This is a genomic window from Paracoccus thiocyanatus, assembly GCF_900156255.1.
Classification (GTDB): Bacteria; Pseudomonadota; Alphaproteobacteria; order Rhodobacterales; family Rhodobacteraceae; genus Paracoccus; species Paracoccus thiocyanatus.
The window spans coordinates 1-54,568 of record NZ_FTMK01000016.1 but is presented as its reverse complement, the minus strand read 5'-3'; the positions used below and the strand labels follow the sequence as shown (position 1 = coordinate 54,568).

56 protein-coding genes, 1 tRNA gene, 1 rRNA gene and 2 pseudogenes are annotated in these 54,568 nt (G+C 64.4%); 15 read left to right on the top strand and 45 right to left on the bottom strand.

Annotated features, from left to right (window positions below; genetic code table 11):
* Window positions 1-40: 40 nt before the first annotated feature.
* The 14 genes from F3H32_RS12290 to F3H32_RS12225 form a co-directional block, all read right to left on the bottom strand.
* Window positions 41-469, bottom strand: coding sequence for a CopG family transcriptional regulator (locus tag F3H32_RS12290; protein ID WP_149766099.1), 429 nt, complete (start codon window positions 467-469; stop codon window positions 41-43).
* 3 nt (window positions 470-472) lie between these two features.
* Complete coding sequence (locus F3H32_RS12285; RefSeq protein ID WP_149766098.1) at window positions 473-2,461, bottom strand: conjugal transfer protein TraG; 1,989 nt, start codon at window positions 2,459-2,461, stop codon at window positions 473-475.
* 25 nt (window positions 2,462-2,486) lie between these two features.
* Window positions 2,487-4,226 carry a relaxase/mobilization nuclease domain-containing protein gene (locus tag F3H32_RS12280; RefSeq protein ID WP_149766097.1) on the bottom strand — a complete coding sequence of 580 codons (1,740 nt, stop codon included), beginning with the start codon at window positions 4,224-4,226 and terminating at the stop codon, window positions 2,487-2,489.
* 243 nt (window positions 4,227-4,469) lie between these two features.
* Window positions 4,470-5,234 carry a lytic transglycosylase domain-containing protein gene (locus F3H32_RS12275; RefSeq protein ID WP_088233775.1) on the bottom strand — a complete coding sequence of 255 codons (765 nt, stop codon included), beginning with the start codon at window positions 5,232-5,234 and terminating at the stop codon, window positions 4,470-4,472.
* 2 nt (window positions 5,235-5,236) lie between these two features.
* Complete coding sequence (locus tag F3H32_RS12270; RefSeq protein ID WP_058096765.1) at window positions 5,237-5,572, bottom strand: DUF736 domain-containing protein; 336 nt, start codon at window positions 5,570-5,572, stop codon at window positions 5,237-5,239.
* A gap of 67 nt (window positions 5,573-5,639) precedes the next feature.
* Complete coding sequence (locus F3H32_RS12265) at window positions 5,640-6,185, bottom strand: S26 family signal peptidase (RefSeq protein WP_058096764.1); 546 nt, start codon at window positions 6,183-6,185, stop codon at window positions 5,640-5,642.
* Complete coding sequence (locus tag F3H32_RS12260; protein WP_058096763.1) at window positions 6,182-6,667, bottom strand: DUF2840 domain-containing protein; 486 nt, start codon at window positions 6,665-6,667, stop codon at window positions 6,182-6,184. The genes F3H32_RS12265 and F3H32_RS12260 overlap by 4 nt, the downstream gene beginning before the upstream one ends.
* Complete coding sequence (locus tag F3H32_RS12255; protein WP_058096762.1) at window positions 6,664-6,918, bottom strand: ribbon-helix-helix protein; 255 nt, start codon at window positions 6,916-6,918, stop codon at window positions 6,664-6,666. Before F3H32_RS12255 ends, F3H32_RS12260 begins: the two co-directional genes overlap by 4 nt.
* Window positions 6,915-7,658: a DNA-methyltransferase gene (locus tag F3H32_RS12250; protein ID WP_058096761.1), complete on the bottom strand. Its 744-nt coding sequence runs from the start codon at window positions 7,656-7,658 to the stop codon at window positions 6,915-6,917. Before F3H32_RS12250 ends, F3H32_RS12255 begins: the two co-directional genes overlap by 4 nt.
* A complete protein-coding gene (parA, locus tag F3H32_RS12245) occupies window positions 7,655-8,308 on the bottom strand; it encodes a ParA family partition ATPase (protein ID WP_058096760.1) in 654 nt (217 codons plus the stop codon). Before parA ends, F3H32_RS12250 begins: the two co-directional genes overlap by 4 nt.
* A complete protein-coding gene (locus F3H32_RS12240; protein WP_425319662.1) occupies window positions 8,305-9,384 on the bottom strand; it encodes a replication initiator protein A in 1,080 nt (359 codons plus the stop codon). Before F3H32_RS12240 ends, parA begins: the two co-directional genes overlap by 4 nt.
* Before the next feature lie 114 nt (window positions 9,385-9,498).
* Window positions 9,499-9,780 carry a helix-turn-helix transcriptional regulator gene (locus F3H32_RS12235; RefSeq protein ID WP_012092626.1) on the bottom strand — a complete coding sequence of 94 codons (282 nt, stop codon included), beginning with the start codon at window positions 9,778-9,780 and terminating at the stop codon, window positions 9,499-9,501.
* 538 nt (window positions 9,781-10,318) lie between these two features.
* Complete coding sequence (locus F3H32_RS12230; RefSeq protein WP_149766096.1) at window positions 10,319-11,596, bottom strand: ATP-grasp domain-containing protein; 1,278 nt, start codon at window positions 11,594-11,596, stop codon at window positions 10,319-10,321.
* A 206-nt stretch (window positions 11,597-11,802) separates the two neighbouring features.
* Window positions 11,803-12,264, bottom strand: a complete 462-nt coding sequence (locus F3H32_RS12225; RefSeq protein ID WP_082658174.1) for a c-type cytochrome — start codon at window positions 12,262-12,264, stop codon at window positions 11,803-11,805.
* An 82-nt stretch (window positions 12,265-12,346) separates the two neighbouring features.
* Here F3H32_RS12225 and F3H32_RS12220 point away from each other — a divergent pair, with 82 nt between their 5' ends.
* The 7 genes from F3H32_RS12220 (at window position 12,347) to copM (F3H32_RS12190) (ending at window position 20,717) form a co-directional block, all read left to right on the top strand.
* A complete protein-coding gene (locus F3H32_RS12220; RefSeq protein ID WP_149766095.1) occupies window positions 12,347-12,739 on the top strand; it encodes a hypothetical protein in 393 nt (130 codons plus the stop codon).
* A gap of 73 nt (window positions 12,740-12,812) precedes the next feature.
* Window positions 12,813-14,321 carry a multicopper oxidase family protein gene (locus F3H32_RS12215; RefSeq protein ID WP_058099084.1) on the top strand — a complete coding sequence of 503 codons (1,509 nt, stop codon included), beginning with the start codon at window positions 12,813-12,815 and terminating at the stop codon, window positions 14,319-14,321.
* Between the two features lie 57 nt (window positions 14,322-14,378).
* Window positions 14,379-15,350 carry a cation diffusion facilitator family transporter gene (locus tag F3H32_RS12210; RefSeq protein ID WP_088233772.1) on the top strand — a complete coding sequence of 324 codons (972 nt, stop codon included), beginning with the start codon at window positions 14,379-14,381 and terminating at the stop codon, window positions 15,348-15,350.
* A gap of 101 nt (window positions 15,351-15,451) precedes the next feature.
* Window positions 15,452-17,857 (top strand): heavy metal translocating P-type ATPase, encoded by a 2,406-nt coding sequence (locus F3H32_RS12205; RefSeq protein ID WP_149766094.1) that lies wholly within the window; start codon window positions 15,452-15,454, stop codon window positions 17,855-17,857.
* Between the two features lie 120 nt (window positions 17,858-17,977).
* Entirely contained in the window at window positions 17,978-18,463 is a 486-nt protein-coding gene (locus tag F3H32_RS12200; protein WP_058099086.1) for a DUF411 domain-containing protein, read from the top strand.
* A gap of 164 nt (window positions 18,464-18,627) precedes the next feature.
* Window positions 18,628-19,038, top strand: coding sequence for a hypothetical protein (locus F3H32_RS12195; RefSeq protein WP_058099087.1), 411 nt, complete (start codon window positions 18,628-18,630; stop codon window positions 19,036-19,038).
* Between the two features lie 131 nt (window positions 19,039-19,169).
* The gene (gene copM / locus F3H32_RS12190; protein ID WP_149766093.1) at window positions 19,170-20,717 is read left to right on the top strand and encodes a CopM family metallochaperone; all 1,548 of its coding nucleotides are present in this window, start codon (window positions 19,170-19,172) and stop codon (window positions 20,715-20,717) included.
* Between the two features lie 126 nt (window positions 20,718-20,843).
* Here copM (F3H32_RS12190) and copM (F3H32_RS12185) read toward each other — a convergent pair whose 3' ends face one another.
* Both copM (F3H32_RS12185) and F3H32_RS12180 read right to left on the bottom strand, forming a co-directional pair.
* Window positions 20,844-21,248 (bottom strand): CopM family metallochaperone, encoded by a 405-nt coding sequence (copM, locus tag F3H32_RS12185; RefSeq protein ID WP_058099089.1) that lies wholly within the window; start codon window positions 21,246-21,248, stop codon window positions 20,844-20,846.
* Entirely contained in the window at window positions 21,248-21,454 is a 207-nt protein-coding gene (locus F3H32_RS12180) for a heavy-metal-associated domain-containing protein (protein ID WP_058099090.1), read from the bottom strand. Before F3H32_RS12180 ends, copM (F3H32_RS12185) begins: the two co-directional genes overlap by 1 nt.
* A gap of 160 nt (window positions 21,455-21,614) precedes the next feature.
* Between F3H32_RS12180 and F3H32_RS12175 the strand changes: the two genes are divergently transcribed.
* Both F3H32_RS12175 and cueR read left to right on the top strand, forming a co-directional pair.
* Entirely contained in the window at window positions 21,615-24,176 is a 2,562-nt protein-coding gene (locus F3H32_RS12175) for a heavy metal translocating P-type ATPase (RefSeq protein ID WP_149766092.1), read from the top strand.
* A gap of 155 nt (window positions 24,177-24,331) precedes the next feature.
* Complete coding sequence (gene cueR / locus F3H32_RS12170) at window positions 24,332-24,781, top strand: Cu(I)-responsive transcriptional regulator (protein WP_058099091.1); 450 nt, start codon at window positions 24,332-24,334, stop codon at window positions 24,779-24,781.
* Between the two features lie 27 nt (window positions 24,782-24,808).
* On the opposite strand, the gene F3H32_RS17915 is transcribed toward cueR, so the two are convergent.
* The 5 genes from F3H32_RS17915 to F3H32_RS12145 form a co-directional block, all read right to left on the bottom strand.
* Window positions 24,809-24,919: a DUF6127 family protein gene (locus F3H32_RS17915; RefSeq protein WP_223191438.1), complete on the bottom strand. Its 111-nt coding sequence runs from the start codon at window positions 24,917-24,919 to the stop codon at window positions 24,809-24,811.
* Window positions 24,920-25,292: 373 nt separating this feature from the next.
* Window positions 25,293-25,799 carry a DUF2285 domain-containing protein gene (locus tag F3H32_RS12160; RefSeq protein WP_223191437.1) on the bottom strand — a complete coding sequence of 169 codons (507 nt, stop codon included), beginning with the start codon at window positions 25,797-25,799 and terminating at the stop codon, window positions 25,293-25,295.
* Entirely contained in the window at window positions 25,756-26,064 is a 309-nt protein-coding gene (locus F3H32_RS12155; RefSeq protein WP_149766091.1) for a transcriptional regulator domain-containing protein, read from the bottom strand. The genes F3H32_RS12160 and F3H32_RS12155 overlap by 44 nt, the downstream gene beginning before the upstream one ends.
* Window positions 26,065-26,176: 112 nt before the next feature.
* The gene (locus tag F3H32_RS12150) at window positions 26,177-26,452 is read right to left on the bottom strand and encodes a DNA -binding domain-containing protein (protein WP_449406400.1); all 276 of its coding nucleotides are present in this window, start codon (window positions 26,450-26,452) and stop codon (window positions 26,177-26,179) included.
* Between the two features lie 96 nt (window positions 26,453-26,548).
* A complete protein-coding gene (locus F3H32_RS12145) occupies window positions 26,549-26,800 on the bottom strand; it encodes a helix-turn-helix domain-containing protein (RefSeq protein WP_149766090.1) in 252 nt (83 codons plus the stop codon).
* A gap of 155 nt (window positions 26,801-26,955) precedes the next feature.
* Here F3H32_RS12145 and F3H32_RS12140 point away from each other — a divergent pair, with 155 nt between their 5' ends.
* On the top strand, window positions 26,956-27,174 hold the full coding sequence (locus F3H32_RS12140; RefSeq protein ID WP_149766089.1) for a helix-turn-helix domain-containing protein: 219 nt from the start codon (window positions 26,956-26,958) through the stop codon (window positions 27,172-27,174).
* A 202-nt stretch (window positions 27,175-27,376) separates the two neighbouring features.
* Here the strand turns inward: F3H32_RS12140 and F3H32_RS12135 are convergent.
* Window positions 27,377-27,568: pseudogene (locus tag F3H32_RS12135) on the bottom strand (IS110 family transposase); the annotation flags it as partial.
* Between the two features lie 267 nt (window positions 27,569-27,835).
* On the opposite strand from F3H32_RS12135, the gene F3H32_RS12130 reads away from it, so the two are divergent.
* Window positions 27,836-28,375, top strand: a complete 540-nt coding sequence (locus F3H32_RS12130) for an MFS transporter (protein WP_223191436.1) — start codon at window positions 27,836-27,838, stop codon at window positions 28,373-28,375.
* A gap of 246 nt (window positions 28,376-28,621) precedes the next feature.
* On the opposite strand, the gene F3H32_RS12125 is transcribed toward F3H32_RS12130, so the two are convergent.
* From F3H32_RS12125 to F3H32_RS12100, 6 genes are all read right to left on the bottom strand, one after another.
* On the bottom strand, window positions 28,622-29,023 hold the full coding sequence (locus tag F3H32_RS12125; protein WP_058099094.1) for a single-stranded DNA-binding protein: 402 nt from the start codon (window positions 29,021-29,023) through the stop codon (window positions 28,622-28,624).
* A 704-nt stretch (window positions 29,024-29,727) separates the two neighbouring features.
* Complete coding sequence (locus F3H32_RS12120) at window positions 29,728-30,144, bottom strand: hypothetical protein (RefSeq protein ID WP_088233770.1); 417 nt, start codon at window positions 30,142-30,144, stop codon at window positions 29,728-29,730.
* Between the two features lie 160 nt (window positions 30,145-30,304).
* Complete coding sequence (locus F3H32_RS12115; protein WP_088233769.1) at window positions 30,305-31,240, bottom strand: DUF2493 domain-containing protein; 936 nt, start codon at window positions 31,238-31,240, stop codon at window positions 30,305-30,307.
* Between the two features lie 375 nt (window positions 31,241-31,615).
* Window positions 31,616-32,659 carry a DUF7146 domain-containing protein gene (locus F3H32_RS12110; RefSeq protein WP_149766087.1) on the bottom strand — a complete coding sequence of 348 codons (1,044 nt, stop codon included), beginning with the start codon at window positions 32,657-32,659 and terminating at the stop codon, window positions 31,616-31,618.
* Entirely contained in the window at window positions 32,659-37,008 is a 4,350-nt protein-coding gene (locus F3H32_RS12105) for a strawberry notch family protein (protein WP_149766086.1), read from the bottom strand. Before F3H32_RS12105 ends, F3H32_RS12110 begins: the two co-directional genes overlap by 1 nt.
* Before the next feature lie 158 nt (window positions 37,009-37,166).
* Window positions 37,167-37,589 (bottom strand): antirestriction protein, encoded by a 423-nt coding sequence (locus F3H32_RS12100; RefSeq protein WP_074970573.1) that lies wholly within the window; start codon window positions 37,587-37,589, stop codon window positions 37,167-37,169.
* 160 nt (window positions 37,590-37,749) lie between these two features.
* Here F3H32_RS12100 and F3H32_RS12095 point away from each other — a divergent pair, with 160 nt between their 5' ends.
* Both F3H32_RS12095 and F3H32_RS12090 read left to right on the top strand, forming a co-directional pair.
* The gene (locus F3H32_RS12095; RefSeq protein ID WP_058098140.1) at window positions 37,750-38,007 is read left to right on the top strand and encodes a type II toxin-antitoxin system Phd/YefM family antitoxin; all 258 of its coding nucleotides are present in this window, start codon (window positions 37,750-37,752) and stop codon (window positions 38,005-38,007) included.
* A complete protein-coding gene (locus F3H32_RS12090) occupies window positions 38,004-38,387 on the top strand; it encodes a type II toxin-antitoxin system VapC family toxin (RefSeq protein ID WP_058098141.1) in 384 nt (127 codons plus the stop codon). Before F3H32_RS12095 ends, F3H32_RS12090 begins: the two co-directional genes overlap by 4 nt.
* Before the next feature lie 17 nt (window positions 38,388-38,404).
* On the opposite strand, the gene F3H32_RS12085 is transcribed toward F3H32_RS12090, so the two are convergent.
* The 14 genes from F3H32_RS12085 to F3H32_RS12020 form a co-directional block, all read right to left on the bottom strand.
* Entirely contained in the window at window positions 38,405-39,049 is a 645-nt protein-coding gene (locus F3H32_RS12085; RefSeq protein WP_074970575.1) for an antitoxin of toxin-antitoxin stability system, read from the bottom strand.
* On the bottom strand, window positions 39,042-39,458 hold the full coding sequence (locus F3H32_RS12080) for a hypothetical protein (protein ID WP_101753481.1): 417 nt from the start codon (window positions 39,456-39,458) through the stop codon (window positions 39,042-39,044). The genes F3H32_RS12085 and F3H32_RS12080 overlap by 8 nt, the downstream gene beginning before the upstream one ends.
* 66 nt (window positions 39,459-39,524) lie before the next feature.
* Complete coding sequence (locus F3H32_RS12075; RefSeq protein ID WP_039194755.1) at window positions 39,525-40,082, bottom strand: hypothetical protein; 558 nt, start codon at window positions 40,080-40,082, stop codon at window positions 39,525-39,527.
* A gap of 131 nt (window positions 40,083-40,213) precedes the next feature.
* Window positions 40,214-40,582, bottom strand: coding sequence for a thermonuclease family protein (locus F3H32_RS12070; RefSeq protein WP_012092610.1), 369 nt, complete (start codon window positions 40,580-40,582; stop codon window positions 40,214-40,216).
* A gap of 39 nt (window positions 40,583-40,621) precedes the next feature.
* Complete coding sequence (locus F3H32_RS12065) at window positions 40,622-41,002, bottom strand: DUF6915 family protein (RefSeq protein ID WP_149766085.1); 381 nt, start codon at window positions 41,000-41,002, stop codon at window positions 40,622-40,624.
* Window positions 41,003-41,012: 10 nt separating this feature from the next.
* On the bottom strand, window positions 41,013-41,501 hold the full coding sequence (locus tag F3H32_RS12060; RefSeq protein WP_012092608.1) for a DUF6878 family protein: 489 nt from the start codon (window positions 41,499-41,501) through the stop codon (window positions 41,013-41,015).
* A 210-nt stretch (window positions 41,502-41,711) separates the two neighbouring features.
* Window positions 41,712-41,876, bottom strand: a complete 165-nt coding sequence (locus tag F3H32_RS12055) for a hypothetical protein (RefSeq protein WP_166507195.1) — start codon at window positions 41,874-41,876, stop codon at window positions 41,712-41,714.
* A 424-nt stretch (window positions 41,877-42,300) separates the two neighbouring features.
* The gene (locus F3H32_RS12050) at window positions 42,301-42,597 is read right to left on the bottom strand and encodes a hypothetical protein (protein WP_012092597.1); all 297 of its coding nucleotides are present in this window, start codon (window positions 42,595-42,597) and stop codon (window positions 42,301-42,303) included.
* Entirely contained in the window at window positions 42,594-42,860 is a 267-nt protein-coding gene (locus tag F3H32_RS12045; RefSeq protein ID WP_012092596.1) for a DUF6117 family protein, read from the bottom strand. The genes F3H32_RS12050 and F3H32_RS12045 overlap by 4 nt, the downstream gene beginning before the upstream one ends.
* Before the next feature lie 71 nt (window positions 42,861-42,931).
* Complete coding sequence (locus F3H32_RS12040; protein WP_058098278.1) at window positions 42,932-43,408, bottom strand: hypothetical protein; 477 nt, start codon at window positions 43,406-43,408, stop codon at window positions 42,932-42,934.
* 98 nt (window positions 43,409-43,506) lie between these two features.
* Entirely contained in the window at window positions 43,507-45,657 is a 2,151-nt protein-coding gene (locus F3H32_RS12035) for a ParB/RepB/Spo0J family partition protein (protein ID WP_074970581.1), read from the bottom strand.
* Window positions 45,658-45,780: 123 nt separating this feature from the next.
* Window positions 45,781-46,176, bottom strand: a complete 396-nt coding sequence (locus tag F3H32_RS12030) for a DUF2958 domain-containing protein (RefSeq protein ID WP_149766084.1) — start codon at window positions 46,174-46,176, stop codon at window positions 45,781-45,783.
* Entirely contained in the window at window positions 46,173-46,394 is a 222-nt protein-coding gene (locus F3H32_RS12025) for a zincin-like metallopeptidase domain-containing protein (protein WP_149766083.1), read from the bottom strand. The genes F3H32_RS12030 and F3H32_RS12025 overlap by 4 nt, the downstream gene beginning before the upstream one ends.
* Before the next feature lie 295 nt (window positions 46,395-46,689).
* Entirely contained in the window at window positions 46,690-51,132 is a 4,443-nt protein-coding gene (locus tag F3H32_RS12020; RefSeq protein WP_149766082.1) for an NACHT domain-containing protein, read from the bottom strand.
* Between the two features lie 987 nt (window positions 51,133-52,119).
* Between F3H32_RS12020 and F3H32_RS12015 the strand changes: the two genes are divergently transcribed.
* Both F3H32_RS12015 and F3H32_RS17910 read left to right on the top strand, forming a co-directional pair.
* Window positions 52,120-52,815: a restriction endonuclease subunit S domain-containing protein gene (locus F3H32_RS12015; protein WP_223191435.1), complete on the top strand. Its 696-nt coding sequence runs from the start codon at window positions 52,120-52,122 to the stop codon at window positions 52,813-52,815.
* Between the two features lie 107 nt (window positions 52,816-52,922).
* Window positions 52,923-53,597, top strand: a pseudogene (locus F3H32_RS17910) (recombinase family protein); the annotation flags it as partial.
* Between the two features lie 54 nt (window positions 53,598-53,651).
* Here F3H32_RS17910 and F3H32_RS17905 read toward each other — a convergent pair.
* The 3 genes from F3H32_RS17905 to rrf form a co-directional block, all read right to left on the bottom strand.
* On the bottom strand, window positions 53,652-53,966 hold the full coding sequence (locus F3H32_RS17905; protein WP_223191434.1) for a hypothetical protein: 315 nt from the start codon (window positions 53,964-53,966) through the stop codon (window positions 53,652-53,654).
* A 313-nt stretch (window positions 53,967-54,279) separates the two neighbouring features.
* Window positions 54,280-54,356 (bottom strand) — tRNA-Met (locus F3H32_RS12005).
* A 60-nt stretch (window positions 54,357-54,416) separates the two neighbouring features.
* Window positions 54,417-54,531, bottom strand: a 5S ribosomal RNA gene (gene rrf / locus F3H32_RS12000).
* Window positions 54,532-54,568: the final 37 nt, after the last annotated feature.

Sequence of the window (54,568 nt, the reverse complement as noted above, 5' to 3'; positions counted from 1 at the left end):
TTGAAGCTATGACCGTCCCACCCACATGGCGCATGTGACATCAGGAGTTTTCCGATTCGGGAACATCCTCAGAAACCTCCTGTCGGAGCTTCGGTCCTTGGGCGAGCCGCCTGCCGAGTGCGGTGATAAAGGCTTCATACCGCTCGCCCACCTTGGCCCTGGCCGCGTTCGCAGCGGGTTCGGGCAGGGCCGGCGTCGTGGCGAGCCAGAAGCGGATGAAGACCGCCAGGGTCTCGACCGCGATGCCAACATCGCGTTCCATCCGCATGATGCGACGGTCGATCTGATCGAGACGCCGGGCAACGATCGCCTCCCGGCGCTCGGCATCATCTGGCGACAGGAAGGACGCAATCGCGGCCTCAGCGATCATTGACTGCGAGCGATCCCGGCGGGCGGCAAAATCCGCCAAGGCCTTCTCGACGGCCGGCTCCAGATAGACGGTGAACTTCTTCTTCCGCGCGCTGGCCATGGCCTAGAGATCCATCCGGTCATGCGGGTTCATCGAGACCCGGCGCGCGGTATCCAGCATGTGGCGGATCATGCGCCGGTTCTGGCCGACCTCTTCGTCACCGTCGTCGGCCAGGCCCGCCTCGAACTCGTTCTCGATGGGCTTTTTCTTCTCCACCGGCTTCACGCGGCCGAGTTCGGGTTGCAGCCTGCGTTCGGATTGGGTCGGGTCTTCATCCTCGGCCGGTTCAGGTGAAGGATCTTCGACGGAATGTTCGGGTCGTGCCGGAATCGGCAGCGCGGTCCAGTTGTCCGCCTGCGGCGTGTCGGGCGGCGTCAGCTCCGGTGGCGCGAGAAGGCGTTCACGGAACCGCTCGTCCTCGAAATACCGCGCCTTCTTCGCGCGAACCGGCGGGATGCCGGCGACCATGACGATCTCGTCGCTCGGGGGAAGCTGCATGATCTCGCCCGGCGTCAGCAACTGCCGGGCGGTCTCCGAGCGCGACACCATGAGATGGCTGAGCCAGGGCGCGAGGCGATGCCCGGCATAGTTCTTCATCGCCTTCATTTCGGTGGCGGTGCCGAGTGCGTCGGAAACCCTCTTGGCGGTGCGCTCATCGTTCGTGGCGAAGCTCACGCGGACATGGCAGTTGTCGAGGATCGAGTTGTTCGGCCCGTAGGCTTTCTCGATCTGGTTCAGCGACTGTGCGATCAGGAAGCTCTTGAGGCCGTAGCCCGCCATGAAGGCCAGCGCGGTCTCGAAGAAGTCCAGCCGCCCAAGCGCCGGAAACTCATCGAGCATCAAGAGCAGGCGATGCCGCCCGGCATTCTCCTGCAAATCCTCGGTAAGGCGGCGACCGACCTGGTTCAGCAGCAATCGCATAAGGGGCTTAGTGCGGTTGATGTCGGAGGGCGGCACGACGAGGTAGAGCGTCGTCGGCCGCTCGCCCCCGACGATATCGCTGATCCGCCAGTCGCAACGGCGCGTCACCTCCGCAACCACGGGATCGCGATAGAGGCCCAAGAAGGACATGGCCGTCGACAACACGCCGGACATTTCATTGTCGGATTTGTTGCGCAGCTCGCGCGCCGCGCTGGCGACGACGGGATGCGGTCCCGCTTCCCCCAGATGCGGGGTTCGCATCATGGCAAGCAGGGTGGATTCCACCGGGCGCTTGGGGTCGGAGAGGAATTTGGCGACACCCGCCAGCGTCTTGTCCGGCTCGGCATAGAGGACGTGCAGGATGGCGCCGACGAGGAGCGAATGGGAGGTCTTTTCCCAATGGTTGCGCTTGTCGAGGCTGCCTTCGGGGTCCACCAAGATATCGGCGATGTTCTGGACGTCGCGCACCTCCCATTTGCCGCGGCGCACCTCGAGCAGCGGATTATAGGCCGAGGAGTTCGGATTTGTGGGATCGAAGAGCAACACCCGACCATGCTGCGCGCGGAAGCCCGAAGTGAGTTGCCAGTTCTCGCCCTTGATGTCGTGGACGATGGCCGAGCCCGGCCAGGTCAGGAGCGACGGAATGACCAGACCGACGCCCTTGCCGGATCGAGTCGGCGCGAAGCACAGCACATGCTCCGGCCCGTCATGGCGCAGATAGTCCCTTTCGTGGCAGCCGAGGACGACGCCATCGGGGTCGAGCAGGCCGGCCTTCCTGATCTCGGAGGTTTCGGCCCATCGCGCCGAACCGTAGGTGGCGACGTTCCTGGCCTCGCGCGCCCGCCAAACCGACATGCCGATGGCGACCGCGATGGCGATGAAGCCGCCCGAGGCTGCGATGATCCCGCCCATGGCGAAGATCGGCGGCGCGTAGGCTTCATAGAAATACCACCACCAGAAGATCGCGGGCGGATAATAGACTGGTACGTCGAACAGCACGAACCAAGGCGGCCCGAGCTGGGCCTGATAGCCGAGGCTCCAGGCGACATATTGCGTCGCGCCCCAGGTGGTGGCGAGGATGATGAGGAAGACGATGCTGATCTGTCCCCAGAGGATCTTGGTTGCGGACATGGGCGATGGTCCTTTCCGGTTGATGTCAGAGGCCGAGGCCCCGCTTGCGGCCAAACTCCCAATCGACGCCGCCATCGTCACGGGCGACGCCGGAGACATGGCGGCCGATCTGCTTTTCGAGGGAGGGCGACCAGGGCACGAGTTGGAAGCCGAGGCCGTCATCGATCATGGCGAAGCGGCCGGAGGCCAGCGCAAGCCGTTGACGGTAGGCGCCAGCGACATACTCGCCGCTGCCGGCGCGGTTGAACGGCATGCCGGTCTCAGCAGCGAGCTTCTCGCCGAGCGCATCGACCTCGCGCTGGCGCAGGGTGCTGAGAAGGCGACGCGCGAAGACGACGCGCCCGCCCTGACGCTCGGCGAAGCCTTCACCAATGAGATGCTCGGCGCGTTCGTCCTTGGCCTGACGGACTTCCGCGCCGAAGCCGCTGTCCGAGAGCGGGATGGGTTCCCGCGCCACGGCCTGCCGGTCGAGCCAGGTCGCGCCGGTGGCGCCGATCTGAGCGCCGAGATCGAGATCGGAGCGGACGGCGAGAGCGACACGGCGCTGCCCTCGCGCGTCCTCCCAGGATCGCAGTTCGACGATCGAGCCGGGCGGGCTGTCGCCCGTGGCATCGAGATGCGGCAGCCTGATGTGATGGGTGCGACCGTCGGTGCCGTCGATCACGGCATAGGCCGTGCCCTTCAACTCGTCATCGAGGCCGCGTTCGACCAGGCGGCCGATGACGGGGACGTCGAGGCTTTCGCCGGCGAGGACATAGCTGGCGGAACCGCGTTCGATACCACGCTCGGTCAGGGCGCGGTGCATGCGCTTGATGATGTCCCCACGCTCGCCCATCTCGCGCAGCACGGTCTCGGCCTCGGGCTTGATGAACCATTGCAAATGCCCGATCTGCCCGGCCAATCCCCGGATTTCGAGGGTGCGCAGACGACCGACCTTCAACGCATGGAACTCGTCCGGCTGGCCGACGGCAGGCGGGGCGAGGTCGATGATCCCGGACTTGTGGGCGTCGCGGACAAGCTGTCTGTCGAGTTGGGTCCAGCGTTCCGCCTCGACCTGCCGCTCCAGATTGCGATGGATCTCCAGATCGGTGCGCGGGCCGAATTCCTGCGTGACGAGATCCTGTGCGCGGGCGCGCATCCCCTCCTTAATGTAGTCGCGGGAGATCACGAGGTCCTGGCCGTCGTCGGTGCGGCCGCGCAGGATGATGTGGATATGGGGGTTGTCGGTGTTCCAGTGATCGACCGCGACCCAATCGAGCCGGGTGGCGAGATCCTTTTCCATCTGACCCATCAACTCGCGGGCATGCGCTCTGAGGTCGGTCATGTCGACGGCATCCTCCGGCGAGACGATGAAGCGGAAATGGTGCCTGTCCTCCTGGCACCTTTCCGCGAAGGCGCCGGCATCCATGTCGTCGATTTCCGGGCCGAACATCCGCGCCTTTTCCCCATCGCGGGTCACGCCATCGCGGCGCAGGTAATTGAGGTGGGCACCCAGCGGGGCGGATCGCGCGGTATGGCGCACCACGCGGGTCTTGATGACGACGGCACGCGAGCGCCCGCTCAGCAGGCGATTGGCCTGGATGCTGGCGCGCTGGCCGCGCCCGAAGCGGGAGCGGTTGCCGGACGTGATCTTGCCGGAGCGCGAGACACGCCCGCCGGCCTTCTGGGCGGCGGCGAGCGCCTGGGCGATGAAGGGCCGGGCCTGTTGTGCGCGTGTCGAGCGGATGCGCCCCGGACGGATGCGGAACTCGCTGTCATCAGACATGGCGCAGCCTCGCACGGTGCAAAAGGATATGGAATATCAGGAAGATAGGTGCGCAGCGCACGGTGCGCGCCAGCGCCGCACGGTGCGGAACGCGCCGGAAAACCCTGCAAAAACAACCGCCCAACTGAAGCGCACCGTGCGCCTTTTTATCTCGCCATCTTTCGGTCGTGGTGCCTGCCGCCACCCTCTGCGCCCTCCATGACACGCCAGCGCCCGATGGGATGCGAATTGCGGTGCCGCTGCTCATGGCCGGTCCCCACCGGCATCGCGGGCGACGAACAGCCCCTCCGACTGCAAGGCGGTGAGTGCGTCCGGTGCCGCCGGGACGAGCGAAGGGGCATCGTCCGGCGTGCGGTCGGGGGACGCGGGATCGGCAGCGGAAGCGCCTATTTCACGCGCGACGAAGAGCGCCGCCTCGCGCCAGTCGGGCGGCGGAGCGACCGTCGAGCCGCTGCCGGAAGGCCGCTCGCCGAGCAGGATCGGCGTCAAAGCAGCGACATAGGCGCGCGTCTCGGCAGGCAGCGGACGAGCCGTCGCGCGGTATTCATCGTAGCGACCGGGACCGGCATTGTAGGCCGCGAGCATCGCGGCGACATTGCCGTAGCGATCCCACATCTCGCGTAGGTAGGCGGTGCCCGCGAGGATGTTGTCGCGCGGCTCGAAGGGGTCGCGGCCGAGAGCATGGCGGATGCGCAGCTCCGCCCAAGTCGAGGGCATGACCTGCATCAGCCCCATCGCCCCGGCGGTGGATATGGCGCGCATATCGCCCGCGCTTTCGACCTGCATCACGGCGATGATCCATGACGGCGGGATGCCGAAACGCTGCGAAGCCTCCTCGATATGCGCGCCGTGCGGATGCGCAGCGACCGTGCGATCCGGCACGGTGGTTTGCGCCAGACCGGACAGCGGGGCGATGGTGGAGACGAACAGGCCGGAAAAAAGAAGGAGGATGATGCGGCGGCGGACACCGCATCTCCCCGAAGCGGGACGAGTGCAGGACGTGACCATGATCACCCCTGTTCGTCGCGCTTCTTCGGACGGGTCCAGTGCAGACCCCACTCGCGGCCATCTTCGTCCGACTGGAACAGCCGGGCGCGGATCGGCTGCTGAAAGACGGGATCGTCGAGAAGGACGGAGACGAACGGTCCTGCGCGCTCGCCAGAATGTTTCCAGCCTGCGCCGACTTCCGGCCCGTCTTCATCCCCAAGCCGAATTCGATAGGCGGGCGCGTTCTCTGACTCGACATCATCGATCGGAACAAAGGTCAGCTCAAGGTCGAGCGAGAGGGTGCGAAGCTGCCCGAAATAGCCGGACGGGGTGCGGGTAAACTGGCCGATCTGTGCCATGGAAGGCTCCTTTCCTATGCGGTAGAGAAGACGCGGGCCGCTCGCACGCCCCGCACTGGACGCGCCGTCACCGCATCGGCGCGCGCCAGACAAAGCGGCCATCGCCGTCTTCGTCGGTGAAAAGCGGGATCGCGTGGCCGATCACCGCGGAGGCGGGGAGCGGGCCGAAATAGCGGCCGTCGAGGCTGTCGCCGACGTCCGGGTTCATCAGGAAAACCTCGCCCTCGGCGATGACGCGGCAGCCCAGCCAGACCGGCAGGTCTCGGCCGAGGCTGTCGTGGTCGCGCGCCTCGCCGAGCGGAACGCCGTTGACGGAGATGGCGCGGCCAGCGCGACATACGCGCTGTCCGGGCAAGCCGAGGACATGCTTCAGAAGCGGCACGTCGCGGGCGACATAGCCGCGCTTGACCATGAACGAAGCGATGGGTTCGGGTGGGATGACGGCGACCAGATCGGGCACCTCGATCCGCTGAGTGGGCGTGACGGTGTAGAAGCCGATGGGCACGCTGGCCGATGCGTTCCAGACCAGCCTTGGCGCGGTCGGAACGAATCCGGTAATGGCGATCCCGAGCGTGGCAGCCGTTGTCGCCATGACATAGCGAAAGCGCGTCATGGGGCGATCTCCCGGCGCCGGAGCCATGCCTGATGGCGCTCGGCGGTGTAGGGTCGCGGCGCTTCGCCCGCGTTCATCCAATGGGCAACGTGCCGCCAGTGATCGGGATCGACCTGGGCGGGATCGACGCCAATGGCCTCGATCCCGTCGACATGGCGGAGGACGGCCTCGACCTTCGGCCAGCCTTCGATCTTCAGCAGGATTTCGCCGCCCGGACGGGCGAAGGGCAGCGTCTGATAGGACTCGCCCGGCGCAACCGCGCGCAGGATGTCGAGGCGCGAAATGATCGTGCCGTGGTCGTTCGCCGCCCAGCGGACGAACGCGAACACCGCGCCAGGACCGAAAGAGACGATACGGCGGTTGCGGTCGAGGAGCTGCGTTCCCGCCTCATGGCCGAACCTGATCCAGTATTCGGTCCTGCCTTCCACCCAGGTCAGTTCCACGCGGGTCAGATCGTCGTCATGGGCGTCGATGCCGTTCATGGGCGGTCTCCCGATATGTCGGGAAACTCGCGCGCCAGCAGGTCGCGCAGCATGTCGGCGACGGTGATGCCGCGTCTGATCGCGGCGATCTTGATCCGCCCGCGAAGCTCGGGCGTGATGTCAATCGTCAGCCGGGCGGAATGGGCGGTTACGGCGCCATCTCGCGCTGGTCGCGCATCGCCGGCCCTGATCCAGCCTTCGGGATCGGCCGGGCGGGCGGCGAAGCCGCGCTTGTCGGTGCGCGCCGTCATGACGGGCCTCCGTCATGAAACGGCAGCACGGTGGCGATGCGCGCCCGCGCGCGCTCGGCCATGTCGGGGTCGATCTCGCAGCCGATATAGCGCCGGCCGGAAAGCCGGCAGGCTTCCCCGGCCGCGCCGGAACCGGCGAACCAGTCGCCGACCAGGCCACCTTCCGGGCAGCTCGTGCGGATCAGAATTTCCAGGAGCGCCGCAGGTTTCTCGGTCGGATGGATGGCGCGGCCATGACAGTTGCGCAGGTAGATGACCGAGCGCATGAGGCGCGGCCCGCCGTCATGGCTGACGTAATGGCCGGCGTCGATCTTGCCGGTATGGGGTGGGCGCCGCTTGCGCCGGACGGTGCGGGCTGTTGCGTCGGGCGTGGTCTGGACGTCGTTGTAGATGTCGCGCCATGTCGTCTCGGCGGGATAGAACTGCACCGCCAGTTCATGCACGCGCTTGAAGCGGTCGGCATGAAAGCCGGTGCCGTTCTGCTTCTCCCAAACCACCTCCTGCGCGATCCGCAGGCCCGCATCAGTGAAGCGGTCCGCTGTCGCCATGAAGCTGCGCAGCGAACCGAAGACCCAGAGCGAGCCGGTCGGCGTAAGCGCGGCGCGCGCCAGCCCGACCCAGCCCTCGACACGCCGATCCCAGGCGAGCGAGGTGCCGCCATAGGGCGGATCAGCGAGGATCATGTCGTAGGGTGCGTGCCAGGGCATCTGTTCGCGGCAATCGCCGGTGAGAATCGTCATGCCGACGCCCTCCCGATGCCCAGCCGTTCGACCTCGGTAGCCAGTGCTGCGATCTCGCGCGCCGCAGGTGATCGGGCGTCGATCTCACTGGCGAGCCGCCCGGTCTGCGCGGCGTCGGCGAAGACGACGCGCTGGCCGATGGCGCTGGCGAGTAGCGGGGGGTCGTGGTCCGCCAGCGTCTCGGCCGTTTCGCGGGCAATGACGGTGCGCGAGCCGCAGCGGTTGAGCACGAAGCGCGCGACGAGCTGCGGGCGATAGATGCTCGCTTCCGTCAGGAGGGCGAGCATCTCGGCCGAGGCCCAGCCGTCGAACGGCGATGGCTGCACCGGGATCAGCACGAGATCGGCGGCGAGCAGCGCCGAGCGCATGAGGCCGGCGACGCGCGGCGGCCCGTCTATGACGATATGATCGACATCGCGGGCAAGCTCTGGCGCCTCACGGTGCAGCGTATCGCGCGCCAGGCCGAGTGTGCCGAAGGCACGGGGCAGGCCCTCACGCGCGCGTTGTTGCGACCAGTCGAGGGCGGAACCTTGCGGATCGGCGTCGATCAGGGTGACGCGCTTGCCACCCTGCGCCAATTCTCCGGCAAGATGCAGCGCCAGCGTCGTCTTCCCGACGCCGCCCTTCTGGTTGAGGAGCGCGATGATCATTCGCACCCCCCCGGCAGATCGAGAGGCAGGCGGGGTGTATCGGCAGATTCAGGAGCCTCGGTTGCGCCTCGATCAGATGCCGGTCGAGGCGGTGTCAGGGCACATGAGGCCCTCTCCTTCGCGGCTCTACCGAGGTTTCTGGCGGTGTCGCGGATGAGGTTTTCCACATCGCGCGCGCGCTCTTCAAAGTTAGACTCTTTGTTAGACTCTAAGTTAAGGGCGCGATTTCCTGAATGGGTTCCGGGTGTTAAGCCCGGTTTCGGTTCCTGATAGCACGAGCCTCCGGTTCCCGATAGCACGATAGTCCGGGTTCCTGATAGCACGAGGCCATCCACAGGTTTTCCACAGGGCGCGACCGGCTCGAAGGCCAGCAGCATCCGCCCGCCAACCTCAGCTTCGAGAAACAGCGAATAGCCCGGCAGAGGCTGGCGCCGGATGATGTCGCGCAGCTCGAAGGCGAAGCGCTTGAACGGCGACAGGCTGCCGGATTTCTGGTGAAGGTGACGGAAATCGAACCGCCAGCCATCGCGCTGGCGGCCGCCGTGCTTGCGCACCAGGCGATAGAGCCAGCGGTCAAGGCCGCCGGTTAGGTCGAAATAGGTCCGGTCGATGGTCAGCACGAGCGCATCGTCGAGGACGGCCTGGTAGAACCAGTCCGGCACGATCATCTCGATGCCATCGGGTCTGCCGCTATGGTCGGTGCGTTCCTGCCATTCGTTGATCCAGGAGAAGCGATGCCGGCGCCCTTCGACCGGCTGGCGGATCGAGGTGGAAATCGTGGTCGATTGCAGCCGGTCGAGCGCCGCCTTCAGGCGCTGATAGTCGCGCAAGCCGGTGCCGCGCCCGACATAGGTGAGAATCTCGTAGGGCGTGGCGGCCATCAGCCGGGAGGTGCGAAGGCCGCTGTCGCGGGCTTCGACGATCTGGCTCGCCGCCCAGATCAGAATATCGGCGTCCCAGATCGTGGCCATGCCGTGATCGGGAACAGCCTCGACCCGGATGGAGACATTGCCGGCGGCGAAGTCGATGGGCGCGATGCGCTTCGACTTGGCGAGGGAGAAGAAGGGATAGGCCATGAGATCCTGCGCGTCTCGTGGCGCGAAATCGCCGGGGAGCGCCCTGAACAGGTCGAGTTGCCCGCGCTCGGAAAGGGATCGACGTCGCACCGTCATGAAGAAAACCGCGAGCGGTCAGCGGGCGTAACGACCAGCCTGCGGGCCGGACGGAAACGCATGACGCTTGGCGGGCAGCACGGAGCCGCGCGGATCGGAGGTGGAGGTCACCGCGCCGCGCTCGGTCCAGGCCTCAAGATCGTCGATGGCATAGACCACACGGCCGCCAAGCTTGCGATAGGCTGGCCCGGTTCCGTAGGTGCGGTGTTTTTCGAGCGTCCGGGCCGAGAGGCTGAGAAAGGTCGCGGCCTCTTTGGTCCGTAGAAAACGCGGCGGCAGGACGACGGGTTCATGTGGCATGATCGGGCCTCCGTGGTGTTGCAAACGGCCACTGCGGATCAGCGGCGGGCAATGACCACGGTGGCGAAGGAAGACCGGCGAGGTGCAGGGCGAAGTTGGGGGGTATCGAAATCGCCCACCATCAGGGGCGAAAGATACCCCCTCCGTATCCGCGACGAGAGCAGCACGGAACTATTCTGAGGGCGATAGCTCGATTTATTCTCCCCCTCACGAACGCCACCGGCATCGAAGTATTCGGGCCGGCGATCCCGAAAAGCCGAAAAGCACACAATTTCAGCTTGCTGTAAGAAATTCACCAACCGGCACAGTCATCAGGTCAGGAGAGTATCGGTCCGGAGAAACCGCTTCCGGACCTCATGGCAGCGGGGTCAGTGTTCAGCCGCCCGAATAGCCCTCGAAAACAACGAAAAAATCCGGCCGCAACCGGATCGGGAGAACGCTTTCGCGAGGGCAAGTGCCGGAGGGGATGCGCCTGATGTTGAATGCTCCCCAAATTAATGCATTGATATATTAAAGCCAAACCCCGCCAGCTCACGCTTCAGATCACGAACACGGGCGCGAAGCCGCCCCCTGGCGTCCTGAAGTTCGTGGTCTGACCTTGATAGAGGCGCGCGGCCACCAGAAGCACCTGGCCATCATATGTATACAGACGCACGTCCATTTTGCGCGTCTGGGGTATCTCGTCGATCCTGATCATGCGCTCGCTGGGGCGGACCAGCGTCTGAGCAACGTATCCGCCCTCCGCGATCTCCGCCCAGACCCCTTTCGTCAGCTTGTCGCCACGATATACCGCCTTGCCGCCATGTCCGCCGGTCGGCTTGAAGAACAGGTCCCTGCGGGATTTCCAAAGTGCGTCAGCGTTGTCAGGACTGACCAGCACGGTGCGTGGAACGGCATCAAGCAGGGCGCGAAGTCTCGGTTCCACGCCCCAGGCCTCCAGCGTCGCGGAATTCGAAAGAAGCGAAAGGTTGCGCTTGTCTGCAAGGAGCGCGTGATTGTGCGGATTCGGCGTCACGACCACCGCGCCATCCCGGTAGGCTTCCTGCAATGCCTTGTGCTCGGGCTGATCGAAGGCGAAATCGGTGACCCGGTTGTAAACGAGGTCGATTGTCTTTCCATCGGCGCTGAGCCGACCATCGTCGTAGCGAAGGTGACTGGCGTCGGCGATGATCGCGTCTACCCCTCGTGCCGCGAAAACTTGCCCCGCGAGCACGAACTCGGGGTAGAGATACTGTTCCGGCGGACTGTCATCGACGATGGCGATGCGTTGTGGCGCGCCCGTTCCCCGCTGCCGAATCCATTCGTTCTGGAACATGCGAAACGCCGCGTCCTCGAACGATGGCAGCGTCGGGGGGATATCCATTTCGGTGCAACACACGCGCTGCGCCCTCGCAAGAAAGGCATTGAGAAACGCCCCGCCGGCGTTGGTATTGATTTCGATCAAGCGGGGGCCGTCTTCGCCAAGATGGAAGTCGTAGCCCATCAATGCCCCGAGCGGGCCATGATCCGCCCGCGCGATTTCCGGCACCCAAGAGAGGACTGCGGCCTTGTATGCCGCGAGTTGGGCGGTGGTCTCCACAGCCACTGCGATCGCGCGCATCTCATTGACGGCGGTGGCCGAAAGGAACACCGGCACGTGCGAGAACAGATGGGCCTTGGGGCGGATGAACGTCTCGAAGAACGCCGGATCACCGGCCTCGCGCTCCATCGCTTCGCGCAGCGATGGAAGGTCCAGTGTAACGCAGAAGCAGCTCTTGTTGAGCCGCTCCGTGCGGTCATGAACCCGCTTCGATGAACTGGAGCCGGGATTGTTCATCGAGGGAAAACCCGAGGCGGCGCCAAGATCGAGCGCGCTTCAAATGCCAAGTAAGCCATGAATAATCCCACGAACATCCCTCCCAAAGGTTTCGCCATCAGGTCGATCCAAATATGCCGCTTCTGTTCGGCGGCCTCAACTGTGACCGGTGGGCCTCGGGAAATTGCACTGCCGGTCGCACGGGCAGCTCCATCCCGAAGGTGCCATCAGTGTGGTTGCGACACATTCTCCTGGTAGGTCCGCTCGCGCTCTGGCCAGGTGCTCTTGATATAGGCGAGGACAGCCCGGATCTCGGCGTCGCTGAGAAGATCGGCAAACCCCGGCATGTCGCTCTCATAGCCGCCCCCGACGATGGCGGCCGTGCCTTCCCTGACGATGCGGAACAGGATGTCATCGGGATGGTGCCACGTGTGGCCGCCGGCATCGTGCGGTGGCGCCGGGAGACGTCCGGATGGAAGGGGCGTCTTCCAGTCCGGCTGCCCCTCGAGCTGCGCACCGTGGCAGGACGCACATTGGTCCGCATAGACCTGCCGGCCCTGTTCGATGACTTCTGCGGATGCCGCGGCGGGGGATACCGTGCGGACCTGATGCCACCCAACGAGGATCGCCAGGATCAGGCCGCCGAGGAGCAACCCGAGCCACAAGATATTACGGAGTTCATTGCGCATGAGTTGCATGACTGCTGGTGAAGAATTTCAATCGGCTACATGCCGAAATTGAATTACTGCCAGAGGCGCGACGCCGGGGGCAATGGACATTCCCGTGACCAGCGCCTATCTTTCCGGCATGTTCGCGCGCCTCGTCACCATGCTTGCCGTCCTCGCGATCGCCGTCATGACGACGGCGACGTCCGCGCACGCGGCGCGCTTGAGCGCAGAACCGGATCCCTCGGTGCATGTCGGCGAGATGATGCAGGTTGCGGCCGGCAGCGAAAATCCCTGTGATGGCGACCAGCACTGTGGCTCAGGCGATGCCGAAGCCTGTGAGTTGCTTTGCGTAGGTTTTTCGGTCTTCCTGACCTCGCCGAGCGAAGGCTCTGGCAGCGATTACGCGCCTGCCAGCCATGACCTGCCGACCGGTGCAGTGCTTGCCAGTCGGGCACCTGGGCTGAACGAACGACCTCCCAAGCTCCGTCTCCTCTGATTGCGTCCGGGCTGGAGCCCGCGGCGTTCTGTCGGTTTTGATGAACGGGACAGGCTGTCCCGAGGAGACGACCATGAATACCCTTTCACGACGCGGCTTTCTTGCCGCTGGCGCAGCCGTGCTGGCCTATGCGCATCTGCCCCGGATCGCGGCCGCGCAGGGCGCCGCCCCGCTATCATTGCACGCCGCTAGCCGGACGCTGGACATCGACGGTCGCGCCGCCACCGTCTGGGGTCTTTCCGGACCCACCGGACAGGGCCTGACACTCAACCCCGGCGCGCGCTTCCGGGTGGATCTGCGCAACGATCTCGATGTTGACACGCTGATCCACTGGCACGGCCAGATCCCGCCCAACGCGCAGGATGGCGTGCCCGACATGCCTTTGCCGATGCTCGCCCCCGGCGAGACACGCGCCTATGACTTCGCGCCGCTGCCCGGCACCTACTGGATGCACGCGCATGTGCCGCTGCACGAAATGCGCCTTCTGGCAGCACCGCTGATCGTGCGCAGCGCCGAGGATATCAGCGCCGACCGTCAGGAAGTAGTGCTTTTCCTGCATGACTTCTCGTTCAAGGCGCCCGAGGAAGTGATGGCCGAGATCCTCGACGGCCATGGGACGGCAGACGGCCATGGAGGCGGCCACGGCGCGGGCATGGGCGGCATGGCGGGTATGGATCATGGCGCCATGGGGAACATGCCGATGGAAGGCATGGATCACGGCGCCATGGGCGGCATGATGGGGATGGGTGCCATGGACGCCATGGCGATGGACCTCAATGACTACGACTGGGACGCCTATCTTGCCAATGACCGCACGCTGTCGGACCCCGAGGTGGTGCAGATCGAGCGCGGCGGGCGCGTCCGCCTGCGTGTGATCAACGCCGCCGCGGCGACAGTGTTCTGGATCGAGACCGGCGAGGCGCAGGCGCGGCTTGTTGCGGTGGACGGACATGCGGTTCAGCCGGTTTCTGGCACGCGCTTCGGCCTGGCCATGGGCCAGCGGCTCGATCTGGAGATCGACCTGCCGAACGAGGGCGGCGCTTGGCCGATCCTCGCGCTGCGGGAAGGCGCGCGTGAGCGCACCGGCCTGATCCTTGCCACGCAGGGTGCCGAAATCCGGCGCATCGATGCCGTGGCTGAATCGGAAGCCCCCGCCTTCGACACCGATCTGGCGCAGGAGTCGCGTCTGCTCGCGGCGGAGGCGCTGCCGGATCGGCCGGTGGACCGCAGCCATATGGTGATGCTGGGCGGCTCGATGCAGCCCTATGTCTGGACGATCGACGGAGCCGTCTGGGGACAGCATCGCCCGATAGCCGCGCGCAGTGGTGAGCGGGTAGTGCTGTCCTTTCACAACATGTCGATGATGGGTCACCCGATGCATCTGCACGGGCATGTCTTCCAGGTCGTCAGGCTGAACGGACGTGCGGTCGCGGGCGCGTTGCGCGACACGGTCTATGTGCCGCCGATGTCGATGGTCGATGTGGCGCTCGACGCCGGTGAGGCGGCGCGCTGGATGTTGCATTGCCACCACATGCCGCATCTCGAAACCGGCATGATGACCGAATTCGCGGTCAGCGCATAGGCCAAACCGAGAACGCCGGATCCCGGCGTTCTCCCTCAGCAACAAGGAGGCGGACTCATGTCGATGTCTCACGGCGGCCATGCCGGTCACATGCCCGTGGGCGGCGATCGCAAGGCGCTTGTCATCTCGGGCTGGCTCACCGGCCTTTACTTTGTCATCGAGCTGGGAATCGGCATCTGGACGGGCTCGGTCGCCGTCATCTCCGATGCCTTTCACACCTTCTCGGCCGTGGGCGGCGTGCTCATCGCGCTGGTCGCGCTACGCTTGACCGAGCGGAAATCCAGCCCGGCGCGCACCTTCGGTTATGTCCGGGCCGAGATCCTCGGCGCCCTTTTCAACGGCCTGTTTCTCGTCGCGATGGCGCTTTTGGTGCTGTGGATGGGCGCGATGCGCCTCATGGAGCCGATCGAGCTGGCCACGACGCCGATGCTGTTTGCCGCTGCGGGCGGGATCGCCACCGAGCTTGTCGCGCTCTGGCTGCTGTACGAGCGCCAGAAGGGCAACCTGAACATGCGCGGCGCCTACTGGCACATCCTGCAGACCTTCGTCGGCAGCTTCCTGATCATCATCTCTGCGCTGGTGATCCGGTTCACGGGCTTTATGGCCATCGATCCTCTGCTTGGCATGGCCTTCGGACTGGTGCTGCTCTGGGCCTCCTGGGGCATTCTGCGCGAGGCATTGCACATCCTGCTGCAAGGCACGCCGGAAGACCTCGACCTGGAAGCCGCCATCGAGGCCATCCGGCAATTGGAGGGGGTGACGGACGTGCATCACGTCCATGCCTGGAGCCTGACATCCGGGCGCAATGTCTTCTCGAGCCATATCTGCGTTCGGAACTGGCAGGACGGCGAGCGGGTGCTGCGGCAGGCGAACAATCTTCTGCGCCAGCAGTTCAACATCTACTTCTCGACGTTGCAGATCGAGGAATACTGTCTCGATGGTGAGGAGACCGCGGCCGACATCGACATCACGCGGTCACATGCCGGGTCAGGACGGGCCAGCGTCGGAAAGGTCCACGGTAGTCACTGACGGCAGGAACTCCGGAATCCAATCACCTCTTGACCTTCCAGCGATTGGAAGGCGCAGAACAGACGAAACGCAAGCTCAGGAAACGCCGAGGAGGCGTGAACATGACCAGCAAGACGGAACACGATCACCAGAACCAGACTCACGCCCATTCGGCCCACGGACATGTGCATGATCACGCGCATGACCACGCAGCCGCCGCGCAGGACGACACGCACAAGGTCAAGGACCCGGTCTGCGGAATGATGGTCGATCCCCACACGACCCAGCACAAGGCCGAGCATGCCGGTCGGCCATATTACTTCTGCTCGGCCGGGTGCCGGGCGAAGTTCTTGGCCGAGCCGGAACGCTATCTCGATCCGGCCGCCGCGGCGGCCAAGGCAGAGCCGGTTCCCGAAGGGACGATCTACACCTGCCCGATGCACCCGGAGATCCGGCAGGTCGGGCCCGGATCATGCCCGATCTGCGGCATGGGGCTGGAGCCGGTTCTGGTCAGCCTAGAGGCAGAGCCGAATGTAGAACTGATCGACATGACGCGCCGGTTCTGGATCGGCCTTGCTCTGACGATCCCGGTGTTCGTCCTCGAGATGGGCGGGCATCTTTTCGGGCTGACCCACGCCATCGGTCAGCAGGCCTCGAACTGGCTGCAACTGCTCCTCGCCACGCCAGTCGTTCTCTGGGCGGGCTGGCCATTCTTCCAGCGCGGCTGGCAGTCGCTGGTCAACCGCAGCCTCAACATGTTCACCCTGATCGCCATGGGCACCGGCACGGCCTGGATCTACAGCGTCGTGGCGACGCTGGCGCCGGGCATTTTTCCTGACCAGTTCCGCCAGCCCGACGGCTCGGTCGCGGTCTATTTCGAGGCGGCGGCGGTCATTACCGTGCTCGTGCTGCTCGGGCAGGTGCTGGAGTTGCGCGCGAGAGAGAGCACCAGCGGCGCGATCCGCGCGCTGCTCGACCTTGCCCCCAAGACCGCCCGGATCATCCGCGACGACGGCACCGAGGAGGAGGTTCAGCTCGACACCGTTCATGTCGGCGACCGCCTGCGGGTGCGGCCCGGCGAGAAGGTTCCGGTCGATGGCGAGGTGCTCGAGGGTCGCAGCGCCGTCGATGAATCGATGGTGACCGGCGAGTCGATGCCGGTGACCAAGGAGGTCGGCGCCACCGCCATCGGCGGCACCATGAACCAGTCCGGCGCGCTGGTGATCGAGGCGAAGAAGGTCGGCCGCGACACCATGCTGTCGCAGATCGTCCAGCTTGTCGCCGAGGCGCAGCGGAGCCGCGCGCCGATCCAGCGGCTGGCCGATCAGGTCTCCGGCTGGTTCGTCCCGGCGGTGATCGTGGTCGCGGTGCTCGCCTTCATCGCCTGGTCGATCTGGGGTCCCGAGCCGCGCTTCTCGTTCGGTCTCATCGCGGCGGTCTCGGTTCTGATCATCGCCTGCCCCTGTGCGCTGGGGCTGGCGACGCCGATGTCGATCATGGTCGGCGTCGGGCGCGGCGCGCAGGCGGGCGTGCTGATCAAGAACGCCGAGGCGCTGGAGCATATGGAGAAGGTCGACACCATCATCGTCGACAAGACCGGCACCCTGACCGAGGGCCGGCCCGCCGTCACCGCCATCGTTCCGGCTGCTGGCTTTACCGAGGAAGAAGCCTTGCGCCTTGCCGCCAGTGTCGAACGCGCCAGCGAGCATCCGTTGGCGCTGGCCATCGTGCGGGCGGCCGAGGAGCGCGGCCTTGAACTCGCACCGGTCGCGGATTTCGACTCACCCACCGGCAAGGGCGCGCTCGGAGTGGTCGAGGGCAAGCGCATTCCCCTTGGCAATGCCAAGTTCCTCGCCGAGCAGGGCGTCGATGTCGCGCCGCTGGCCGATGAGGCCGACCGGCTGGGCGAGGACGGCGCAACCGCGATCTTCATGGGGGTGGACGGGCAGGTTGCGGCCATCTTTGCCATCGCCGATCCGGTCAAGCCATCGACGCCCGAGGCGCTCGCCGCGCTCAAGGAGCAGGGCATCCGCGTGGTGATGCTCACCGGCGACAACTGGACCACGGCGAAGGCCGTCGCGCGCCAGCTCGGCATCGACGAGGTCGAGGCGGAGGTGCTGCCCGACCAGAAGAGCGCGGTCGTGCAGCGGCACAAGGCGGCGGGCGAGGTGGTGGCGATGGCCGGCGACGGCGTCAACGACGCCCCGGCGCTGGCCGCTGCGGACGTTGGCATCGCCATGGGCACCGGCACCGATGTGGCGATGGAAAGCGCGGGCGTCACATTGCTCAAGGGCGATCTGACCGGCATCGTCCGCGCCCGCAAGCTGTCGGAAGCGGTCATGGGCAATATCCGCCAGAACCTGTTCTTCGCCTTCATCTACAACGCTCTGGGCGTGCCGGTCGCGGCCGGGGTGCTGTATCCGTTCTTCGGCATCCTGCTGTCGCCGATCATCGCGGCGGCCGCCATGGCGCTGTCCTCGGTCAGCGTGATCACCAATGCCGCTCGGCTGCGGAGGGTGAAGCTGTGATGCCCGCTGGCGCGCCTCTGCCGGCACCATGCCGCAGCATGCAAGCACCTGCTCACCCCTTCGTGCGTCGCGCCCGGACCGTGACGGCGAGATAATGAATCCATGAAACGAGGTTTGACGATGAGAAACGATCACCCCATCAGCCGGCGCACCGTTCTGGCCGCTGCCGGCGCGCTGCCCCTGCTGATGTCCATGCCAAGGCGGGGACATGCCGAAGCGCTGCCGCTGGTGAGCGTCAGCAAGGATCCATCCTGCGGCTGCTGCGATGGCTGGGTCGCGCATATCGAGGCCGCAGGCTTCCCGGTGAAGGTGGTAGAATCCTCCGATATGGACAGCCTCAAGCAGCGGCTCGGCGTCCCGGCCGAACTGGCCTCCTGCCACACCGCCGAGGTGGGCGGCTACGTGGTCGAGGGCCATGTGCCTGCCGCAGCCATCCGCCGCCTTCTGGCCGAGCGGCCTGACGCGACGGGGCTGGCCGTTCCCGGCATGCCGGCCGGCTCGCCCGGCATGGATTTTCCGGGCGTCGATCCCGAGCCCTATGAAGCGTTCCTGTTCGGCCCGACCGTCCGGAGCTTCGGGCGCTTTCTCGGTCCACGGGAAATCTGACACGGGGCTGCCGACATGATCGCCCGACTTGCGAATGATCCGAAACAGCACCTGGCCGAGGCGGCTTGCCTCCGTCAGCGGGGCGGTCTCGCGGCGTCGGGTGGCGGGAGACGTGAACGCGACATCGCACTGGCCCGGCGTGCCGCCGGGAAGGAAAGTGGCGCATGACCGGGCGGGTGCGAGCTGCCTTCCGGGTGAGATGCGGTCGATTGCGCCAGTTTGCGGTTTGCATCCTGCTGCTTGCCATCGGCGCCCTGGTTCTGCAGGTCCCGGTACATGCCGGCCCCGCCGGACACGCCATCCACCAGCAGCAGGTCGCCGCCACGGCAAGCCACTGCGCCCAGCCTCACCTGCCGGACGAGCATGGCGCAGATCAATCGGCAGGCTGCCTGAACGAGGACAGTGGCCAGGGTCCGGCGGACTGCTGCCAGATCTGTCTGGCCGCCGCGGTTCTCGTCGCGCCGCCGACGTTCGGCCCGTCCGTGAACGGTGAGGTTTTCACGGTTGTGCGCACTGATCCGCACGACCGATCACCCGAAGGCATCCTGAAGCCGCCACGTCTCATCGCTGCGTGATGCGCAGGGATCGCCGCGAGGACGAGAGACGTCTCCGGCCGCTCCGCGCAAACCCGAAAGACAAACGAACAGGATGGAGAGCCGCGCCCGCAAATCCGGGCCGGTGCTCCGGAACCAGAGGATGAAATCCAATGAACCGAACAGCAATCGTAATCGCCCTTACTGTCAGCCTGCTGGCAGGCCTGCCAGGCGCTGCTCTCGCGCAGGCCGGACATGACACCCATCACCCGGGAACCCCGCCCGCACAGGCGGAGCAGGCGCCCGCGCCAACGCCGCCTTCAGGCCAGATGCCCGGCATGCAAGGGATGATGCCCGAGCAGTGCCAGGCCATGACCCCGGAATGCATGGGCGCGATGCGCCAGATGATGCAGGGTGGGATGATGCAGGGGATGATGGGCGCGCCGAACGCCGGGGCGGCCCCGGTTAACGAAAGCCTTCCGGATTTCACCCGGGCCTACGTCGAATCGATGAATGAAATGCACGGACCGATGATGGACGGCGTCATGGCCGACGATCCGGATGTCGCCTTCGTCCGGGGCATGATCCCGCATCATCAGGGCGCGATCGATATGGCCCGGATCGTCCTGCAGTATGGCGACGACCCGAAGACAAGGGAGTGGGCGGAGCAGATCATCGCGGTGCAGGAAGGCGAGATCGCCGAAATGCAGGCATGGCTGGAGGCGAAGGCCGGCGAGGCACCTGCGCCCTTTGGTCAGACCGGCGGGACTGTCTGGTCCGCCAATGAAGGCGGCAATTCCATCAGCGCCATCAATCTCGCCACCGGAGCGGTCGACACGGTTTTGATCCCGATCGCGCCCCACAACGTCGACCTGACGCCTGACGGCAAGCTGCTGTTGGCCGTTGGCGATCCTGCCGTCGAAGGGGATCACGGGTCGGACGGGCATGGGCACGGCGGGGACGGTGCGGCCGAGGGTCTGTTGGTCATTCTCGATCCGCAGAACATCTCGGCGCCCAAGGCGACCGTCGCGGTAGGCTCGCACCCGGCCCATGTGGTCGCTGACCGGCAGGGGCGCGCCTATGTCTCCTTGGCCGGCGGAGACGAGATCGCGGTCGTCGATCTCGCACGGGCCGAAGTCATCGGGCGTATCGCGACGGGGGACTATCCGCACGGCCTACGGCTCAGCCCGGATGAGACCCAGCTTTACGTGGCCAATGTCGAGGACGGGTCCGTGTCCGTCATCGACACCCAGGCGCTGTCCGAGGTCGCGCGCATTCCGATCGGGACCGCGCCGGTTCAGGTCGGGTTCACGCCCTCGGGCGATCAGGTCTATGTCTCGCTGCGCGACGAGAACCGCGTCGCCGTGATCGACACTTCAACCCGCGAGGTGACGAACAGGATCGACGTCGGGCCGAACCCGATCCAGCTCATCGCGACGCAGGATGGGAAATTCGTCTATGTCGCCAATCAGGGCACCGAGGCCGAGCCGAACGACACCGTATCCGTGATCGACACCGCAATCGGTCAGGTGGTGAAGACCATCACCACCGGCCGCGGCGCCCATGGAGTATCGGCATCGGCGGACGGGGTCTATGTGTTCGTGACCAACATCGCCGACGATACCGTGTCGATCATCGACGTGGGGAGCCAGGAAGTGGTCAAGACAGTGCCGGTTGGCGATCGCCCGAACGGCATCGTCTACGGCGGCCCGGCGCGCTGAGCGATCGGCGCCGGAGTTCGCTCCGGCGCCAGCTACCGGCCAGGCACCGAGCCGCGGTCGGTCAGAACAATAGGGCCCGCCGTCTCATTGGCGGGCCCTCGCTATCCCTTGGGGGGCGCGAGCCTGTTACTGACCGCGGGCGGCCAGCCACTCGCGCATCATGGCGATCTCGCCCTCCTGCGCCGCGATCACGTCTTCGGCGAGGGCACGGATCTGCGGGTCCTCGCCGTGTCCCAACACGACGCGCGCCATGTCGATGGCGCCCTGATGGTGCGGGATCATGCTGCGCATGAAATCCACGTCGGCGTCGCCACTGAACTCGACGGCCATCCCGGCATGCATGCGGTCGTTTGCGGCCATGTAGGCCTGAACTGCCGGGCTGTCGGAGGCAGCCGCACCATGCGCGCCATGACCCATGTCCGAACGATCCGTGATCGTAACGCCTTCATCCACGATCTGCGATTGCGCAACGGCCAGTCCGCCCGCGGCGGCAAGCGCGGTCGCCATGAACAGAACGGACAGCTTGTTCATCAGGCGACCGTCCCCACCGGCGCGACGGGAAAGCCCGCCTCGGCCAGCGCGGCCTCGAAGGCGGCGCGGGGCTGCCCGGAGGTGACGACGACCTTGCGCTTCGGGGGATCGGCCTCGACGTTCGCTGCGGGATCAACCGTGTGAATCGCCCTGGTCACGCCGCACGCGCAGCCGCCGCAGGTCATATTTTCAATGTGGAACTGCATGAGTGCCTCCTGTGGTTCGTCTCATGCAAGGTGAGATAGGGTTTCCCATCGTTGGAAGGTCAAGAGGAAAGAATCGATCCTGACAGGTCTTGACCTTCCAGCGATGGGAACCCTTATCTCCCTTGGCGGATGATGGAATAGCTTCAAGGAGACCCCCTTCATGACCGCCCCAGCGCGAGATCGCGAGCCCGGAGCCGGCAGCATCAATCTGCCCCCGATCAGCCTGTCCATCGAGGGCATGACCTGTGCCTCATGCGTGGGCCGGGTCGAGAAGGCGCTGCGGGCCGTGCCCGGCGTCGCCTCGGCAAATGTCAACCTGGCCACCGAGCGCGCCGACATCCGTCTCAGCGCGCCGGTCGAGCGTGCCGCGCTGGTGGGTGCGGTGGAAAGCGCGGGCTATGACGTGCCCAAGCCCCAGGGTGCGGTCGAGATCGCCATCGAGGGGATGACCTGCGCCTCTTGCGTGGGCCGGGTCGAAAGGGCGCTGCAGGCGGTGCCCGGCGTTGCTTCGGCGACCGTCAACCTCGCCACCGAGCGCGCGACCGTCACGGGCCCGGCCGATGCCGGCGCGTTGCTGCGGGCCATCACCGAAACCGGCTACGAGGCGCGGCTGATCGACGGCGGCGGGGCCGATGAGGCGCAGGCCAACGCCCGCAAGGAGGCCGAGCGCGAGACGCTGCGGCGCGACCTGATCCTGGCGGCGGCGCTGACCCTGCCGGTCTTCGTCCTCGAGATGGGCAGCCACCTCATTCCCGCCGTCCATGACCTCGTCGCGGGCACCATCGGCATGCAGGCCAGTTGGTATATCCAGTTCGCGCTGACGCTGCTGGTCCTCGCCATCCCCGGCATCCGCTTCTACCAGAAGGGCCTTCCCGCCCTGTTCCGTGGCGCGCCTGACATGAACAGCCTTGTCGCGGTCGGCACGCTGGCGGCTTTCGGTTATTCACTTGTCGCCACCTTCGCCCCCGGCCTGCTGCCGGCGGGCACCGTCAACGTCTATTACGAGGCGGCAGCCGTTATCGTGACGCTGATCCTGCTCGGCCGCTATCTCGAGGCGCGCGCCAAGGGCCGCACCTCCGAGGCGATCACCCGCCTTGTTGGCCTGCAGCCCAAGACCGCGCGCGTGCGCCGGGGCGGCCGCGTCGAGGACATCGCGGTGGCCAACGTGGCTCCCGGCGATCTCGTCGAGGTCCGTCCGGGCGAGCGCGTCCCCGTGGACGGCGAGGTGGTCGAGGGCGAGAGCTGGGTGGATGAATCGATGATCACCGGCGAGCCCATCCCCGTCCAGAAGCAGGCGGGCGCTGCCGTGACCGGCGGCACCGTGAACCAGAAAGGCGCCTTCGCCTTTCGCGCCAGTGCGGTCGGCGGGGACACGGTGCTGGCGCAGATCATCCGCCTGGTCGAGGAGGCGCAGGGCACGAAACTGCCAATCCAGGCGCTGGTGGACCGCGTCACCATGTGGTTCGTCCCGGCCGTCATGGCGGTGGCGGCGCTGACCTTCGGCATCTGGTTCTTCTTCGGTCCCGACCCGGCGCTGACCTTCGCGCTGGTGAACGCCGTCGCGGTCCTGATCATCGCCTGCCCCTGTGCGATGGGCCTCGCCACGCCGACCTCGATCATGGTGGGCACCGGGCGCGGCGCCGAGATGGGCGTGCTGTTCCGCAAGGGCGAAGCGCTCCAGCTGCTGAAGGATGCCAGGGTCGTGGCGGTGGACAAGACCGGCACGCTGACGGAAGGCGCCCCCGCGCTGACCGATCTGGAACTGGCCGCCGGGTTCGAGCGGGCCGAGGTCCTGAGCCTCGTCGCCGCGGTCGAGGAGAAGTCGGAGCACCCGATCGCCCGTGCGATCGTGGACGCGGCCGCCGGGGAAGGCCTTACGCTGCCCGCCGTCTCGAACTTCGAGTCGGTGACAGGGTTCGGCGTCAGGGCCGTGGCCGGCGGCAAGCCCGTCGAGATCGGCGCAGACCGCTACATGGCCGAGCTTGGCCATGACGTGGCCGGTTTCGCCAAGATCGCCGAGCGTCTCGGCAACGAGGGCAAGTCGCCCCTCTACGCCGCGATCGACGGCAAGCTGGCGGCGATCATCGCCGTGGCCGACCCGATCAAGGAGACGACGCCGGCCGCGATCGCGGCGTTGCACGACCTCGGCCTGAAGGTTGCGATGATCACCGGCGACAACCGCCGCACGGCCGAAGCCATCGCCCGGCGGCTAGGCATCGACGAGGTCGTGGCCGAGGTGCTGCCCGAAGGCAAGGTCGAGGCCGTGCGCCGTCTCAAGACCAGTCATGGGACGCTGGCCTATGTCGGTGACGGCATCAACGACGCCCCGGCGCTGGCCGAGGCGGATGTGGGCCTTGCCATCGGCACCGGAACGGATGTGGCGATCGAGGCCGCCGACGTGGTGCTGATGTCGGGCAGCCTCAAGGGCGTGCCCAACGCCATCGCGTTGTCGCGCGCGACGATCGGCAATATCCGGCAGAACCTGTTCTGGGCCTTCGCCTACAACACCGCGCTGATCCCGGTCGCGGCGGGCGTGCTCTACCCGGCCTACGGGGTTCTGCTGTCGCCGGTCTTCGCCGCCGGGGCGATGGCGCTGTCCTCGGTCTTCGTGCTCGGCAACGCGCTCCGCCTGCGCCGCTTCACGCCGCCGATGGGGACCGATCCGACGGCCCCAGCGACCGCCAGCCCCGCCATGTCCGGCCGGCTTGCACCTGCCGAGTGATCGCCACCCGCGCCGACCGGGGCGCCAGAGTGCGTCCCGGTCATTCCCCTAGCCTGGAAGACCGTCATGACCAATATCACGCACGTCACGCACGACGTCATCTTTCCGCCAGCGGCCGTTCCGCTCATCTTCACCACCAACCAAAGGAGCCACCCATGAACATCGGACAAGCAGCCCACGCCTCGGGAGTCTCCGCCAAGATGATCCGCTACTACGAACAGACCGGCCTCATCCCTCCCGCCAACCGGACCCAATCGGGCTATCGCGACTATTCGGACACCGACGTCCACATGCTGCGCTTCATCCGTCGCGCGCGCGATCTGGGCTTCTCGGTGCCCGAGATCCAGAAGCTCCTGAACCTCTGGCGTGACGGCAGCCGGCAGAGCGGCGATGTCAAGCGCGTCGCTCTTCAGCACATCGAGGAGCTGCGGCATCGGATCGCCGAGATGGAGGACATGGTCACCACGCTCACGACGCTGGCGGACGCCTGCGCGGGCGACCACCGGCCCGACTGCCCGATCCTCTGCGACTTCGAGCAAGCGGCCCCGGAGCATCGGCCGGCACCCGCGAGGGCACCCCTGCCAGGCAGCCGCCCCTCCGTCTGACTGCGGGGCATTGTCGGCCATCGCCGCTTAATCCGGCGGCGCGGCCTCTTCGCCGTCGAGGCCGATATCCGCCAGTGCGCGTTTTGCGCCTTCTTCCGCCGTGCGCGTCAGGATCGCCTCGAACTCGGCGTCCGGCATGCGGACAAAGCCCTGATCGGAACGGGTGGTGTCATCACTTCTCCCTTCCGCCGCTCAACCGACCTTGCAGCCCCAGAACGACGTGTGATCGGCCGCGAAATACCCATCCGCCGCGCGAAAGGTGCCCTGCAACTCGACGGTGTCGCCCTGCGCGAGCGGCGCCATGGTCTGCAGCCAGAGCGCCGTCGCCTCGGAGGCGTGCGCCCCTGAAATCTCGCCCTTTGATCTCGGATTTCGGTCGATCCGTTCAGCACCAGCCGCCCGCGCATACGCGCATTGGTGCTGGAGTTGATCTTGTATAGCAGCGTGGCACCGAAGAGCCACGCGCCCGCGACGGGCGCAACGAAGTGGCTGTTGCCGGCGCAAACCCGCGCTATCGTGGGCGGCGATGACGAAGGAGTTTCCGATAACCGCCGGCGACCATGGAACGGGCGTCACGCAGGAGTGCCTTGATGGCATGACGGGCGGAGGATGCCTGCCATTCGTCCCGGTCGAGACGGCCGGTGTTCAGGAGGACACGCGCGATCTCCTGCTGCGTGGTGCCGGCCCGATGGCCATCGAAAGCCCGCAGCATCCGTCGGAGTCGCTCCCTTTGCTGGCGTGTCAGGCGCGTATCCGGGGGAATCGCGCGTCCATGCAGGGCGGAAAGGAAGCGTTGAACGGCTTCGATCCGGTCGAAACCGGCGAGACTGAGAGGGACGACGGCGACCGCGATCGCATCGCCCTTGAGGGCGCCGTCGAGAACCTGCAGATGCTGCCCGTTGCCGAGCGGGAATCGGAACTCCATACCGGGGTTCTTGACCGAGAAGTCGAGGCGCCAGGTCGGCGGAGCGTCATCAATGCTGTCGCCGAGACCCGAAGGGGCCTCGGTCAGCACCACGACACTTGTGTCCTCGGCCGGAAGCCAGAAAACTGGCGCATCGGGCGGCGGGATCAGCGGATCGACGGGGAAATCGCAACCCCCAGCGCTGCCGGATCCGTTCGGTCAGCGGCTGGGGGTCTCCATGGTCGGCAATCGAGGCTTCAAAATCTGCGTCATAATCATCGTTGCGGCGCAGCCATTCCCAGGCCAGATCGGATGCGGTCAGTTCATCCAGATGGTCGTATTGCGCCGAAGAACGCCAGGTCGATGCGTCAGGGGTCATCGCGGCCTCCCGAATCCACTCAAACGAATAGGGAAGGCTCAGGATTCCCGCACGGGTTGCGTTTCGGAAGTCAGGCGCTGGTCAACAGGTGATGCGCGGCACGCATCACGGGTCAGGTCTTGCGTTGGCTTTCGCGGACCAGCTCCCGGTAGCCCTGTTCGGTCATCCAGTGCGCGCGGGCGAGATGAGCTTCATGGACGGCTCGGCAATGCTCGGGGTCGTGTTCGGGATCGAGGCCAAAAAGAACCTGCACGGCTTCGCGCCAATCGGCGCCATCACGCTCGGCATCGAGCAGGCGCATGTAGAGTTTCATGTGCTCGCGATCATAAGATGTCAGCGTCTGGCTGGACGGCGGTTTGTCGAGATATGTCTGTGTCGCGCGGGCCATCATTCGCTCACGTTCGGGTAACGTATTTGTTAACCATCTTCGGCGGAAGATAGCCATTCCTTTTGACGAGAACCTGACATCACGCGGGCCGCTATTTCACCGTTTGGCGGTGTTGGTCCCATCGTGCTGCAACAACACGCCCTCGCCCTTGTCCGTCGACAGGAAAACGATCCCCGCCGCTTCGAGAGCGCGGCGCACCTGATCGCGGGTGGACTCGAACACCTCGAGCCCGTTTTGGGATTCGAGACGTTTGAGTGCGGTCAATGCGACCTGGGCCTTGTCGGCGAGCGTCTCCTGTGTCCATCCCAGTAACGCACGCGCAGCCCGTGATTGGCGAGCGGTGATCATACATGATCACCTCCCACCGGGATATGCACGCACTCCAGAACTACGACTTCTCTATTCGGATCGCGTCACATGCGCGACCGCGAACTCGGCGCCGCAGCGTTGATACATATTATAGTTGATAAACTTAAAGTATGTAAATCGCGATCTTCCCGCGCATGGACATGCGCAAACTGGTCGGCCGGAATCTTGCCCGCCTGCGTCGGGAGAGAGGCCTGACGCAGGAGGAACTGGAAGTGCGCTCTGGCCTCAGTCAGCAGTATCTCAGCAGCCTGGAACGCGGGCGACGCAACCCGACTGTCATCACGCTCTACGAGATCGCGCAGGCGCTCGAGGTCAGTCACGTCGAACTTGTCAAACCAGATGACCAAGACTGAAGAGCACTCCCGCGAGGATCACGCTTCTCTTCGAGGTCGGCACATGGCCGCCACAGGATGGGATCAGAGGAGCCGACGGAACAATCTATAATGCGACATCGCAGCGGTAGTCTGCAGCGGTCAAGTCGTATTTGCGCACTCGCCGTCCCCCGTCCCCTCGCGGGGAGGTGCTTCGGTCAGGAATCCCCTGGCCGAACTCGTGTCATGGGGAGGCAGGCTGCCGCCGTTCACCCCAGTCGAATTCTGTTCCATCAATCCACATGCGATGCAGGATCACCGCGATCTTCCGCGCAAGCGCAACGACAGCCTTCTTGCGGCCGCGCCGCCGGGCCACCTGCATGGCCCAGGCCTTCAGTGCTGACCACCGCTTTACTCTTGCCAGCAGGACCTGCGCATCTACGGGCGCGAGGCCCGATCCGCGATCACCACGCTGACCCTCTGGGGCGGCTTCGCCAGCACGGTCTGCTGGCCGCTGTCGGCGCTGTTCATCGAGCATCTGGGCTGGCGCTGGTCCTGCGTCGCCTATGCGGCAATCCAGCTCGGGATATGCCTGCCGCTGATCCTGTTCGTCCTGCCGGGCAACGGCCGCGCAGCTCCCACCCCCGAAGATCGGCGTGGCGCGATCCCGCATTCCGGCCCGGAGCGGCGGGCCTTCCTGACCATGATGGCGATCATGGTGCTTGCCGGTCTCACCGTCACCATCGTTTCCGTCCATCTGCTGACCATGCTGCAAGGCCGTGGCCTGTCCCTGGCCGAAGCTGTCGCCCTGGGAGCCTTGATCGGCCCAGCCCAAGTGACGGCACGGCTGGTCGAAATGGCGAGCGGCGGGCGGCATCACCCGATCTGGACGCTGGCCGCAGCAGCGGGCCTGTCTGCCGTGGGTCTGGTCATGCTGGCCCTCGGGCTGCCGCTCGTCGGGGCCGCCATCTTCCTCTATGCGGCCGGAAACGGCATCTTCTCGATTGCCAGGGGCGCGCTGCCGCTGGCCCTGTTCGGGGCGGATCGCTACGCGCCGGTGATGGGAAGGCTGGCGCGGCCTTCGCTGATCGCGCAGGCCATGGCCCCTACGATCGGGGCGGTCTTGCTTTCGGTTTGGGGAAGCGACGGGACATTAACGGCGATAGCAGCAGTGGCTGTTGCAAATCTGGGATTAGCCATTCTGCTGTGGAGATATTGCCTTCCCCGAAGCGCGCATAATTGAAGTTATTGGCGCCTTCACGAGATTGACGGCATGGGCTTCTGCGGAACCCGAATACCCCATCTATAATAGTCGTTCTTGCTTCGGATGCCAGCCGAAATTCAGGTGCAATTATCAAGGATAGCTAGGCGACTCTCCCGTCCATGCCCGTCTGATTCGGTCGCTGGACCTTGCCAGAATCGGCGGGCGCGATCCGGTGAAGCAGGGGAGAAACCCGGCGGCTTGCGCCGCCGGGCCTCGGGTTCCCGATCAGAACGGAATGTCATCGTCGTCGATGAACTTGCCGTCGTCGTTCTCGGTCTGCTTCGCGCGGCTCAGGAAATCGACCGTCTCGGCGATGATCTCGCAGCCGTAACGATCGACCCCGGCGGCGTCGGTCCATTTCGTGTAGTGGATACGGCCGCGAACCAGAACCTTCATGCCCTTGTCGCAATGCTGCTGGACCGTTTTGCCGAGGCCGTTGAAGCAGGTGATGCGGTGCCATTCGGTGTCCTGGACCCGATAGCCATTCTCGTCGCGCAGGACGCGGCCTTCCGAATAGCGGGGGCGCGAGGTGGCCAGGGTGAAGTGGGTGATGCCGGTGCCGCCCTGGGTGGTGCGGGTTTCGGGGGCCTGGCCGATGTTGCCGGCGAGGATGACGATGTTCTGCATTGTAGGTCTCCGTTGCTCCTCGGAGGGACCGTCCCTCCGACGAGACCCGGCCAAGGCCGTCGGAAGACTCCTGCAACTGCCGCCCTTGCTGCAGCTTGCCCCCAAGGCCCCAGGTGGGGCGGGCAGCCGCGCTTGCGCGGCAACACGGCTGGGAGCCGCGGGGGTTGCTGGTGGAAGCCGAACGGACTTAGGGGATCAGTCAGGCGGAGGGATGGTGCTTTCGTGAGCGGATCGGGGACGCACAGCAGAACCATCGTCCTTGCTTGCAACCGTGACCTGTCAGCCCCATTTGAACCAAGACCACCCGGCATGGCAGCCGTCACCCGTCATCGTCGGCCGCCCTCGCGTCCGCCGCCGGAAGGCCCTGTCATCCGCGATGTGATCGAACAGGCTATCGGGTTCCCAGGTCCAGTGTGGCACCGTCCTGCTTCATCGGCCAAAGGCTCGGTCCTACTGCATCGTGAAGGGGCAAGGAAGGTGTTCTCGGAGGCCCTACGAAGCGAGGTGGACCGATGCAGCGGGGTATCGACCGCAAAGAACTGCGGGTTCGCACCGATGAACCGTTTCCAGAGCCGGGCGAAGCGGGCCGGGAGCGACGGCGACATGCCCGCGATGAACTCACTTTCCGTCTTGGGTGGAACGACCGAGGCCCGATAGCGCAAGCTGCCGGGTTTACTCGGAGGTGGCGGATCGCGGCGGGAGTTTCAGCGCGAGAACACCGACTCGCCGAGGGCATTCAGATTGACGATGGCCGAGATGCCGATGACGAGACCGCCCATGCCGCCGAGCAGATTGAGGACCAGGCCCGAGTCGATGGCGTTCTTGGTGATGCCATAGACAAGGGCATAGCCGGCAATGACGGCAGGCACGGCGAAGAGAGCAAGCGCAATGAGCCGCAGCGCCGGATTTTTCGCGAAGCCGAGAACCACGATCACAAGGGCGATCGAGAACAAGGCAGCGCCGATGGCAGCAAAGCCCGACATCACGACACCGGCTCCCGCGCCCCAAGCATATTGCGCGGCCGTGATGGCCGCCATGACGGGCAAGGCATAGATCGCGAGATTCCAAGCGATCACGCAGGCCGCGATGGTGAGCGAGATGGCAAGCAGGATCAGCGTCATGGAAACCTCCAGAGAACGGTTGGGGATCACGACAGGCTGCCGGGAGATGCGCTCCGCCTGCGACTATGCTGCTTCGCCGGTTCTGCAAGGATGTTTCATCAAAGGCGCGGCGGCACTTTCTGTCAAGGTTTGGCGGCTGAAAGCCGCCGAACGGCGGGGCTTACGCCCCGCCATCGAACTTCATGACCGGAATGCCGAGCTTGCGGGCCTTGTCGGCGAGATTCTCCTGAATCCCGGTGCCGGGGAAGACGAGGACGCCGACCGGCAGCACGTCCAGCATGGTATCGTTGCGCTTGAACGGCGCGGCCTTGGCGTGCTTGGTCCAGTCGGGCCGGAAGGCGACCTGTGGAACCTTGCGGTTGTCCGCCCAGCGGGATGCGATCAACTCCGCCCCCTTCGGCGAGCCACCGTGCAGCAGCACCATGTCGGGGTGCTTGGCATGGACCTGATCGAGCTTCGCCCAAATCAGGCGATGATCGTTGAAATCCGCACCGCCGGTCAGCGCCACCTTTGGACCGGCGGGCAGCATCACCTCGGTCTCGGCCCGGCGCTTCGCGGCGAGGAAGTCGCGGCTGTCGATCATCGCGGCGGTCAGGTTGCGATGGTTGACCATCGAGCCGGTGCGCGGTCGCCAGGCGCTGCCGGTATGGTGCTCGAAAGCCTCGGCGGCGAGGTCGCGGAAGAGTTCCATGCTGCTGCGCCGTTCGATCAGAGTCTGTCCCTCGGCCGTGAGGCGTTCGAGTTCGACGGACTTCACTTCGCTGCCGTCCTGTTCCCGCTGCATCCGGCGCTGTGCCTGCTCGTTGTCGTCGAGATCGCGTTCCACCCGGCCGGTGGCCCGGTGGAAGAGATTTGCGGTCCCCCAGAGCAGTTCTTCGAGATCGGGCTCAAGGCGGGTGTCACTGAGCGTCGCCACAAGGGCGTCGAAGATGTCGGTGACGGCGGCAGCGACGGTATTGCCCTCGGGCAGCGGCCTTGGATCGGGTTCATCCTGGAAGGGACGCCAGCCGTAGAGCTGGAGCTCAGAGAGGGCGTGATCGGTCTGGGAGGAGGTGTGGACCGGCTCGGCCCCTGCATATTCGGGATCAATCGTCATCGGGAGCGTCCTTTGTCTGGAGACCGCGCCCATCGCGGCCTTCGCAGGCGTCGAAGCGCACGGGCGAGGCGGGTTGGCAGCCCTCGCCCGCTCCGCGAGGGCCTCGATGGCCGGGGTGGGCTATTTTGACTTTCGCGATGCAAAGGCGGGGCCAGAGACGGGGTCCCCACGCGACCTGTCGCGTGGGGTGGCTCCCCGCCGGCGGAAAATAGTCCACCCCCGGCCATTGCCAGCCCGGCCCGTTTGTGCGCCGATCGCCCTCTCGAGACAGGCCGTGGGTGCGGGACTCTCCGGCGATGGATGCACCTGCCGATGGCAAGCGAACGAAACCGGCAGAGGCCGAGCCGGACCGAGCCTCCGGGGCCGATCACACCCTCACCCTTCCATGAAACGGCGGACGTCTTCGGGATGAAGCTGATCCTTCAAGGCCGCCCCGAGAGCATCGGCGCCATGGCGTCGCAGATCATCGTTGAAATCGCCCTCGCGCGGCGTGAGCGACATCGCCTCAATTCCGAGGCTCGCTGCTCGGGCGACCAGGCGGTCTCTTGCGCCTTCCCCGGCCGGGTCGCGATCGCGCAAGACATAGAGTCGGCGCAGGGTCGGCGGGAACAGGATGGCGGCGAGGTGAGCGGCGGAAAGCGCCGCCAGCATCGGCATCTTGGGCAGAACCTGACGGGGCGACAGCACGGTCTCGATGCCCTCGCCAGCCGCGAGCACCACACCGGCATTGCCGAAGCGGACGGCGTGCCCAAGAAGGTCGCCCATCGCCCGCCGCGGTGTCTCGACAGGCGCCTTGCCGGAACCGTCCGGGGCGAGCCATGTGCGATGCGCGCCGGTCTGGTGGCCGGTGAGATCGGTGACGGCGGCGACCATCGCCGGCCTGATCTCGGTGGGCGCATGCTCGTTGGGCCTGTAATAGCACCGGGGATGGTAGCGCAGCGCGGTGGTGCCTTCGAGCGTGGTGATCGCTCGCCGGTTGAGGTAGATCGCAGCAAGGGTGCCGTGGATCGGCTGCGCCATGGCGAAGAGCCGCCGCGACGCTTCAGGCGAACCGGGTGCCGCGCCGGATGTGCTGTCGGTCGGCGCTCTCGTCTTTGCTGGTTCGGGATGCGGGAGGGCGAGGAAGCGGCGCGCTTCCTCAGCCACGTCCTTGAAATCGGCGAGGCCGAGCGCCTCGCGGATGACGTCGAGAAGGTCGCCATGCTCTCCCGTCGCCATGTCACTCCACTTGCCCGCCGCGCCCTTGCCTGATTCCGGGCCGGTCAGTCGCACGAACATGGAGCGTCCTGGGGTGTTCTGCACGTCGCCGACCAGCCAGTATCGCCCAGTGCGTTGGCCGGACGAGAGATAGTGGCGGCAAACCGCCTCGGCCTCGCGGCCAAGGCGGATCGCCAGTTCGGATGCGTCGTGGCACAGCATCAGGCTGCGTCCCGCTCGCCGATGCGTTCGACCGGCCAGCGGTCGAAGAGCTTCCCGAGGATCGCCGGACCGCTGGCATCGACCGGCACGAACATGCGCAGCTTCCAGGAGATGATCTCGTGGAACAGCCCATAGGCCGTGAGGCGCTGGCGCATGGTGTCGGTGAAACCCGACAGCTCGATCCGGTTTGCCCCCATGACCCGGACCCGGCGAAGCTGGAGGCCCTCAGCGAGATCGAGGATGGTCCGACTTTCCAGCAGCGCCGCGAAAGCGTCGTCGGGGGTAATCGACGCGATGCCGGTCGTGGTGGCGTTGGCGGCCCAGGCCGGCGAGACCTTGCGGCCGATGATGCGCTCGCCGGCGTCAGACTGAAGCCGATAGACGCGAGTGGAGTCGTTCGGCAGCCGCTTCCAGATCGGTAGCAGCAGGCCCGTCACCATGTGCAAGGTGGACTCGGCGAACTCCGGCACCTCCGCGACTTCGGCTTCCCAGGCCGATGCGAAGGCATCCCTGTCGGCTTCGACCCAATGGGTCTCGCGCATCATCCTGACCGGGACGTTCTGCGCTTCCATCGGCCGGATCAGCCGGACGCGGCGCTCGATCTCGCCATCGTCCAACATCACGCTGGTGGTGGGGATCTGCACCGCTGCCCGGCCTGAGCGCTCGTTGATCAGCAGCCTGGCGCGGGGATCGTCGAGTTCCGCCAGCGCGGCGTCGAGCGTCACCGGGCGGTTGCGCCTGCGTTCGGTGATGGTCAGCAGGCTGGTCTCGGCCCCGGTGCGCGGGTGCGTGTAGATCACCTGCCGATCCGTCACTACGAAGCTCTCGGCGCGCAGGGTCTCCAGCCCGGCGTCATAGGTGCCGGAGGCGATGGCGCCCTCGATGCGGGCGGTCAGAAGTTGTTCGAAGGCGGTGAAGAGGATGCCCTGAAGCTCGATGGTCAGCGCCAGCAGCCGGTTGAGGAAGGTGGTGATGGCCGGCAAATCGTCCTTGATGCCGTTCGCATCCATCAGCTTCAACCCGGTGGCAGCCTCGAACCGCTCCAGTGAGCAGCCGTCGACCTTGCCGCGCACCAGCAGGAGATAAAGCTGGCGCAGCGCGTCACGGGCGTAATGCGATTCCAGGTTATCTTCCGGGCGGAACAGGCCCTGACCACCGGTCTGGCGCTGGCCGCGCGTAATCGCGCCCAGCGTGTCAAGACGGCGGGCGATGGTCGAGAGGAAGCGCTTCTCGGCCTTCACATTGGTCGAGATCGGTCGGAACAGTGGCGGCTGTGCCTGGTTGGTGCGATGCGTGCGGCCGAGGCCCTGGATGGCGGCGTCCGCCTTCCACCCGGCTTCGAGGAGATAGTGGACACGCAGCCGGGTGTTCTTCGCCGACAGTTCGGCGTGATACGACCGGCCCGTGCCGCCCGCATCGGAAAAGACCAGCACGCGTTTCTGATCGTCCATGAAGGCTTGCGTCTCGGCCAGGTTGGCCGAACCGGCGCGGCTTTCCACGACGAGCCGGTCGATGGAGACGCTGCGTTTGCGGACGATACGGCGCGAACGACCCGTGACCTCGGCCACCGTGTCGGTCCCGAAATACTGGATGATCTGGTCGAGCGCGCCGGGAACCGGCGGCAGGCTGGCGAGACTGGCGATCATCTCGTCGCGCCGGGCTACCGCCTCCCGGCTCTCGACCGGCTGGCCGTCCCGATAGACCGGGCGCGAGGACAGATTGCCCTCGCTGTCGGTGAACGGCTCGTAGAGTTGGACCGGGAAGGAATGGGCAAGGTAATCTAGGACATATTCGCGCGGCGAGAGGTCCATTTTCAGATCGCCCCATTCTTCGGTAGGGATCTCCGCCAGCCGCCGCTCCATCAGCGCTTCGCCGGTCGAGACAATCTGGATGACGGAGGAATGGCCCGCTTCCAGATCGCTGGCGATCGAGCGGATCAGCGTCGGGGTTTTCATGCTCGTCAGCAGGTGCCCGAAGAAGCGCTGCTTCGCGCTCTCGAAGGTCGAGCGGGCGGCGGATTTGGCCTGCCGGTTCAACGTGCCGGAACCGCCGTCGCCGCCGGTGATGTTGGCGGCCTGCATCGCCGCATCCAGATTGTTGTGGATGATGGCGAAGGCATCGGCATAACTGTCGTAGATACGGACCTGCTCGGGCGTCAGCTCGTGGTCGAGCAACTCGTATTCGACGCCTTTGAAGGACAAGGACCGGGCGGTGTAGAGGCCGAGCGCCCGCAGGTCGCGGGCCAAAACCTCCATCGCCGCGACGCCGCCCGCCTCGATCGCCTCAACGAACTCGGCCCTGGTCGAGAACGGGAAATCCTCACCGCCCCAGAGGCCGAGCCGCTGCGCATAGGCGAGATTGTGGACGGTGGTGGCGCCGGTGGCCGAGACATAGACGACTCGGGCATCGGGAAGTGCATGCTGGATGCGCAGCCCGGCACGGCCCTGCTGCGAGGCGGCGACATCGCCGCGTTCTCCCCTGCCTCCTGCTGCATTGGCCATGGCATGCGCCTCGTCGAAAATCACCACCCCATCGAAGTCTGTGCCCAACCATTCGACGATCTGTTTGACCCTGGAAACCCTTGTCCCCCGGTCGTCGGAGCGCAGCGTGGCATAGGTTAGAAACAGGATGCCTTCGTTCAGCGTGATGGGCTTGCCTTGCGGGACTCGCGACAGCGGCGTGACCAGCAGCCGCTCCATGCCGAGCGCCGACCAGTCACGTTGCGCGTCCTCCAACAGCTTGTCGGATTTCGAGATCCAGATCGCCTTACGCCGCCCCTGCATCCAGTTGTCGAGGATGATGGCGGCGGATTCCCGACCCTTGCCGACGCCGGTGCCGTCGCCGATCATGAAGCCCTGACGGAAACGGATTGCTCCCTCGGCATCCTCCGGCGCGGCGGCGAGATTGTCGAGCGTGTCATCGATCGTCCAGCCCCCGGCGAGGAAGCCCCCATGGGCCTCGCCCGCATAAATCACGGTCTCCAGCTGCGCCTCGGACAGCTTGCCGAGAATGTCGTTGGGAAGCGTCGGCCGATAGCTGGGCTTCGGCGGCGCGATGCTCGCCATCGAGGCCGACTGCACGAGCTGGGTAGGATGCGCCTGCGCCCCGTCGATGCGGATGGTCTGAAGCCCGTATTCCTCGTAGATCGCGTCGGAGAGGCCGCCGCCCTCGGCCGGTTCCCAATCCACGGTCTCGTAGGCGACCGGCACGGCCTCCGGTTCCGCAAGGGGCGCGGCGGGCGCGGATCGCGCGGCGCGGTTGACGTAGCCGCGCACGGTGCGGGGCGCGGTGGGTCGTGCGACCGGCACCGTCAGGCCGGGATCGACCGGCAGCCGCGTGGGAAGCAGGTCGGCTAGCCAGGCGATCAGCGTGGCCACGTCCGGCGCGACACCAGGCGCTGCCGGAAACACCGCCGCATCTTCGGCCGGCAGCTTGTCGATGACCGTGAGCCGGGTCGGGACAGTGGTGCCTTGCTTGGCATAGACCGAGCCGTCGATGGCGGCGGAAAAGGTGACGCGACCGCGTTCCTGCAGCCGGGTCCAGGAGGCGGTCCACGCCGGATTATCGGGGGCGAAGCTCGCCCCGGTGATGGTCACGAGCCGTCCGCCGGGCGCAAGACGCGCCAGCGCCGAAGCGACATGGCGGAAGGCAGCATCGGCCATGCGGCCCTCGACATGGGCCATGACCGAGAACGGCGGGTTCATCAGCACAACGGTCGGAACAAGGCAGGGATCGAGATGGTCATCGATCTGGGCCGCATCGAAGCGGGTAACGGAAAGGGCCGGAAAGAGGGAAGACAAGAGGCCGGCGCGCGCCTCGGCCAGTTCATTGACGAGAAGCGCGCCGCCGGCGATCTCGGCCAGGATGGCGAGGAGCCCGATGCCGGCCGAGGGTTCCAGCACCCGGTCGGCGGGGGTGATCGCCGCCGCCGTGACCGCCGCGAAACCGAGCGGGATCGGGGTGGAGAACTGCTGGAAGCTCTGCGCTTCTTCCGAGCGGCGCGTATGCGTCGGCAGAAGCCCGGCGATCTTGCCGAGTTGCGGCAGGATGGTGGCCGGAGACCCGGTTTTGCGGAAAAGCGCTTTGCCGTATTTGCGCAGGAAGAGGACGGTGGCCGCCTCGCAAGCATCATAGGCGATCTTCCAGGTCCATGCGCCGGTAGCGTCGGAAGCGCCGAAACCCGCTTCCATCGCGCCGCGCAGCGTGGCGGCGTCGACACGCTGACCGCGTTCCAGATGCGGCAGCAGCAGACCGGCAGCGGTGAAAACGCAGGCTGCGGTCTCGGCGCCATGGTCGAGCGGAAGCGGCGCGGTGGCGGATGCCGCCGCGGATGCGGAAATCATGTTCATCGGGGATTCCTCGGGAGAGCAAGTCAGGATCAAGCCGGGCAGCGCTCTCTCTCGACCGCACCGGCTCAAACCCCTTCCGGCCCATCTCTCGCTCTGAAGCCGTGGCGAAAGCAGGCATGAAACAAGCGCCCGACCGTCAGGCTGGGCGCTTGTGGGTTTCAGTCGATGGCCTGGAAGATCGCCGCCGCCTCCGGGTGATTGGCGGCATGTTCGTAGAGACGGCCATAGCCCTCGGCGAGTTCGTCGTCATCGTAGCGGAAGGAAAGATGCGAGAAGGCGAAGAGCGTGGCGATGATCCCAGCCGCATCGCATGAGACCTCGCCCTCGAAACCGTTGCCTTCGCAGAACAGGAGGTAACGGGGCTTTGATGTCGGCGCGAGATAGAGCGGCTGGCCGGCGCGTTCGTAGAAATCCCAGAGCCCGCCGCCGTAATCGGCGGGGCTGAGGATCTCCATGAATCGGAAGACGGCATGCTCGCCGATGATGAGCAGGCGCCGGCCGAAAAGGCGCGGCAGGAACTCCATGCGGCGCGCGTCGGGGACACGGGTTGCGGATTGAGAAGCAAGTTCGGGCAAAGCCATGATCGGTCTCCTGGAGGGAAAGGGACGGCAGCCGGACGACCCTCTCTCAACCCGTCCGGAGGCACCCTCTCCCGGCCCTCCTCTCGCTCTGGGGGCTTGAAATGGACCATTCTATGGACCATCTTGGCAGGATAGCGGAGAACATCTGGAGCGATGTGCGATGAGGGTTTCTGTCACCGAGGCGAAAGGGCAGCTCACCGAACTGGTGAAACGCGCCGAGGCCGGCGACGAGGTGATCCTGACCCGGCGGGGCCATGAGGTCGCCCGCCTCGTGCGGGTTGCTGTCGCAGCGACCCCGAAAGGCCGGCGTGCGCTGATGGAGCGGGTCCGGGCCACGGCGCGGGGCAAGGCACTGCCCGGCGCCGATGCCGCGCGCAGTCAGGACTTCCTCTATGGTGATGACGGGATGCCGGCGTGATCGTCGTCGACACCTCGGCGCTGATGGCGATCGTGCTGGACGAGCCGCAGGCCGAGACCTGCATGGCGGCGATCGAGGCGGCGGACGGATTGCTGATCTCGGCCGGAACCGTGGCCGAGACGCTGATCGTCGCAGGGCGCCGCAATGTTGGGGAAGAGATTGCCGCCCTGATCGAGGGCCTTGGGTTCGAGGTCGTCTCCGTCACGGAGGCTTCGGCACGCAGGATCTCCGAAGCCTATGCTCGCTGGGGCAAGGGCGTTCATCCCGCCGGTCTCAACTACGGCGATTGCTTCGCCTATGAGGTCGCGAGCGAGCGCGGCTGTCCGTTGCTCTTTGTCGGCGATGATTTCTCACGGACGGACCTGCGGTCGGTACTGTAACCCCGGAAAGCCGGGCTTTAGCCGAAGCGATTCCCATCAACTGTGAAGCTGTATTCGTTGGCACCGATGGCCTCATCGACCGCCTCATCCGAAGTCAGGTCATCGTAGTCGCGCTCAAGCTGGCGATAGAGCCAACGCGCGAGATCGCGCAATGCCTCGATGACGGTCTCCTCGGCATCGGCGGTCATGCCCTGCCCTGTCGGGCTGTCGCGGGTGACCGAGATCGCCATGCAGTATTCGTGATAGTATCGCCCCCGATGGGTCGTCTCGGCCGTCAACTGGTAGAAGTTGCGGCGTTGCGCCTGATGTAGGGCATCCGCGATGCGGTGCAGCTCCGCATCCTTCGGCGCATAGGCACGGATTTCCGCCGCCGTGCCTTTGCGATAGGAATAGTGGCCTTCGAACGCGGCGCCATCGCCCTGCGACCAGAAGCCCGTAAACCAGATGCAAGGCTCTTGTCGCACGCCGCCGCCCATGAGGCGGACGGTGCGGGTCTTGATGCGGATGCCGAGGATGTCCGCGATCCGCCGGAAATCCTCATAGACGGCATCGTACCAATCGTAGTCGAAGCCGCCCTCGCGATACCAGGCGCGGGCCTTGCCTTTCGCGGCTTCGGAAAGCTCGTCGAGCCGATAGACCGTGGTTTCGATGACGTCAGGCATGAGCGTCGCCTCCGTCCAGAACGGTGGAAAGCCAACCGTCGGTGTAGATCCAGTCCACCGTCTCGCCGGTGGCGAGGTCGAGGACATGCGCGCCGCCCCCGAACCCGTCGATTCTCGGACGTGAGCAGGTATTGGCGTATTGCATCCCCCATAGCCCGGTCAGGCCGAACGCGGCGGCACAGCGTTTGACGAACTGGATGACATGCTCGGGATCGCCGGTGCCGTCATCGCGCATCCAGAGCTGGGTGCCGCCATGTTCGGGCTGGATCGAAAGCATGAAGCCGTCCGAGGGCGGATCTTCGGCGGCGTTTTCGTGCGCCAGCGCGTTGTAGAGATCAAGCGCGCGGGCGGCGTTCTCGGGGCTGCCCACGTCGAGCAGGCAGGAGAAATGGGTGAAGTAGTCGGCCATGTCAGGCTCCTGAAACGAGAAGGCCCGGCGCGGGGCCGGGCCTAGTGGATGGAAAGGGGCGACAGGTCAGGCAGCTTGTGGCAGCCGCAGCAGATCGGCAGTCGTCTCGCGCCAGAAGGGATCGACCAGCCGCGCCTCGAGCAGGCTGGCGCGGTGGCGGAGATCACGAGCCGATACCGCATCGCCGCGCCCGGATGCCGTGAAGGCCATGCCCCGCAGACGGCTGGCCTCCGTGACGGTGCGGCGAGCCTCGGCGTCGGAGGCGACCGGATGCTGCCAGAGCACGATCCCGGCCCGGACCTCACCGGCAAGGACAAGGCCCAGTTCGTTGTCCTGAATGACCATGACGCGGGGGCGAAAGCGCAGCGCATCGCCCTGTCCAACGCGGAAATCACCGCGCGCAACGCGCTGGCTGGCGATGATCAGCGCCTCTTCGGGGGATTGGCACTGGCCGATGACGAGCGTGCGGTCGAAGCCGCCGACGTCATCGCTTTCGTCATCGCTGGCGATACCGATGCAGGAGATGCGCAGCGGCAGCTTCTGGGCATGACGCAGCCGGGGCAGGATCTGTCGCGCGACAATTTCGCCGATCGAGGCGAAAGTGGTGTGGTGGGAAAGGCTCATGGGGAATGCTCCGCGACGGACGGCGGAAGCCCCTCTCCCGCCTCACAATCCGTCACGGCCAACCGGCCCGCACTCTTACTTTCCCGTCCCGACGGTGGATCGTCCCGCACCTCGGCGGGACGATCCGGCGATCAGCACCAGGGCTCACGCCGCCCGGCCCAGGTTCTCGCCAGCCCTTCATCGACGAGAATATCGCCGACATCGCGGCCTTCGACGCGTATCGCCGCCAGGGTCCGGCCATAGCGGTCGGTCCCCTGACGCAGGATTTCGACCCGCCGACCTTGCAGGATTTCCGCCAGCCTGATCTTCGCTTGCCGGGCAAGGTCGGTTTCATGGATGCAGCGGCCCTCCATTTCGGGAGCGTCGATGTTGAATATCCGAACAGCTTCGGACTGCTGTCCCATACCCAGCCGGATCGAGTCACCGTCCCAGACGCGGATTTCCGCCGGTTCGCAGGAAGCCGTGCAGAGCAGGACGGAGATGACGATATGGCTGAGCATGGCAAGAGGCTTTCATAAGGGGGAGGCTGACGCGACTGCTCAGACTTCTTCCTGAAGTCGGCCATTGACGCAATGCGGATCGACCTCCGCCTCGATCCGCTGCGTCCGCCCCATCCAAGGCGCCGGGTGGATTGCCCGCGCCCAATCGGCGAAGGACGGGATACGGCCCAGATCCTCGCGGACATGCTGCTCCCCGACCCATCGGGTCGGGATCACCCTGCCGGTGGACAGGGTGATCGTCGCCCCGAAAATGCTCTCGGCCATGAAGATACCCTCGGCATGGTGGCGAAGCGCGCGATGACGAAAATCGGCCAGGATCTCCTTGCTGGCATCGAACCAGCTATGGATGGGCAAGTAATCCTCGACCGTGCCGCCCCATTTCTTCACCGACGAGAGCGCATGATGATAGGGATGTGCCATTTCCGCCCCCTCAGAACTCGTGACTGTAGAATTCGGTGGCGGTGTAGCGCTCGTTGTAGTCGAGCGTGATGGTGCGCGCCGCCACATCGAAGCTGAACTCGCCATAGGCGCCATCATTGTTCTCCCAGCCGCCATGGGTTTCCGAGAGGAAGTCATAGGCGAGCTGTTCGATGGCCGCCTCAACGCCCATTGAGATTGCGGTCACCTTGTCGGTTCCCCATGCCACCGTGGCAATGGTGATCTCGCCCTGCGGCAGGTCCACGGTCCGGTCGTCCGATTGCGCGGTGATGTCCTCGATCTGGCCGCTGTCGCCAGAACCGTCGAAGGTGACGGTCACGAGAGTGATGCCTGCGGCGGCCAGCGCATCGAACAGCGCCGTCTTGTTGTCGGGACGGACCGCTTCAGCGCGACGGTTGCGCTCATCGCGCTCGGCGAAGAAGCGCGCGACGCTGGCGGCCATGTCGAATTCCGGCGTGGCTGGTTTGTCGGTATCGGTCATTGGATGATCCTCCAGGAGAGCGGGATGATATGGCCCGGCGGCGCTCTCCTCTCCTTCCGCCAGGCTCGCCCCGATCCCGGCCCAACTCTCCCTTTCCACAGCCGAGGCGAGGCCTCGGCACCGCCGCTGGCGATGCGCAGCCTGCGCATGGCACAAGGCCCGGCTGCGCCTGACGCGGGCCGGGCCGTCGGGCGGAGGCGCTTTCGCGCCTCAGCCGAAGGGATCGAGTTCGAGCTTCACCATCTCTTCGTCGCCGTCGAACTCGTCGGCGGGCATGGCGCCGTGGGTGCCGTCCCCGGCCTGGAACACGACGATCACGACCATCAGCGTGGTGGCGAGGCTGGCGGCGAAAGCGGTGGCATCTGCGTAGGACATGGGTTCCGGCTCCTGTCTTTGGAGGCGGGGGACCATCCCCCGCGCGACAGGCGCCCGAAGTGTCTGACCGGATCTGCAATCACCCTCGGGCGTTCGGATTCTTTCCGAATCCCCGAGGGCGGCACGCGCGCGTAAGCCGACCCCACCAGGGTTGAATGCAAAGAGACGGTCGGACCAAGGTTAGCGAATGGAAGCGGGGGATGGTGCTTTGCGTCGAGCCGGTGCCGGAAACCCGTCGCAGATGCTTTGCTGCGCCAGCCTCGTTGCCGGCGGATATTCAGGGTGTGTTTCAGGCCGGGGACGGAACCCGTTGCCCCCACAACACCAAGGAGTTGCCGCAATGGTGAAGCTCGAACTCGATCCATCGCTGCTTGTGCAGCGATACCCGATAGCCCCGTGTGCAAGGTTCGGCTTTCAGGGCCGGTCAGTCCCAGAACCCATCGGCGATTTCGCGGGCGATCATGGCGCGGGCCTTCATCATCACATCGTCGCCGGAGGTGTCGATATGACCGAAAAAGCGCGTCCGGGCGCCATGGGCCGTCCAGTCGGCATAGCGGCAGTATTCGCGGGCATCGAGCCGGAAGGCGCGCATGTCCTCGGCCCAATGCGGTTTCGGTTCCACGATGACGGTGACGCCGTTGCGGGTTTCCTCCCAGGGAAGCGAGCGCTCCGATGGCGGATTGCGGCGGTCATCGGCGAAGATTTCATCGACCGTCATCATGATGCGCCCCCATCTTCGGCCTTCTCGACAAAGCCGGCAGGATCGTCGGGATCCGGCGGCAGATAGGCGTCATAGGGGTTGCCGCTTGCGAGATGGCCGAACGGCGTGAAGACGTAATCACCCCCGTCGCGGCCGACCGCGCACAGGACATAGCGTGTCTCACGGGTCGCGGCGTCGAGGCATTCCATAAGGGCGAGATTGCCGTCATCGGCAGCACGAAGCAGAGTGTCGAAGTTCGTTCGAACGGGATCGGGAATGGCCATTGTGTTCTCCTGAAACGAAGAAGGCCCGCCGTTACGGGACAAGCGGGCCGGATGAACGGGATCGGCGAACGTCACGCGGCAGCTCGACCCTCGACGGCGTCGGCGCCTGCCTCGTCGGCGGTGATCTCCTCGAGGCGCGCGCGGGTGTAGCCGTTCCTGGCTAGCCAGAGTTCGGCCGCCTCGTGGTTCTCCGCGAGGTGCAGCAATTCGACGTTCTCTCCGACATCCTGCACAACGCGGACTTGACCGATCTTCGGGCGTTCGATCACCCGGAAGCTCAGATCGCTGTCGATGCCGTAGCTGCGCATGACGGTGATAAGAATGATGCCGCCTTCGCCGAAATCGCCTTCATGCAGGGTGAAGGACGGCGTGGTCGTGTAGGTCGGGCGCTCGCGGCCCGGTTCCTTGCGCACGAGACGACCGGCCCCGTTGCGGGATTTCCACGCGGCGAGCTTCTTGGTGAAACGTGCGGGCGGCTTCGGCTGGCCGTCGCTGTAGGCCACGAGCGAGCCGAGCGGCACGATGTCGAAGATGAGGGAAGCGGACATGATCTTGCTCCTGAAACGAAAGCGGCCCGGCGAGATGCCGGGCCTTGAGATGGAAGGGATGGAATGCGGGGCGACGGAGGCCGCCCCGCTGATTCGCGTCACTCGGCGGCGACGAGGGCCTCCGGATCGTCGGCGGCCTCGGCCGTGTCCTCATGGCCACCGGCGAGGAAGTCGGGCAGCGCCACGCTGTCCTCGTCCTGATCGGTCGCGCCATCCACGGCCTGCGCCTCGATGGCGGGGCGCAGCGGCTCCGGCAGCCAGCCGGTATCGGCCAGGAGCCGTTCGGCCTCCTTCGCCATGTCGCCCTTCTTGAGATGCGCGATGAGATCGGCCGCGCGATCGCCGGCACCCTCGCGCACCGCCTCGATGATGCGGGTCTTGGTCACGCGGCCCAGATAGTTCTCGACCGTTGGCCTCCAGCCCGCTTCGACGAGGTCGAGGCCGGTGGCCTGCGCCAGCCGTTCGGCCTCGGCCATGCGGCGGTCGAGACCGTGCTGCGAGATGCCATTCCCCGAATAGGGGTTGGGCCGCTCGTAGAGCGCGTTGACGCCGAAACTGACGCAATGCGCAAGCAGCGCCAGGCGGCTGGCATCGTCGAGACCGTCGATCCAGTCCCAGAGCCGGTCGTCATCACCGGAGGGAATGTCCCCCCGCCAGGCGTCCGCGCGCTCGTCGATCATCTTCGCGGCGGCGCTGTCAGCGAGCCCGGTCGCATCCGTGGGAAGATAGATGTGACGCACGGCGGCATAGAGGCTGGTTCCCGAGGTGGCGGTGCGCTCGAAAGTATCGAGAACCAGCTTGTGCAGCAGCGCCGTCATGGCGACGCGCGGATTCTCGGCAAGCGCATTGCGCAGCGCCAGCGTCCGCCAGGCGGTCAGGTCGGTCACGAGTCGCTCGGGCAACGGCTTGACGGCATCGTCCTCCTCTTCATCGGCGTCCGGGACGGGCTCGCCGCCGACGGTGATGACCGCGCGCTGCACGGCATCGGGATCGGACGGGTCCGCACCCTCGGTGGCATCCTCGCCATCGACGGTCTCGGGTTGTTCGTCCTCGGAGCGGACGTAGCCGTTGCTGACGATCAACTCGCCATCGCGGCCGATGCTGACGAAGACACCGGCACGAGCGATGTCTTCCGGCGCGAAGGTGACAGGCCGATTCTCGAAGGCTTCCAGCTCGGCTTCGATTTCCCCGAGCCGCTGATCGACCTCATCGGGCAGCTCGTCGGCTTCGGCATACTGCGCTTCGAGTTCGTCATACTCGTCGCGCAGCGCCTCTCGGGTGGCGCGTTCCTCGTCGGTCAGTTCCTGGGTCACGCCGACCAGCCTGCGCAACCCGTTGGTGTGGCCGTAGGGCAGCTCGACTGCCGCGTCGATCCACTTCCAGCCCTGACCGGCGATCTCGTCGGCGACGGTGCGCAGCTTCTCGTCGACCAGCCGGTCGAGAAGCGTGACGTCCTGCAACCAGCCGCCGTTCTCCTCGGAGAAGAGGTCGCGCAGCACCGGGCCACCCGCCGCATCGTAAGCGTCAACGCCAATGAAGCGGGCGCGCTTGTCGGCGGCCGGAACCGTGGTCTCGGTCAGCATGTTGCGGATCTGCCAGGGTTCCTTCTGCCACGACGTGCTGATGCGCTCCCAGACCTGCTGCTGGCGCTCGTGGTCGGGGTTGACGGTGAAGGCTTCCAGCATCGCCAGCGTCATCTCGTTGCGCGCATAGGCGTCGTGCAGCGTCGGCGCGACGGTGGCGAGGCGAAGACGCTGCATGATGTAGCGCGGGGTGGTCCGCCATGCGTCGGCGATCTCCTCCTTCGACATGCCCATGTCGAACATCCGCTTGAACGCCTTGAACTGGTCGAGCGGATGCAGGGCGAGGCGCAGCAGGTTCTCGGCCAGCGAGTCGTCCACGGCCGAGGTCTTGGCGTCGGCCTTCTTGACGATGCAGGGCACGAGCCCTTCGGCCGGGAAGCGACCGGCCTCGACAAGGCGCGCGATGGACCTGTAGCGGCGGCCGCCGGCCGGGGTTTCGAACTCGCCGGTCTCATTGCCGTCCTCGTCGAGGATGGCGCGGACATTGAGACCCTGCACGAGATCCTCGCGCCGGTCGATGTCATGGGTAAGTTCGTCCAGACCCGCCTCGACATCGGTCTCGCGGACATTGCTGTCCGACAGCCTGATGCGGTTGAACGGAATGTCGCGCGCCCGCGAAAAGACGATCATCGGGGCGACGGGCTTCTTCCTGGCAGCTTTGGCCATGGTGGTTTCTCCGCGACGGGCGGCCGGGAGCCTCTCTCTCGACCTCCAACCCGTCACGAAGCGAAGCGCCGCCCTCTTCCTCTGAAGAGCGCGACGCCAGGCCACAAAGCCGACAGCCGGAAATCAGGAATCCCGGCTTTCCGTATCTGCGGATGTGCAGGTGAATGCCGCACCGGCGCGGTAGAGGGCTCGCTCCGCCGCACGGATGCTGCCGGCTTCCCGCGCAGCCTCCGCCCAGACCGAGATCGGGAAATCCCCGGTGAAGAGCAGATCCCGCTCGATCCCCATGCCGAAGGGCAATCGGACCCTGCGCAGCTCTTCCAGGCTCCACGAGCCAAGTTCGGGGTAGCCGATATCGGCCAGGCCGAACATGATGTCGCCGCCCTGATCCAGCTCAGTGGCGAGCCAGACGCCCGCGCCGAAGGGGTTGAAGAATTTCACGACGGGGATGTGATCCACATCACGTTGGCGACCATTGGCCAGAAGCCGGTCGCGCTGTGTTCCGGTCAAAAGGATCATGCCGCGACCCTCCCTTCGATTGCAGCCGGAACCGGCTCCCCGGCATCTTCGTCGGGCAGATGCGACAGCAGCCAGTCGGCCGCCTTGCTGGCCTGAGAAGCTGCGCGGACGATGGCGCGGTTGTCCTCGCGCAGCACCTCCAGCCAGGAGCCGATATAGTCGGCATGGCGCACGGTCGGCGCGATACCAAGCGAGGCGCAGCAGAATGCCGCGTTCATCTCGGCGACTTATCCTGACAGTCAAGTTAGAAATGTGTTCTGTCGGTCACTGCCACCACTCGAGCGAGCCGCAGCGAAGGCCCGTGGCGAGCTCAAACTGACCGATGCTGCGCCACGCGCATTTCTACATGAAGGCGGGAAGCGGTCCTTCGCTGCATCCGCGTGCCTCGCGGGCGTCGAAGAAGTACCGGACTTTGGCGGCATCCGGCTCAAAGGCCTGATCATTAGTCAACAGTCGATCAGATTCTGGTCGAATTGATCCCATACGCCATTCGTGGATCGAAGCTTCTCAGAATCAAGAGTAGTCAATCCCCTTCACCGCAACATGTAACTCTGGGCGTGCTGCCATCACCTTTCTTGCCATCGTTTCCAAATGTTCGACTACATCCTTCAAAGACATCCACGCATTTGTATCGGGGTGCCGCCATCGTTTCGCTTTAGCTTGGCAAATTAGAAGGCATCCGGCACGACAATTGTCATGTTGCAAGTATTGACCGACTAGCTGGTTGCTTAGAGCATGCTCCAACTCGCGAACACTCCATGTCTCTCTTTTCAATTCAACTGTCGCATACCCGGGCATAGCTCTTGGGTGAAAGCGGATATCTGTTCGGTTCTCCTCGACCACAACAGCTTCCTGTGTGAAATCAAAAACGCCATGATCTGCTTTACGAAGCCAGAAAGCTATAGAGCGACGCAGTTCCGTTTCCTGCTCTAGAAGTCGAAGCGCGTCGACTGGAGAATCTTCCGCATACAAAATGTCATGCTCGAAGGTGTCGAGTTTCGCCATCATGGCTGTGAAAAGCGATTTGTGGTCGAACGGAACGAACGCACCGTCTCGGTCTAGTGCTTGGAACGCGGCAACCGGATGCGCGGTCATGTCGCTTATTTGCGCTGCGATCTCGTAAGCCATCTGGCGCAAGCGATCCGGCATGTGGCTGAGTTCAGGTTGTTCGGCTAGTTCATGGATGGCAGCCAGTGTTTCCGGTAGCCTTAAGTTCACAAGCGTCTCAAGAAGGAAGGATCGAGCGTCCTGAGCATTGTCACGTAGGTCTGGCGTATAGGTGCCCTCGTGCTCGATATCCTCATCTCTCCGAACGGCTTGGTAGGCACGCAGTACGAGGTCTTTCACGAGAGGGACGCGGCGATCATCTGGTATTTCGGTCAAGTCAGGCACACGTCCAGAACGACGGTCACCAAAGACCGATGCGAATACATCAATTGCGTCTTGACGGCTTTCGGCACTACCTAGGTCCTCGGTTTTAAGCAAAAGTTGTCGGCAACCTGCCTCTGCATCAATTGTTACAAGAAGCGACAGCGCGAAGCCCGCCGAAAGGCTTTCGTCTCTAAGTGATGCTTCAAGCTGATCCTTTGCATGCTGACGATGCTCCGCCCCGCCTGCCTCCTCGATGATACGGATTGCATACTCTAGAGCGTTCCTCGCGCCCGCCTGCTCAGTCGAAAGAAAGTCCGCAATTCGAGGGGCGATGCAAGTAGCTACCGCGGACTTCATGTTTGCTGTTCCATGGTACAATACATCATGAAAAATCTCGGCCTGCCCGATATCGGCAAGTTGCTGCAATTGCGCCAGAGCCTCCCAGGATACTACTTCCGCGACCGCATTGGGGTGCGCCTGATCAAGCATGGATAAATAGCCACCGAACCCATTTAATTCGACGCATGAGATCCTCGCGGCTCGGATGGCTTCGTCATGAGATAGTGACGTCGCCCAACCGTCTGTTTCGGACTCTGCCTTAACTGCCGCCAATGCGAGCAACCAACTGGCTGGATAGCTATTTCGCTCTTCAGGTGTCCGTTCGCTTTTTAGCTGAACGTCAGTATGCCGCCAGAAAACAGACAACTCTTGACGGTATCGGTTTAGAAAGTCGTTACCCAGAGCGCGTGCAATGATTGCGCTATCCCAATGCCCCCATGTGCTGTCACGACTGATACCTTGGCTGATGACCTTCTTCGCATCATAAAGAATCCCGAGTCGCCTATCCGAATCCATCAGAAAATCCGAGGATGCCAGTATCTCGTCGCGCCACGCTTTCCAGTCTTCTATTCGTTTCGCTTCTTCCGCTTCGCGCTCAGCCCGCCTTGCTTCAATCTTGATTTCCCATTCATCGGGTTCACGAGGCTGAGGGTTGCGAATGTGTCCGAGGGTTTCAAGCCAGTCTTCTCGATCAGCGACGAGCGCCTCAATTGAGGCCGCAAGCTCTGTTTCGGCCTTAAGATCAAAGAAATAGATCAACGCCTGAAAAGCGATGCCACGGCGATTTTCAGGTGCCTCTGCAGAGATGGATCCAAGCAACCAAGATTTATCTTCTTTGTTGAATCGAATTGAACACCTGCTTTCCGAAACGGCACGTATGAATCTAGGCCAGTCTTCCTCATGACCCTCTAGATCATCGGCCAGATCTAGGCATGCCCAGAGATACGCTTCTCGAAGCCTAGGATGTTCATCCAATGCTGACCAAATTGCCTTGGTTTCCTTCTCCGCGATGATGCTTTCATCCCGCTCCCCAAAATGAACTGCGATTGCAAGGGCCCTTGCCCAAGCTGTCGCGTCTTCGTCACTTTCCGGAATTGTCGCCTTACAGCTCGCGATCAACCCATCTTGGTAGTGATCTTTTGGAGATCGAGCTTGGTACATTCGGCAATCAGATTGTCGTGTCGTCCAGATGGACTCAACCAGTGCATCTCTCAAAGCAACTTGCTCTTCCCGGCCAAGGCCATCCGATTTGGTAACGCGATATATAGTGTAATTCAGGCCGTGGACATCGTTTGGCGTGTCGTCTAGTCCATCCACCAACTGCAAGAAATCGCTGACTTCAATCAACGAAGGCACCATTTTTGGCAGAACATTCCTTATGACGCGCTGCGGGAGCGACGAATCTAAGACGGCTTGTGCAAGATCTTGTTTTTGAGCCTGATTTCCTGCGGCCAAAACGCCCCAAGACGCGTAGGTACGATGATGTGGCTCCAACGTGTTGTCCAAAGCCGCCGCGAGCGAAAGGTCTGCGCAATCCGGCATTGGCGTTAGCCAGATCATTTCCAAAAGAAGTTCGCGGCTATCATGACCAGTATAGGCATCGGCCCACAATTCTCGAACGAGATCGCTAAGCTCGGGGCGCGCTACACGCTTTAGCTCTTCATGCCCGACACCCGCACGACACCATCCCTTACCTGCATATTGAGGAACGTAAGCGCGTAAAACCTCCGCTCTGATGTCCAAAGACAGCGCACTGGGCAAACCTTGACGGAACAGCAGCGCCGGTTCGCGCGCGAGTACCATTCGTCGGATATCAACATGCCAAAGCGCAAGCCAAGCCGCTACCGGGGCCATACTGGGTTTTACGACTGCCTCGCCACCGACCTCTCCAAAAAGTAGGGCAAACAGAGATCGATTATGGATACCATCTGACCGCAAACGGTCGAGGCGTAACGCCGCCAAGTACTCTTGCGTAGCACGATGGTGAAATCTGACGGAGCCGACTCCGCTCGGATCGAAGAGGGTTTTCCCTATGAGCTCTTGTTGTTCTTCTGGCGTCCAATCGATCAAGATGTCGCCAATATCTAGTTTCTCAGGATCTCCGCTCTCATTAACCGTCAGCGTGCGCTTTTTTAGCAAGAATAAGGCGAGTGCTATCCGCTCCGCACCTTTTTGGGCCTTCTCGACACTTAATGCTTGCCGCTTGTTGGGGTGCTTCTCTCGCAGTTTTCTCTGAATACCAAGCCGAAGTTGATCTTCCAAGGTGCCCAAGGGCACGTTGGTGGACAATTGGTCAAGCGCATCGATTATCTCAGCAGGTAGGCGATACAGATGCCAAAAATCATGGGCTTCCAAATGTTGGCAAAATGCGTCGGCACATGATGGCGAATATCTTTGCGCGAACTCTCGTATCTCATCCTTGCTTAGCGGGAGAAGGGTGACGATTGTTGGAGAGACGCTTTTCGAGGCGTCAGGGGCTTCTTGAGTTGATTTGTGTTTCCCTTGTTCGGCTTTTGACTTTGAAATCACCTCCAAGAAGAAGTCTTCACTGCCCTGATCGATCTGTGCGGCGTGCGATGAAGGCTGCCGGGAGAATTTGCGTTTCAGCCATGTTACGACTCGACCAACAGGGTTTTCGGTACCGCTGTCGGTTCGAATGTGCTTTCCATCGCTCCGACTCGCCTTAACCGATATAACTGTCGTCTCCCCGCTCGAAAGATGAGCACGTTGGGCCACGCAAAACGGTTCGAGGTGTTGTGAATCAATTTGTGATTGCCAGTCTGCCGGCCGACAAGAAAGCACAAGTTTCGTACGAGCAAAATGCGGCTCACACGCCCTTTGGAGTTTTTTCACAGCAGAGCGTAAGGAACCTTCTCTGAGCTTCAGTTCGTCCAAGGCGTCCAAGAAGAAGTACGCCACCGCCGTGGGACTTCGTCTCCATCTCTCAAACGCCTCGACGTCTGCTGGCAGCATGGCGCTTTCCAAGTCTTCGTCGTGAAGTCGTTCCAACGGAATGAAGAACGCGTCGCTTCCTGATGCGCGAAGCTTCTCGACTTGTTTTTCGAATTCTCGTGTTTTTCCGGTACGCCCCTCACCCAGTATTACCAAGGGCGTCATTTCAAGTAGGTCCAGCCACTTGTAGACTCCGTCGGGCACCGATCCAAAGAACGACAAGTAGTCGGGGTCTCTGAGTTCAGCTTTTTCAGCGAGAGCAAATCTGCGAGATACTGAAATATAGTTCGACATATCAACCAGTTGACTTTAGGGCCTTCGAATTTGAAGACGCGCCGGATTGCGCAGTGCCTTCGAGAGGCTAGCGGCCTGAGACCTAGGATTGAAGGTTCTTTTTTGGAAAACTGCGACGCAGCATGTTGCCAACGGGTGAAAGTCCGGTTTGGGCCGCGAGCGCCATATGCCCCGTCCTGGAGGCTTGCCCAGACTGCTGCACCGCCGCATGGCTACTTCGAGCCCTTAGCGACGTTCGGACTGACCGGAGCGAATACAGTTGCAGAGCGAACGGTCGGCCCATTGCCGCCGGTCGCCTCGACCGATTGCTGCGCGACAGCATTCCCGGAAGCGGTCGTTCGGCGAGCGGCGCAAAAAATGACAGGTGCGAGGGTTAGCGGGGGGGGGCAACTTGCCGCTTACAAAGCCGTTATGAGAGGGATTATCGCCGCGCGGCGGCACACTCTAAAGATCTGTGTCCAGGCCACCAGGAAGCTCACGTCTACTTCCGCGGCGCGCCCTCAGGCATCTGAGAACCTTCCTTATCCGCACATCAACTGGCCCCCGGCTGTGTGAGAAGGAAGGCGTCCAACCGCTCGAGACATGGGAGCCGAGGATTTCCCCTCAACGTCCGGTGCTGGGCCTGCACGACGGCATAATCCGTGACCGCATTTAGCGAGGCGGCAGGGCCAAGGCTACCAGACCGCTCCGACGCCTCGTTAGCGAGGATGTCAAGATACATGTTTGTCGTGGAAATCACGTCTTAACCTCCGGGTCACAAATCAGCAGCGCGGTCATCGCGTCAGTCAGCTTGCCGTCATAGGCCACGTCGGGGAGGAGAGGCGGGGGCCGATGGTGACATTCGCGCAGTTAATGGAGCCGCTTCTGCCACATGGCAGCATCGGGCACTGCCTGTTTCTCTGTAGGATGAAAACTGCACATTTCAGGATTGACTCGACGGGCGGGTCCCCTCTATTCTCTGTAGAACTACTTACAGAGGATAATTGCATGCGACTCGCGGAGCTCTCTGACATCCACTCTGGCTACACTGCGCGCGGCAGACTCGAGCCACTAGCAGAGGGTGGCGTGCCGGCGCTGCAGCTACGTGATGTTGGGATTGGCGGTGAAGCGCCAGGCCCTGACTTCCAGCGGTACGCCCTAGACAAGCTGTCTGACCGATACTTCGTCAGCGGCGGCGAGGTCGTCTTTCGATCGCGTGGCGAGCCGAACGCCGCGGCGGCCATTCCCGCTTCGCTGCCGGAGCCCGTCGTGGTCATCGTCCCGTTGGTGATCGTTCGCCCCGACAGGGACCGAGTTCTCCCCGAATACGTGGCATGGGCCATCAACCAGCCCGATGCGCAGCGCAGGCTCGGCGCGGAAGCACAAGGCACAAGTCTCAGGATGATCCCGATGGCGGTCCTCGAGAACCTCGAGATTGCCGTCCCCGACCTGCCCACACAGAAGCGTATCGTCGAACTCAATGCCCTCGCCCGGCAGGAGGGGCAGCTGCTCCGTCAACTCGCCTTTCGCCGCGAAGAACTCGTAAGCGCCATTCTCGGCGAAGCGTCGAGCGATACACGCTCCTGCATGAAGGTGAGTTCGCCTATAACAAGGGCAATTCCAAGACCGCACCCTACGGCTGCGTCTTCCGCCTCGAACGCCCAACGGCTCTCATACCCTTCGTCTACTACTGTTTCGCGCTGAAGCCGGGTCTAGATCCCGAGTTCTACCAGCATCTCTTCGCCGCTGGTGCGCTGTTCACCCTGTCCGAGGGCGAGATCACCCATCTGCATGTCGGGTTGAAGGGCACGATGAACGCGCTGTTCCTGAAGGATCTGGCCGACAAGACCCGCCGTGGGCTGCGCGGTCGGGTCGAGGATGGCAAATCCGGCGGCGGTCTCTGCTACGGCTATGACGTGGTTAAGAAGTTCGATGATCGTGGGGAAGCCGTCCGCGGCGACCGGACCATCAACGAGACTGAGGCCGGGATCGTGCGCCGCATCTTTGCCGATTATCTCGAGGGGAAATCATCGCGCACTATCGCCATGGCGCTGAACCGCGAAGGCGTACCGGGGCCGCAGGGCAGCGAATGGGGACCATCAACGATCCACGGCAACCCGAAGCGCGGCACCGGCATCCTGAACAACGAACTCTATATCGGCAAGCTGGTCTGGAACCGGCTGCGCTATATCAAGGACCCCGACACCGGTCGGCGCGTATCCCGCCTGAACCCGGAAAGCAATTGGGTCGTCCATGAGGTTCCCGACCTGCGGCTCATCGACCAGGATGTCTGGGATGCGGTCAAGGCACGGCAGAGCCGCCTCGCCTACGATGTGGTCGAGACCAGCCCGAATCCCCTGAACGACCGGCGTCGCCCGAAGCACCTCTTCGCCGGCCTCGTCAAATGCGGCTGCTGCGGTGGCGGCTATACGATGATCTCGAAGGATCTGCTCGGCTGTGCGACGGCGCGCAACAAGGGCACCTGCGACAACCGGCTCAACATCCGGCGCGACGCGCTGGAAGCCTCGATCCTCAACGGGCTACGCAAGCATCTGATGGATCCCGCGCTGTTCAAGGAGTTCTGTACCGAGTTCACCAGGGAGGTGAATCGGCTGCGCATCGAGCGCGGCGCCGATCTGGAGGGTTGGAAACGGGAACTGGACAAGATCAGCAGGCAGATTTCCCAGATCATCAATGCGATCACCGATGGCATGTATCACCCTTCGATGAAGGAGAAGATGACTGGGCTGGAAGCCCGCAAGGCGGAACTGGCGGACAAACTCGCCAATGCCGACGAGCCGCCTCCCCTGATGCATCCGAACATGGCCGGTCTCTATGCCCAGCGGATCGGCCAACTCTACGAACATCTGCAAGATGAAGACGGTCGTACTCGCGCTGCCGAGACCTTTCGGTCGCTGGTCGATCAGGTGACGCTGGTTCCCGACAATGGCGAGCTAGCCATCGTCCTGCGCGGCGACCTCGGTGCGATCCTGCGGTTTGCGGCGGGCAAGGAAAACCCCGACTTCCTTGCGGAGGCCGAGGCTTTGGACAACCTGCTATCGCCGGGATCGTTGGTTGCGGGAGGGCGCAACAGCCGATCGCTGCGGAATGAGGGTAAAAATGCAAAAACCTCCGCGACGGTGTCAGCGGAGGTTTCGCAATTATCGTTGGTTGCGGGGGTAGGATTTGAACCTACGACCTTCAGGTTATGAGCCTGACGAGCTACCGGGCTGCTCTACCCCGCGGCATTTGCACCGCGTTTTTTGCGGTGCTTTTTGTTCCGAGAGATTTTCGCTTCTTTTCAGGTCTGGCGGTGACCTACTCTCCCACGTCTTTTGACGCAGTACCATTGGCGCGACGGCACTTAACGGCCGAGTTCGGGATGGGATCGGGTGTTTTGCTCGTGCTTTGGCCACCAGACCGGAAAAGGAGCGAGTTCGGCGTTTTCCGGTTCAGG

Excerpts from the sequence above, each read along its gene's own strand:
- F3H32_RS12220 (WP_149766095.1), top strand. The coding sequence starts at position 12,347 with ATGGACATTCCCGTGACCAGCGCCTATCTTTCCGGCATGTTCGCGCGC.
- F3H32_RS12025 (WP_149766083.1), bottom strand. The coding sequence starts at position 46,394 with ATGAACGCGGCATTCTGCTGCGCCTCGCTTGGTATCGCGCCGACCGTG.
- F3H32_RS12085 (WP_074970575.1), bottom strand. The coding sequence starts at position 39,049 with ATGCCTGACGTCATCGAAACCACGGTCTATCGGCTCGACGAGCTTTCC.
- F3H32_RS12100 (WP_074970573.1), bottom strand. The coding sequence starts at position 37,589 with ATGGCTTTGCCCGAACTTGCTTCTCAATCCGCAACCCGTGTCCCCGAC.
- F3H32_RS12285 (WP_149766098.1), bottom strand. The coding sequence starts at position 2,461 with ATGTCCGCAACCAAGATCCTCTGGGGACAGATCAGCATCGTCTTCCTC.
- F3H32_RS12180 (WP_058099090.1), bottom strand. The coding sequence starts at position 21,454 with ATGCAGTTCCACATTGAAAATATGACCTGCGGCGGCTGCGCGTGCGGC.
- F3H32_RS12275 (WP_088233775.1), bottom strand. The coding sequence starts at position 5,234 with ATGGTCACGTCCTGCACTCGTCCCGCTTCGGGGAGATGCGGTGTCCGC.
- copM (WP_058099089.1), bottom strand. The coding sequence starts at position 21,248 with ATGAACAAGCTGTCCGTTCTGTTCATGGCGACCGCGCTTGCCGCCGCG.
- F3H32_RS12030 (WP_149766084.1), bottom strand. The coding sequence starts at position 46,176 with ATGATCCTTTTGACCGGAACACAGCGCGACCGGCTTCTGGCCAATGGT.
- F3H32_RS12050 (WP_012092597.1), bottom strand. The coding sequence starts at position 42,597 with ATGATGACGGTCGATGAAATCTTCGCCGATGACCGCCGCAATCCGCCA.
- F3H32_RS12145 (WP_149766090.1), bottom strand. The coding sequence starts at position 26,800 with ATGATCACCGCTCGCCAATCACGGGCTGCGCGTGCGTTACTGGGATGG.
- F3H32_RS12020 (WP_149766082.1), bottom strand. The coding sequence starts at position 51,132 with ATGTCGAACTATATTTCAGTATCTCGCAGATTTGCTCTCGCTGAAAAA.
- F3H32_RS12205 (WP_149766094.1), top strand. The coding sequence starts at position 15,452 with ATGACCAGCAAGACGGAACACGATCACCAGAACCAGACTCACGCCCAT.
- F3H32_RS12235 (WP_012092626.1), bottom strand. The coding sequence starts at position 9,780 with ATGCCACATGAACCCGTCGTCCTGCCGCCGCGTTTTCTACGGACCAAA.
- F3H32_RS12280 (WP_149766097.1), bottom strand. The coding sequence starts at position 4,226 with ATGTCTGATGACAGCGAGTTCCGCATCCGTCCGGGGCGCATCCGCTCG.
- F3H32_RS12175 (WP_149766092.1), top strand. The coding sequence starts at position 21,615 with ATGACCGCCCCAGCGCGAGATCGCGAGCCCGGAGCCGGCAGCATCAAT.
- F3H32_RS12290 (WP_149766099.1), bottom strand. The coding sequence starts at position 469 with ATGGCCAGCGCGCGGAAGAAGAAGTTCACCGTCTATCTGGAGCCGGCC.
- F3H32_RS12265 (WP_058096764.1), bottom strand. The coding sequence starts at position 6,185 with ATGACGCGCTTTCGCTATGTCATGGCGACAACGGCTGCCACGCTCGGG.
- F3H32_RS12130 (WP_223191436.1), top strand. The coding sequence starts at position 27,836 with ATGATGGCGATCATGGTGCTTGCCGGTCTCACCGTCACCATCGTTTCC.
- F3H32_RS12255 (WP_058096762.1), bottom strand. The coding sequence starts at position 6,918 with ATGACGGCGCGCACCGACAAGCGCGGCTTCGCCGCCCGCCCGGCCGAT.
- F3H32_RS12015 (WP_223191435.1), top strand. The coding sequence starts at position 52,120 with ATGCGACTCGCGGAGCTCTCTGACATCCACTCTGGCTACACTGCGCGC.
- F3H32_RS12210 (WP_088233772.1), top strand. The coding sequence starts at position 14,379 with ATGTCGATGTCTCACGGCGGCCATGCCGGTCACATGCCCGTGGGCGGC.
- cueR (WP_058099091.1), top strand. The coding sequence starts at position 24,332 with ATGAACATCGGACAAGCAGCCCACGCCTCGGGAGTCTCCGCCAAGATG.
- F3H32_RS12240 (WP_425319662.1), bottom strand. The coding sequence starts at position 9,384 with ATGGCCTATCCCTTCTTCTCCCTCGCCAAGTCGAAGCGCATCGCGCCC.
- F3H32_RS12270 (WP_058096765.1), bottom strand. The coding sequence starts at position 5,572 with ATGGCACAGATCGGCCAGTTTACCCGCACCCCGTCCGGCTATTTCGGG.
- F3H32_RS12260 (WP_058096763.1), bottom strand. The coding sequence starts at position 6,667 with ATGAACGGCATCGACGCCCATGACGACGATCTGACCCGCGTGGAACTG.
- F3H32_RS12060 (WP_012092608.1), bottom strand. The coding sequence starts at position 41,501 with ATGACCGATACCGACAAACCAGCCACGCCGGAATTCGACATGGCCGCC.
- F3H32_RS12075 (WP_039194755.1), bottom strand. The coding sequence starts at position 40,082 with ATGAGCCTTTCCCACCACACCACTTTCGCCTCGATCGGCGAAATTGTC.
- F3H32_RS12045 (WP_012092596.1), bottom strand. The coding sequence starts at position 42,860 with ATGGCCATTCCCGATCCCGTTCGAACGAACTTCGACACTCTGCTTCGT.
- F3H32_RS12105 (WP_149766086.1), bottom strand. The coding sequence starts at position 37,008 with ATGAACATGATTTCCGCATCCGCGGCGGCATCCGCCACCGCGCCGCTT.
- F3H32_RS12080 (WP_101753481.1), bottom strand. The coding sequence starts at position 39,458 with ATGGCCGACTACTTCACCCATTTCTCCTGCCTGCTCGACGTGGGCAGC.
- F3H32_RS12230 (WP_149766096.1), bottom strand. The coding sequence starts at position 11,596 with ATGAACAATCCCGGCTCCAGTTCATCGAAGCGGGTTCATGACCGCACG.
- F3H32_RS12200 (WP_058099086.1), top strand. The coding sequence starts at position 17,978 with ATGAGAAACGATCACCCCATCAGCCGGCGCACCGTTCTGGCCGCTGCC.
- F3H32_RS12150 (WP_449406400.1), bottom strand. The coding sequence starts at position 26,452 with ATGGCCCGCGCGACACAGACATATCTCGACAAACCGCCGTCCAGCCAG.
- parA (WP_058096760.1), bottom strand. The coding sequence starts at position 8,308 with ATGATCATCGCGCTCCTCAACCAGAAGGGCGGCGTCGGGAAGACGACG.
- F3H32_RS12115 (WP_088233769.1), bottom strand. The coding sequence starts at position 31,240 with ATGACGATTGATCCCGAATATGCAGGGGCCGAGCCGGTCCACACCTCC.
- F3H32_RS12035 (WP_074970581.1), bottom strand. The coding sequence starts at position 45,657 with ATGGCCAAAGCTGCCAGGAAGAAGCCCGTCGCCCCGATGATCGTCTTT.
- copM (WP_149766093.1), top strand. The coding sequence starts at position 19,170 with ATGAACCGAACAGCAATCGTAATCGCCCTTACTGTCAGCCTGCTGGCA.
- F3H32_RS12055 (WP_166507195.1), bottom strand. The coding sequence starts at position 41,876 with ATGTCCTACGCAGATGCCACCGCTTTCGCCGCCAGCCTCGCCACCACG.
- F3H32_RS12225 (WP_082658174.1), bottom strand. The coding sequence starts at position 12,264 with ATGCGCAATGAACTCCGTAATATCTTGTGGCTCGGGTTGCTCCTCGGC.
- F3H32_RS12110 (WP_149766087.1), bottom strand. The coding sequence starts at position 32,659 with ATGCTGTGCCACGACGCATCCGAACTGGCGATCCGCCTTGGCCGCGAG.
- F3H32_RS12070 (WP_012092610.1), bottom strand. The coding sequence starts at position 40,582 with ATGCTCAGCCATATCGTCATCTCCGTCCTGCTCTGCACGGCTTCCTGC.
- F3H32_RS12125 (WP_058099094.1), bottom strand. The coding sequence starts at position 29,023 with ATGCAGAACATCGTCATCCTCGCCGGCAACATCGGCCAGGCCCCCGAA.
- F3H32_RS12120 (WP_088233770.1), bottom strand. The coding sequence starts at position 30,144 with ATGACGCTGATCCTGCTTGCCATCTCGCTCACCATCGCGGCCTGCGTG.
- F3H32_RS17915 (WP_223191438.1), bottom strand. The coding sequence starts at position 24,919 with ATGCCGGACGCCGAGTTCGAGGCGATCCTGACGCGCACGGCGGAAGAA.
- F3H32_RS12250 (WP_058096761.1), bottom strand. The coding sequence starts at position 7,658 with ATGACGATTCTCACCGGCGATTGCCGCGAACAGATGCCCTGGCACGCA.
- F3H32_RS12140 (WP_149766089.1), top strand. The coding sequence starts at position 26,956 with ATGGACATGCGCAAACTGGTCGGCCGGAATCTTGCCCGCCTGCGTCGG.
- F3H32_RS12195 (WP_058099087.1), top strand. The coding sequence starts at position 18,628 with ATGACCGGGCGGGTGCGAGCTGCCTTCCGGGTGAGATGCGGTCGATTG.
- F3H32_RS12065 (WP_149766085.1), bottom strand. The coding sequence starts at position 41,002 with ATGGCACATCCCTATCATCATGCGCTCTCGTCGGTGAAGAAATGGGGC.
- F3H32_RS12155 (WP_149766091.1), bottom strand. The coding sequence starts at position 26,064 with ATGACCCCTGACGCATCGACCTGGCGTTCTTCGGCGCAATACGACCAT.
- F3H32_RS12040 (WP_058098278.1), bottom strand. The coding sequence starts at position 43,408 with ATGTCCGCTTCCCTCATCTTCGACATCGTGCCGCTCGGCTCGCTCGTG.
- F3H32_RS12095 (WP_058098140.1), top strand. The coding sequence starts at position 37,750 with ATGAGGGTTTCTGTCACCGAGGCGAAAGGGCAGCTCACCGAACTGGTG.
- F3H32_RS12215 (WP_058099084.1), top strand. The coding sequence starts at position 12,813 with ATGAATACCCTTTCACGACGCGGCTTTCTTGCCGCTGGCGCAGCCGTG.